Here is a 55,463-nt window from a genome sequence, read left to right as displayed (position 1 = left end):
TCACCACGCAGTCGGACTGGCTGTGGGTGCGCGTCCTGGACGTCGTACGGGCTCTGGAGGCCCGCACCTACGCGGGTTCGGGGACGCTGGTCCTGGAGGTCACGGACCGGGACGGGCTGTCGGCCGGCCGGTACGCGCTCGACGCGGGGCCGGACGGCGCGTCCTGCGCGCCGACCACGCGGGCCGCCGACCTCACCCTGGACGTGGGCGAGCTGGCGGCCCTGTGGCTGGGCGACGAGTCGGCGGTGCGGCTCGCCGCGCTGGGGCGGGTGCGGGAAGAACGAGAGGGCGCCGCCTCCGTTGCCGACGCCCTGCTCCGCACGTCCAGGCGACCGTGGTGCCCGGACCTGTTCTGAGCTGATTCCGTAGCTTCGTACCTCCTTCGCGGCCGGGGCCGTGGGGCCGGTGTCCGACGACAGTGATCCGTAGCGATTCAGTTGTGGTGGTGCCGGGCGGTGCCCTGTCGTGCCGGGCGGTGCCCGATGGTGCGGACTGACCGAGCTCCCGGCTCCCCTCCGGAAGGGAGCCCGGTCAGCCGGACTGCCGGACGGTGGGCGCCCGTCAGCCGGACTGGGCGAGCAGCATCACGAGGATCACGGCCCCGATGCCGCTGATCGCGGTGTTCTTGGCCTTGAGCCCGATGGACAGCGCGACGAACGCGATGATGCCCATCGGCCCGTACTTCCACTGGACGAGCTGCTCGAATCCGATGGCGAGGGCGGCGACGGCGAGGGCGATGAACGGCATGACGATCCCTCCTTCGGGACGGAGTGGGCGGAACCCCGCTGAGGACCGTCCGTCCGGCGCCCCTGGCTGACAGGTGCGACTCCGACGGCCAACCCCCCGGAAGTTTGACCATGTTGCTGAAGTTGGCGACCAACTCACTCTTACTTATCTCCGCGTTGGGTCGACTCATAACCACCTATCCAGTAACTGCCCAAAGATGGCGGGAAGTTGTAGTGTTTGGTCGTGGACCCGGAACATGCCCCCGTCAATGGGCGGAACAGGTCACCACGGCCACACGCGTCACACCGCGAGGTGGCCGACGAGCTGCGCAGGCGGATCAGGTCCGGTCAGCTGCGAGCAGGTCAGCGCATGCCCACGCAGGCCAAGCTGGCCGACGAGTTCGGCGTGGAGCGCGCGGCCGTGCGCCAGGCGCTGCGCATCCTGCAGTCCGAGCGGCTGCTCGTGAACATGTCCAAGGGGAGCCCGGCGACCGTGGCCGACCAGCCGGACAAGGCCCTGACCGGCCCCGAGGCCAGGCCGCAGCCCACCACGGTGGCGCTCGGCGCGCGGATCGCGGCGGCCTTCGCCGCCCCTCACGTGGAGATAGACGCGCTGTGCCTGACGTCGATCTCGCTGACCCTCGCCATGGGCGAGCCGTTGCGTCAGATCCACGCCGGGCGTATCAAACCGGCCAAGGTGGATGTCCGGGTGCTGCTCCCGAGCAGCGACATCGACCTGGCGTTCCCGGCCCCCGTCGACGCCTCGTCCGACGGCCGGCTCCAGCGCAACTGGCTGGCCAACCGCAACGCCCAGGGCCAGGTGCTGCGGCACAATCTGCTCGCCCTCCGCTCCACGCACGGCATCGACGTCCACGTCACCTTCCGCGCGCTCCCTTTCACGCCGCCCGTGAAGCTGTACCTGCTCAACGGCGCCGAGGCCCTCTTCGCGTACTACACCCTCGTCAAGCGTGAAGAGGAGATCGACCATGTACATCTGGAGATGTACGACGTCCAGGGCACCCAGTCCATGCTCTTCCCGTTCACCCAGGGCGCCGGGCTGCGGGACACCACGTTCGTCGAGCAGTCCCATCTGTGGTTCAACGCACTGTGGGAGACCATCAGCTCGGAGCTGGTGCTCACGAGCTGAGGTCTCCCGGGCGGAGGTGGTGCGGGCGGAGGCCGTCGGGCCGGGGGTCCTCGCAGCTCACAGGGCGGGGGCGGCGACCATCAGGGCGAGCACGACGGCCCCGATGGAGCTGCACGCGGGGCTCTTCGCCTTGAGGCCGATGGTGAGCAGCAGCAGTCCCACGATGCCCATGGGGCCGTACTGCCACTGGACGAGCTGTTCGAAGCCGACGACGAAGACGGCGGAGAGGAGGGCGATGGCGGGCATGGTGGTTCCTCCTGCTTCAGGTCCTTCTTTCACGGAAGACCGGTGCGGGGCCGGTGGGGGCGGCGGGAGCACGGCCGGGAGGGGAGGCAAAACTTCCGCCAACTTGGCCGAGTTGGCTACCAACTATGTATAGGTTGTCCCCAGTTGGTCGATGTCCATAAACAACTCCCGAACAACTCCCGGTAGATGGACGCAAGTTGTAACGTTTGGTCGTGACCCAGGAGAACGTGGCAGTGAACGGCAGCAGAAAGATCTCGCCCCAGGAGATCGCCGACGTGCTGCGCGAGCGCATCCGCGCCGGAGACCTCAAGGCGGGCGACCGCCTGCCCACTCAGGCCGAGTTGGCGGAGGAGTTCGGTGTCGAGCGCGGCACCGTCCGCCAGGCCCTCCGCGCGCTCCAGGAGGACGGTCTCCTCAGCAACGTCAGCAAGGGCAGCCCGCCGCGGATCGCCGAGGTCCCCCCGGTACGGGACGAACCCCAGCCGACGATGGTGGGCCTCGCGCCGCGTCTCACCGAGGCGTTCTCCGTGCCCCACGTGCGCATCGACGCCGCCTGCCTCACCGCGGAGACCCTGATGCTGGCCCTCGGTGATCCGGTCCGCCAGATCCACGAGGGCAGGATCCGCCCGGCGTCGATCGACGTACGGATCCTGCTGCCGTCCCGGGACATCAACCTGGCCTTCCCGGTCCCCGTCGAGGCCCAGGGCGAGGACGACCCCGTCCACAAGCGCTGGCTGGACCAGCGCAACGCCCAGGTCGTCGTCCTGCGCCACAACCTCCAGTCCCTGCGCTCCTCGCACGGCATCGATGTCAGGGTGACCTTCCGGGCCCTGCCCTTCACCCCGCCGGTGAAGCTCTACCTGCTCAACGAGGCCGAGGCGCTGTTCGCGTACTACATGGTCACCAAGCGGGAGGAGGCCATGGACAGCGGCATCCTGGAGATGTACGACGCCCTCGGCTCCGCGTCCCTCCTCTTCTCCTTCGAGAAGCGGGCCGGCCAGCGGGACGCCGCCTTCGTGGAGCAATCCCAGAAGTGGTTCGACGCCCTCTGGGAAACCATCACCACGGACCTGACACTCTCCTAGTGACTTCTGATACGGCGCAGACTGAATCGGTGGCAACAGAGACAGAGAACCTACGGGAAGTGATCACTCGCGCCCGCTATGTCCTCTTCGACTTCGACGGTCCCATCTGCCGGCTGTTCGCGGGGCACTCCGCGGAGGACGTGGCGAAGGACCTCGTGGAGTGGCTGGAGCAGCACGGGCTGCTCGGGCTGCTGACCGAGGACGAGCGTGTCCACCCCGATCCGATGGCTGTCCTGTACGCGGTCAACCGGCGGGACCCGCGCAGCGACCTGGTGGCGGAGCTGGAGGAGCGGCTCACCTACCAGGAGCTCCAGGCGGTGCCCTCCGCCTGGCCCACCGCCTTCGCGGACCCGTTGATCCGCACCTGGAGCGCGGTCGGTGTGCGGCTGGCGATCGCGACCAACAACTCCCCCCGCACGGCGGCCGGGTACCTCGCGAGCCGGGGGCTCACCGAGTGTTTCGCGCCCAACATCTACGGGCGTACGCGCGACCTGCACCGTCTCAAGCCCGATCCGCACTGTCTCAACCGTGCCCTGAACGCCCTGGGCGCCGCCCCGTCGGCGGCCCTCATGATCGGCGACGCCCCCTCGGACCTCCTCGCCGCCCGGCAGGCGGGTGTTCCGTTTCTCGGCTACGCGCGTAACGAGGACAAGGGGAAGCTGCTGCGGGACGCGGGAGCGGAGCATGTGGTGGATTCGCTGGAGCCGGTGCTGCGGCTCGTCCGCGACCAGGGCTGAGGGCTCGGCGCCGGATCGGACCTGACGGCCCATCGCCGGGAGCGGATCCGACGGCCCATCGCCGGGCTCAGGCCTGAAGGCTCATCGCCAGCAGGCAGACGAGGAGCCCGAGCGCCCACCAGCCCGGGTGCTCCCGGAGCGTCCGCCTGATCGCCTTGAGCGCGAGCTGTATGAGCACGGGCGCGAGGGCCAGCAGGAACAGTCCCAGACCGCCGAGCGGTCCGAGCCGTGTCTGCACCACGTGACCGACCGCGAATTGAATGACCGTCCCCACCAGTTGAAAGAAGACCACGTCCCCCACCCCGTCCGCTTCAGAGAACCAATCAACCAGCCGTCCAATTGGACTGATTTCCCTGTGAGTGGTCTGCCCTGCCTGACTGATCGCTTAACGGGCAGGCGCCTGCCGGATATGCCGACCGGCACATCCGGCCGCCAATGTGACTGAAAGCGGTTTGCCCGAGCGTGGGGAGCGGTACGGTCGCGATGTGGGAGAAGAGCGCGGCGGCGGAGGCGGCACGGAGTTCGACCGTGTCCTCGGAGAGCTGCGCACCCGGATAGCCGATGGCACCTACCCGCTCGACTCCCAGCTCCCGCCGCAGCGTGAACTCGCCGAGATGTTCGATGTGTCGAGGGACACCGTGCAACGGGTGATACGGGAGCTCAACAGCGAAGGATGGATCAGGTCCCGTCAGGGCAGTGGCACGCGCGTCGTGAAGAGGCCGACGCACGCGGGTACGTCGAGCCAGGAGCCGCCGCGGGTGCGTGCGGCGCTCGGCACCTTCATCGCCCGGGCTTTCGCGCAACCGGTAGTCCAATTGGACGTGTTCACCCTCACCTCGGAGTCGCTGGACGCACACATCCGCCTCCAGGCCGAGCGCATCCGCCTCGGGGAGATCCGGCCCGAGCGCATCGAGCTGCGCATGCTGCTGCCCGCGGAGTCGATCGACCTCCCGTATCCCCGGGCGCGGGTGACGGACCCGGAGGAGGAGCTCCAGGAGCCGGGCCGGCCGCACCGGTTGCAGGAGCGGCTGCGGGGCATCACGCGCCGGCACGCGACCTCGCTGCGCGTCGCGCTGCTCGACCTCCAGGCGGAGGGGCTGGTCCCGTCCGCCGACGCGGTGATCCGCTATGTGCCACTGGTCCCGACGTACAAGCTGTATCTGCGGCCGGGCGTCGAGGCGCTGTTCGGGCCCTACGAGGTGGTGGAGCGCCCCATCCTGCTGGACGACGGCACGGAGGTCGACGCGCTCGACGTCCTCGGTCTGGGCTCGACGCTGACCCGCCACGTCAATGACGAGGGCGATCCCGACTCACCGGGGTCCGTCTTCATGGAGAGCATGCAGGGCTGGTTCGACTCCTGCTGGAACCTCCTCGCCGAGACGTCCTGAGGCGACCTGACAGACCGTGGGGCGATCCGACCTGGGCGAGTGCGGGTGGGCACACCCTGAAACGCACCCGGAATCAGGCCGACTTCGAACGGCGTGAGGCTCATGGGTGGAATCTCTCTCAGGTCGGTATCGAATGCTGACGTCCGGCCATCCGTAATTGCAGCAGAGCACTAAGGTGTGCTCACCTCTCGCGGCGCATGAACTTCAATGGCGACGCACAGTTATTCAGGAGTGACCCGTGGGCGTTCCGCCGTTGCCTCCCAGGCCCGCTCCGGCAAGGGCGGCGGACGCCGAGTACGACGCCTTCGTGCGCTACGCCCGGGCCCTGGGGTCGTTCGGCCGTGGGCACCACAACACGAACTACATGGTGCGCCCGCTGTCCGAAGGGCACTCCGCGCTCCCGGAGTGCGAGGACGGGGCGGCGGTCACGGTCCGGGAGCCGATCCCCTCCGCGCTGCCCGTGGTCATCAGGACCTGGCAGGACGAGGCGGAGGTCCTCGACAGGATCCGCCGATTCCTGCCGCACGTGCCGCGCTGCCTGGTCAAGCGCGGGGACAAGACCATCCTCAGCTATGTGGAGGGCGTGCCGCTCTCCAGCATCTGCCCGAACGGCAAACCGGTCGACGCCGGCCTCATCGCGGCGCTGGCCGGGCTGTTCGCCGACATGACGCAGGTGCGCAGACAGCACCTGCCGGAGTTGCCGCCGTCCTGGCCCCGCTCCAGCCGGAACAGCAGGGCCTTCCTGCAAGCGCTGGCCCACGCGGCCGAGGAGCAGATCCGACAGCGCAACTGGCACGAGTTCGGCGGTCTGTTCGCGATGCTGGGCATCCCGGACGATGCGCTGGTGCGGTTCGCGGAACGTGTGCCCGCGCTCATCAGACGGCCCTTCAGCCTGCTCCACACCGACCTCCACCGGGACAACGTGATCGTCTCGTATCACGGAGACCCGCCCCTGATCTGCGTCGACTGGGAGCTGGCGTCCTTCGGGGACCCGCTGCACGACCTCGCCACCCACCTGGTGCGGATGCAGTACCCCGACTACCAGTGGTCCGAGGTGATCGAGGCATGGCGTGAGGCCATGGGCAGCCGGCGCAGCAATGCCGTCGACGGTCTTGACCGGGACCTGAAGCACTATCTGGCCTTCGAGCGGGCGCAGTCGGTCTATCCGGACGTGATGCGGGCCGCCACCCTGCTCGGTGACACCTTCGACCAGCGGGACCTGGACGCCGCGACGGGTGCGGTGCACCGGGCGCTCGTCGCCGCCGAGGAACCGTTGCGCCTCAAGAAGGTGCCGGACAAGGGGGAGATCGAACGCATTCTCTTCCGGTGGAACGAGTCCAACGGGGTCAAGGCCAGCCGTGAGAGGTCCGTCTTCCAGATCGTCTGGGATCGCGACCCGCGGGTACCGGAGCATCCCGAGTTCTCCGGGACGGCGGTGAGCAACGCGCTGTTCGAGGAAGGCGCGGCCTCCGCGGACCGCGTGTTCAAGGGGACGGCCCATCTGAACACGAAGGTCCGTGTCCCGGGAGTCTCGTTTCCGGTCATGGTCCGCCGGAAGGTGGGCTCGGCGAACCCCAGGGAACGCCGGTTTCTCGACGAGCACGCCGTCCTCAGGGCCATCGAGCGGTCAGGGACAGCGGTGCGTGCCCCGCGCGTGCTCGCTCTCGGCACCAGTGGTCTGAAAGAACCATTCACCATTCACTCGTACGAAGGATCGGCGGACGGTTTCGGGCCGCCGGTCCATCCCGAGAGCGGGCTGCTGCCGCACGAGGCGGACGATCTGGTGAAGCAACTTGCTGCACTGACCCAGGTCGACTGCGACGAGCTGGACCCCTTCATGCGGGGGCCGGAGTTCTACTGGGAGCTCCAGTACGAGCTGGTCCGCATGGTGAACGCGCTGCCCAAGGCCACCACGGAGGTAGCGCGCGAACTGGGACTTCCCGGCAGCTACCGGCTGATGGAGATCCTCGAACGGCACACCGTGGTTCCCCGCCGTCCGGTGCTGCTGCACGGCGACCTCAACCCGTGGAACCTGGTACGCCGGGACGACGGGGGGCTGACCCTCATCGACTGGGAGATGGCGATGATCGGCGACCCGCTGTACGACTTGGTGCGCCACATGCATCTGACTCCGACCCGGCCCGAGATCCGCGAGCGCCTGTTCTCCCGCTGGTACCGGTCGCTGCCCGAGGACTGCACGAAGGGCTGGAACCAGGACTGGCGCGTGTACCGGTGGATGGAGGTCGTCCGGTCGGCGTACGTGGACCTGGACCGTCTCGTGACCGGCGACAGCCTGGAGGCCCCCAACGTCCGCCGCGCGGTGGACGCCTACGCGATGACCCTGGCCGCGGCCACGGCCGCGCTGGGCCTCCCGAAGAGACGGAAGGTGCCGGCGAACCCCTATCTTGCCCGTGCCTTGATGTCCCGCAACGATGGAGACCTACGGACGGTTGAGGTCCCCGCGGACGTCTGACGGGCCGGACGGCGCCGCAGGGCCCTTCGGAACGGGAGGAGGCCCGGTATATGTCCGGAACGGGGGGCAGAGCGGCCGATGGCGGTGTGGGTGCGCACCTGAGGCGATTCCAGGAGCGCTACGAGCCGATCTTCACACGGCTGCTCCTGATGACGATCTTCGTCGTCGGTCTGACCGCGCAATTCGTGAAGCCCGTGGGAGACGCCCTGGAGGACAAGGCGTTCCTCGGTGGCGCCCTGCTCAGCCTGGTCGGCTACGTCCTGTACGACACGGTGAAGGACCTCTCGGCGACGCTCCGCAGGCCTCCGCGCGTTCAGGTCGAGTCGCGCGAACTGGGCACCTTCGTCAACGACGCCTTCAGGGCGCGCGAGGTGGAGATCACCTTCCTCGGCTACACGGGTGAGACGCTCTGCAACGAGATGTTCCACCGGCTGGAGAAGCTCCTGGAGGACCCCGGGCCCACCAGGCACGTCTCCGTCAGGGTGCTGATCCCGGACTTCGGGCAGGAGATGACCGTTCCGGCGCGGGTGGGCGAGGACGACGCGCCGGTGGACGACCCCGACTTCCGCAAACGCATCGAGGTGAAGTGCAAGGAGTACGACGAGACGCTGTCGGGCATCGAGGAGCGTCTGAATGGACTCGGCCGGGTCAGTGCCGAGTGCGAGTACCGCGTCTATCCCGGCATACCGCGGGACAAGATCTGCATCTTCAACCGGGAAATAGTGCTGCACGGCCTCTACAACGTGGCGGCCCGCACCATGCTGCGGAGCGCGGGCCCCGAGTTCTACGACCCCAAGGGCTACCGCACCGACCTCAGCGTCTGGTCCCGGGGAGCCGGTGACGACGCCAAAGCGGTGGTCGCCACGTGGAACAAGCATCTCGACGACCTGTGGAACCTGTCGTTCGCGCCGGGTTGGCGGCGGGGGCCGGGAAGCTGAACCCCGCCACCGCCCCGGTCCGCGCCCGTCGTCACACCTTCAGCAGCGCCTTCCCCACCAGCCGCCGGTCCTCGATGGCCGCGTGCGCCTCGGCCGCGCGGTCCAGCGGGAACACCTCGCCGACGACCGGGTGGAGGCGTCCCGCCGCGGCTTCCTCCAGGGCGGCGGTGGTGAAGCGGCGCAGGTCGGCGGGGGAGAACTGGACGTCCGCGATGCCGAAGAGGGTGATGCCGCGGCGGGCGGCCTCGGCCGGGTCGACGGGGGAGAAGGCGCCCGTCGGCGCTCCGTGGGCGGAGAAGCGGCCGCCGTCGGCGGTCAGCGGGAAGGCGGCGGCGCCGAGTGGTCCGCCGACGCCGTCGAGGACGACGTCCGCGGCCGGCTCCGGGCCGCCGAGGGCCTCACGTGCGGCGGCCACCCAGTCCGGACGGGTCGCGTCGACCACCGCGTCCGCCCCCAACTCCCGTACCAGGGACAGCTTCCCGGCGCCCCGGGCCACCGCGACGACGCGGGCCTCGCGGGCCTGGGCCAGCTGGATCAGGAGCGTGCCCATGCCTCCGGACGCGCCGAGGACGAGGACCCGGTCGACGGCGCCGACGGCGGTCCGTTCGAGGAGGCCGGAGGCGGTGACGCCGTCGTGGACCAGGGCCGCGGCCCGGAGCAGGTCCACGGAGTCCGGTACGACCGTCAGGGCGGACACCGGCGCGACGGCCCGCTCCGCGTAGCTGCCCTGCACGAAGGACACCACCCGGCGGCCCAGCCACTCGTCCGGCACGTCCGCGCCGAGGGCGGCGACGACTCCGGAGACACCGCCCCCGGGAACGTACGGGGGTGTCACCGGGAAGAACTCGCGGCCCCAGCCCGCCCTTGTCTGGGTCTCCACATAGATCGTGTCCGCGTAGGCGACGTCGATCAGGACCTCGCCGGGCGCGGGCGCCGGGTCGGGCAGATCCACGGGGGCGAGTACCTCGGGTCCGCCGAACGCCTTCACCTGAGCTGCTCGCATGGGTCACTCCTCAGCAGGATCTTCCGTCGGGTCGACTCGGGACGAGCCGTCGATCACTGCCCGCAGTCTTCGACCTCAAGTCCGGTTGAGGTCAAGCACCGTTCCTGGGCGGCCCCGGCGGTGCGTACGCTCGTGACCATGGGTGAGACCGGACTGCGCGAGCGCAAGAGGCAGCGGATGTACGAGGACGTCTCCGAGATCGCGATCGGACTGTTCCTGGAGAAGGGGTTCGACGCCGTCTCGGTGGCCGAGGTGGCGGCCGCCGCCGAGATCTCCAAGCCGACCCTCTTCCGGTACTTCCCGTCCAAGGAGGACCTCGTGCTGTACCGGTTCGCCGACCACGAGACGGAGGCGGCGCAGGTGGTCGCCGGCCGCCCGGAGGGGCAGTCCGTGATCGGCGCGCTGCGGGCGCACTTCCTGGACGGGCTCGGGCGGCTCGACCCCGTCACCGGACTCAACGACCATCCCGCCGTGCTCGCCTACCTCCGGCTGCTCTACGGCACGCCGTCGCTGGTGGCGCGACTGTACGAGTACCTGGAGCGGTCCGAGGGGGCGCTCGCCGAGGCCCTGGGCGGCGGCCTCGACGCGCGGCTGGCGGCCGGGCAGATCACCGCGGTGCGGCGCATCCTCGCGCTGGAGAACTGGCGGCGGATCGCGGACGGGGAGACGGTGGCGCAGGTGCGGGGGGATGCCGTGGCCGCCGCCGAGCGGGCGTTCGCGCGGCTGGCGGCAGGGCTGCCGGAGCTGGCCCAGCCCGCGCAACCAAGTAAATAATGTAACTCGGTAACGCATTCCGCTATCCTGGGTGGAATGACGCCACCCGACCCTGCCCCCGCACAGCCCGCACAGCCCGCACAGCCCGGCACCCCGTCCCTCCGCGGCTCCCTCGACCACGAGCGCGCCTACCACGACACCTGCCGCGCCGCCCTCGCCGCCATGGTCGAGGGCGCGCAGGAGCAGGTCTTCACCGGCGAGGACGTCTCCGCCTCCGGCGCCGACGCCGAAGTGCTCGGATACCAGCTGCGCAGCCGGGCGAAGGAGATGCGCGAACTGCCCCACGGGCCGCTGTTCTTCGGCAAGCTGGACTTCGAGCGCACCGGCGCGCAGGCCGGCGAACACGCCGGGCAGAGCTACCACATCGGGCGGCTGCGGATCACCGAGCACCCCGCCTCCCCGCCCCTGGTCGTCGACTGGCGCGCGCCCGTCTCCCGCGCCTTCTACCAGGCGGGCGCCCACGACCCGCAGGGCGTCGCGGTCCGGCGCCGCTTCGGCTGGGCCCCCGGCAGCAGGGGCGACTCCACCGACCTCACCGGGCTGGAGGACGAGCACATCGGAGCGGGGCAGACACACGACAGCCGGATCCTCACGGGCGAGATCGAGCGCCCCCGCATCGGCCCCATGCGCGACATCGCCGCGACCATCCAGCCCGACCAGGACGACCTCGTACGCGGTGACCTCACGGACTCGGTCTGTGTGCAGGGCGCCCCCGGCACCGGCAAGACGGCCGTCGGGCTGCACCGGGCCGCGTACCTGCTCTACACGCATCCGCAGCGCATCCGCCGCGGCGGACTGCTCATCCTCGGCCCCAACCGCACCTTCCTGTCGTACATCTCGGAGGTGCTGCCCGCGCTCGGCGAGACGGGGGTGCGGCAGTCGACCGTCGGGGACGAGATCGCCCGGCACCCGGTGACCGGGCGGGACGACGAGCGTGCCGCGGTCGTCAAGCACGACGCACGGATGGCCCGGGTGCTGCACCGGGCCCTGTACGGCGCCGTCGGCGGCCCCGTCGAGTCGCTGGCGGTGCCCGACGGCTCGTACCGCTGGCGCGTCCCGGCCGGCGCGCTCCGGCGCATCGTGGACGACGTACGGGCCGAGGAGCCGCCGTACGCCGTCGGCCGTGAGCGCGTGCGGACACGGGTCGTGCGTCATGTGCGGGAACAGGCCGAGCGGCGCTCCGGACCGCAGACCAACGCGTGGGCACAGAAGATCGCGCGGGCCCGGCCGGTCACCGCCTACGTCGACGCGGTGTGGCCCCGGCAGCGCCCCGAGGAGGTGCTCGCCCGGATCCTCACCGACGCGGACGCGCTGGCGGAGGCGGCCGACGGGATCCTCGACGCCGACGAGCAGAAGGCGGTCCTGTGGGCGAAGCCGCCGCGCTCCCACAAGTCCGCACGCTGGTCCGCCGCCGACCTCGTGCTGCTCGACGAGATCGCGGGACTCGTGGAACACCCCGAGGGGTACGGCCATGTCGTCATCGACGAGGCGCAGGACCTGTCGCCCATGGAGTGCCGGGCCATCGCGCGGCGGGCCGCGTTCGGATCGCTGACCGTGCTCGGGGACCTCGCCCAGGGCACCACGCCCTGGGCGGCCCGCGACTGGAGTGAACTCCTCGCCCATCTGGGGAAGTCGGACGCCGCCGTCGTCCCGCTGACGACCGGCTTCCGGGTGCCGGGCGCCGTCGTCGAGATCGCCAACCGGCTGCTGGACCGGCTCGACGTGGCCGTGCCGCCCGCCCGGGCCCTGCGCCGGGACGGCGCGGTGACGATCCGGCCCGTGTCCGACGTGCTGCCCGCGACCGTCGACGCGGTGCGCGCCGCGCTCACGCAGGAGGGCTCCGTCGGGGTCATCGCCGCGGACAAGGACGCCGGACGGGTGCGGGAGGCGCTGAGTGCCGCGGGCATCGGGGCGTCGGGCCCCGAGGAGCTGGGCGCACGCGTCGCGGTGGTGCCGGCCGGCCTCGCCAAGGGACTCGAGTACGACCATGTCGTGGCCGTCGAACCGGCCGCCGTCGCGGAGGCCGAGGCCCGCGGCCTGCACCGGCTGTACGTGGTGCTGACCCGGGCCGTGTCACGGCTGGACGTCGTCCACGCGCGGCCCCTGCCCTGGTGAGCCCGCCGCCGGCGGGCGGCGGCCGCCGGGGAGGGGCGGCAGGTCGGCTCACCAGGGCAGGGGGCGGCCGTCGCGGAAGAAGCCGCCGGTCGGGCCGTCGTCGGGGAGGGTCGCCGCCCAGACGACGCTCGCGGCGCCCTCCTCGACGGGACGCCCGCCCGAGCCGCCCATGTCGGTGGCCACCCAGCCCGGGCAGACGGCGTTCACCAGCACCCCGTCGCCGCGCAGTTCGGCGGCGAGCATGCGGGTGAGGGCGTTGAGGGCCGCCTTGGACGCGGAGTAGGCGGGCGTGCCCCCGCCCATGCCGGCGAGGGACGCGGCCTCGCTGGACACGTTCACGATCCGCGGGTGCGCGCTCGCACGGAGCAGGGGGAGCAGCGCCTGGGTCAGCCGCCAGGGACCGTAGAGGTTCGTCTCGGCGGCCTCCCGGACGACGTCGAGGTCGGCGGTGATCGCACGCTGCCAGGTGTCGTACGTGATCGCCGCGTTGTTGACGAGGACATCGAGGACACCGAGGGCGTCGACGTCCCGGGCGAGGGCGGTGATGTCGGCCTCGGAGGTGACGTCGAGGCGCAGGGGGCGGGCGTCCGGGCCGACGGCCCGTGCCGCCTCGGCGGCGGCCTCGGCCGAACGGGCGGTCACGAGGACGGTGTGCCCGGCGGCGGCGAGCTGTCGGGCGACCTCGCGCCCGATCCCCCGGTTGGCGCCGGTGACGAGTGCGATCACCGTGGCGCCCCCGGAGCGGCCGGTGCGGCCAGGAGGGGAATCAAGTGCTCCTCCTCGTAGGTCAGATGGGCTTCCAGCGCGGTCGTGAGGCGTTCCACGTCGGAGCGTACGCGGCCGGGCCCCGTGCCGGGCGCGGCGACGATCCGGCGCAGTTCTTCGAGGAGCTCCGCGATCTGCTCGTGTTCCCGGCGCAGCCGGTCCAGGACGGGGGCGAGCCGGGGGTGGCGGTCGGCGAGCATCGGGAAGATGCCGAGGCCCTCACCGGTGTGGTGGTTGTGCAGGCCCTGGCAGAGGGTGAGGCAGTTGACGCGCAGCTGGGCGCCCAGCTGCGCCCCCTGCCGTGTCACCTCCTCCCGGATCAGGGCGAGTTCGCGCCGGAAGGCGTCGTGGACCACTTTCAGCCCCTCGGCCATGGAACCCGCGTTCATCTGCGGCGGGCCGTCCTTCGGGATCGCGCGGAGCGCGACGACGGGAATCACCCGGTCGGTCTTCGCCTGGTACTCCGCCCACCCCGGGTCCGCCTCCACCGCCCGCGCGAAGACACGGTCGCGTTCCGGGCGTTCGAGCACGTGGGCCTCCGCCTCGTAGACGAAGACGCCGTCCTCGACGGTGACGCGGGGGTACGCGAGGAGATTGCGGTACCAGTCCGGGTGGCGGGGCGCGCCGCCGGCCGAGGCGATGACGAGGACCTGCTCGCCCCCGTCGGGGTAGTAGCCGAGGGGGGTCGTGTGCGGGGCGCCCGTCCGGGCGCCGGTGGTCGTCAGCAGGAGCAGCCGGGCCTTCTCGAAAGGGCCGCCGACCCGTCCGCCGTTGGCCCGGAATTCGTCGACGATCCGCTGGTTGAACTCGTTGGGCATTCTTTTCCCACTCCCTTTTTCGGGCAGGCCGAATTACCGCGTGGCGCATTCGGGCACGCGGTTGTGGAATTGCGTGTGAAGGCGCGCGCCGAAGGGGACGGAGTCCCGCGCAGAGGGCGCGCGTGGAAGGCGTACGGAAGGGCCGTACGGAGACACGACGGTTCTCAGACGCCCTGTGAAGGCGCGGTCCGACGGTGTCGTACGGGGAGGCCGTCACAGGCGGAGGGCGTACGCGGACGGCGTACGGAAAAGAAGGGAAGGGCGGGGCTCTGCCCCGACCCGGCCTCACTCGGAGGCCGGGCAACCAACTCGCTCACGGCACAAGGCCGACCCGGCAGTCATGGGAGCACATTAAAGGAACGTGCCGGGCCGGCGCAATGCCGTATTTCCGCACCGGGGCATTCCGGCCGGGCCGCCCCGCTTTTCCCGGGAGCGGTATTTCCCTGTGTCAGCTCCTCCCGGGCCACGAGGTGTTCTCCCGCGCCGCGGGGTCTTCCGGATGCGCCGGGTCCTGCGGCACCGCGACCTCGACCTCGCGCAGCCGGTCCGGGTCGGCGATGACGCGGATCGCGGTGACGCGGCCGTCGTCCGCGAAGTCGAAGGCGAGGACCAGGGCGAGACGGCCGAAGGGAGCCATCGCCAGGCCGACCGTGCCGTCGAGGAGGGCGACGCCGGTGAAGCGGGCGCGGCCGGTGGCGGCCATCGCGCCCTCGGCGACGGTGACGGCACCGCTGACGACGACCGGTCCGGGCGTCGGGATGACGGACGCGTCGGCGTGCAGGACCACGTCCGGGTGGAGCAGGGCGACCAGGGCGTCGAAGTTCCCGCCGCGGGTGGCGGCCAGGAAGGCCTCGACGACCCGCCGACGGCGCGTCAGATCGGCGTCCGGCAGGGGCGAGACCCCTTTCACCCGGCGCCGGGCGCGACTGGCGAGCTGCCGTACCGCGGCGGGGGTCTTCTCCAGCATCGGGCCGATCTCGTCGAAGGGCACGGCGAACATGTCGTGCAGCACGAAGGCGAGCCGCTCGGCCGGGGAGAGCGTGTCGAGGACCACGAGCATCGCGACGCCGACCGAGTCGGCGAGCGCGGCCTCCTCCTCGGGGTCGCCGCCGTCCTCGGGCGGGACGGGCGCGTCGGCCACCCGGAGGTCGAGGGGTTCCTCGCGCCGCGCCTTACGGGTGCGGAGCATGTTGAGGCACACCCGCGTCACGATCGTGGTCAGCCAGCCGGCCGGGTTCCCCACGCCGTCGGTGCCGGCGCGGTCGGCCCGCAACCAGGTCTCCTGGACGGCGTCCTCCGCCTCGCTCACCGACCCGAGCATCCGGTACGCGACGGCCCGCAGATGCGTCCGGTGCTCCTCGAACCACTCGGCCGGCCATGCGCTCTCGCCCACCGTGTCACATTCCCTTCGCGCGGCGTGTCAGCGAAGTAGAACACCGAAAACCCGCTGAGGGCACCGGAATTCGATCGTCCCGGCCCTCATGGAACAAGGAGTGACAATGGCTTTTGACACGTCGATCATCCTGGTCACGGGCGGTACGGGCACGCTCGGGCGGCTCGTCGTCCCGCTGCTGCGCGAGGCGGGGCGCGAGGTGCGGGTGCTCAGCCGGCACGGCCGGCCCACCGGCGGGGCGGGGGGCGAGGACCGCGACGGTGTCGACCACGTGGCCGTGGACCTGCTCGGCGGCGAGGGGATCGGGCCGGCGCTGGAAGGGGTCGGCACCGTGGTGCACCTCGCGGGCGGTCCCAAGGGCGACGACATCGCGACCCGCAACCTGGTCCGGGCCGCGCGGTCCGCGGACGTACGGCACTTCGTCCTCATCTCGGTCATCGGCGCGGACCGGGTGCCGCTGGCCTGGCTCAGGTCGAAACTGGCCGCCGAGCGGGCGGTGGCCGAGTCGGGGCTGCCGTGGACGACGCTGCGGGCGGCCCAGTTCCACGAGCTGACCCTGAAGACGGTGCGGGCGATGGCGAAGTCGCCCGTCTTCCCGGTGCCGGGCGGGCTGCGCCTCCAGCCGGTCGACGCGCGTGACGTGGCGGCCCGCATCGCGGAACTCGCCCTCGGCGGACCGTCCGGGCTGGTGCCCGACCTCGCGGGACCCGAGGTGTACGGCCTCGGCGACCTGGCCCGCGGATACCTGAAGGCGTCCGGGAAGCGCCGTTTGACGATGCCGGTCCGCATACCCGGCAAGGCGGGCCGCGCCTACCGGGCGGGCGACAACCTCACGCTCGACGGGGCGGACGCCGGGAAGCGGACGTGGGAGGACTTCCTGGCGGAGCACGTCGGCCGGGACGGCTCTCCGGCCTCGCCGACGACCCCGGGCTCCGGCCGCCGGTCCATATGATCACCCCATGATCGAAGGCAAGTCGGTACGGCTGCGGGCGCTGAGCGCCGAGGACCTGGACGCACACGTGCGCTGGCGGAACGACCCGGAGGTCGTGCACTGGGCCACCGGCGGCAATCCGCAGTTCGGCCCCGTCACACGGGAGGCCCTGGCGTCCTTCCACGAGGTCCGGCTCCGCGACGACCCGCGTTCCGAGTGCACGTTCACCGTGGAGGACCTGGCCGACGGCCGGGCGATCGGCATGGCCGACTACCGCGACCTCAACCCGTTCACCGGCCGGGCGACGGTCGGCATCACCATCGGCGAACGGGACCGCTGGGGCGGCGGCTACGGCTCCGAGGCGTTGCGCCTGCTGCTGGGCCACCTCTTCGGCGCCTGCCGCCTGCGCCGCGTCGACCTGGAGACCTGGAGCGGCAACGAGCGCGCCCTGCGTGCCTTCCGCGCGGCCGGTTTCGTCGAGGAGGGCCGCCGCAGGGCCGCCGTACGCGTGGGCGACACCTGGCACGACGAGGTGCTGTTCGGACTCCTGAAGGAGGAGTGGACGGCGTAGCCGCCCGGCGGCGGACGCCCGCCGCGCACGGCCCGGAAGACGGGAGCGGGCCGGAAGACGGGAGCGGGCCCGGAGGCGGGAACGAGTTCCTGGGACGAGCACGTGCCTGGCACGCGCACGTGCCCCGGAGACGACTACGTGCCTGGGGCGCGCACGTGCGCCGGAGACGAGTGCATGCCTGGGGCGTGAAGGAGCCCGGAGACGACAAAGGGCAAGGAGTATGTGCTCCTTGCCACTCTCAACGTATAGCGCACAGGGGGCCTTGCGGCAAGGCCCGGTCCGTGCCGCACAATCGTCCGCCGAGGCCAGGACCTGCACTTACGCAATCTCCTTGAATGGGCGTGCTGATGATGGACGTGATCGTGGTCGGCGGCGGACCGACCGGCCTGATGCTGGCCTGCGAGTTGCGGCTGCACGACGTGAACGTGGTGGTGCTGGAGAAGCTGACCGAGCCGACCAAGGAGACCCGCGGGCGCGGTCTGCACGCGCGCAGCGTCGAGGTGATGGATCAGCGCGGCCTGCTGGACCGGTTCCTCGCGGTCAGCGACACCTTCCAGGTCGGCGGACTCTTCGGCGGCATCGTCAAGCCGTGGCCGGACCGGCTGGACACGGCGCACCCGTACGGACTCTCCACCCTCCAGCCGGCCACCGAGCGCCTGCTCCGCGAGCGTGCCCTCGAACTCGGTACCGACCTCCGGCGCGGCTGCGAAGTGGTCGGGCTGAGCCAGGACGAGGACGGGGTGACCGTCGAGCTGGCGGACGGCGCGCGGCTGCGTTCGCGCTACCTCGTCGGGTGCGACGGCGGCCGCAGCGTGGTCCGCAGGCTGATCGGCGTCGGTTTCCCCGGCGTGCCCGCCACGGTCGAGACGCTGCTGGGCGACATGGAGTTGGCCGAGGACCCGGCGACGGTCGAGGCCGTCGTCGCGGAGGTCCGCAAGACCCAGCTGCGGTTCGGCACGATCGCCAACGACGACGGCACGTACCGCGTCGTCGTCCCCGCCGCCGGCGTGTCCGAGGAGCGGGCGACCGCGCCCACCTTCGACGAGTTCAAGCAGCGGATGCGGGCCGTCGCGGGGACCGACTTCGGCGTGCACTCGCCGCGCTGGCTGTCCCGGTTCGGGGACGCCACCCGGCAGGCCGAGCGCTACCGGGTCGGCCGGGTGCTGCTGGCCGGCGACGCGGCGCACATCCACCCGCCGACCGGTGGGCAGGGGCTCAACCTCGGTGTGCAGGACGCGTTCAACCTCGGCTGGAAGCTGGCCGCCGAGGTGGACGGCTGGGCGCCGGAGGGGCTGCTGGACAGCTATCACGCCGAACGCCATCCGGTGGGCGCCGCCGTGCTGGACAACACTCGCGCGCAGATCACGCTGCTCGGGACCGATCCGGGTGCGACCGCCCTGCGGGAGCTGTTCTCGAAGCTGATGGACTTCGAGGAGGTGAACGCGTACGTGACCGGCATGATCACCGCGGTCGGGGTCCGCTACGACTTCGGCGAGGGGCACGAACTGCTCGGCCGGCGGCTGCGGGACGTGAAGCTGGAGCAGGGGCGTCTCTACGAGCTGATGCACGGCGGCCGGGGACTGCTGCTCGATCGGACCGGACGGCTCTCGGTCGCGGGCTGGGCGGACCGGGTCGACCATGTCGTCGACTTCGGCGAGGAGTTGGACGTGCCCGCCGTGCTGCTCCGGCCGGACGGCCATGTGGCGTGGGTCGGTGAGGACCAGCGGGATCTGCTCGGCCGCCTGCCCCAGTGGTTCGGCGCCGCCGCCGGCTGAGCAGGCCGAGGAGGGCGCCGACGCGGAGCCGGAGCACGCGGACGGGGCGGCGCACGCCGACGCGGAGTCGGAGTGCGCCGCCCTCGGGCGGTACGGGCGGCGACGGGCGGACCGCGCGGTCGCCGCGGCTACTTCGGATCGCGGTCGAAGACCGCCTTCGACCAGAAGTAGCCGAGCGCGCACAGAGCCAGGCACCAGCCGACCGCGAGCCATCCGTTGTGCCCGATCCCGGTGCCGAGCAGCAGCCCGCGCAGGGTCTCGATGGCGGGGGTGAAGGGCTGGTACTCGGCGATCGGCTGGAACCAGCCCGGCATCGCGTCGACCGGGACGAAGGCGCTGGAGATGAGCGGGAGGAAGATCAGCGGCAGCGCGTTGTTGCTGGCCGCCTCGGCGTTCGGGCTGACCATGCCCATCCCGACCGCGATCCAGGTGAGCGCCAGGGAGAACAGGACGAGCAGCCCGAACGCCGCGATCCACTCCAGAGCGCCGGCGTCCGTGGCCCGGAACCCCATGGCCACCCCGACGGCCCCGACGAGGAGCACGCTCATCACACACTGCAGCACACTGCCGACGACGTGCCCGACGAGCACGGAGCCGCGGTGGATCGCCATCGTGCGGAAGCGGGCGATGATGCCCTCGGACATGTCCATGGAGACGGACACCGCGCTGCCGACGGTGGTGCCGCCGACGGTCATCAGCAGGACGCCGGGTACGAGGTAGGCGATGTACTCGGAGCGGTCGGCACCGCCGCCGCCGATGCCCGCGCTCATCACGTCGCCGAAGACATAGACGAAGAGCAGCAGCAGCATGACCGGCGTGAGCAGCAGGTTCAGGGTGAGGGACGGGTAGCGCCTCACGTGCAGCAGATTGCGGCGCAGCATCGTGGTCGAGTCGCGCACGGCGAGGGACAGGGAGCTCATCGGAGAGCCATGCCTTTCTTGTCGGTGCGGCCGGTGCCGTCGGTCAGGGCGAAGAAGACGTCGTCGAGGTCGGGGGTGTGCACGGTCAGCTCGTCGGCCTCGACATCCGCAGCGTCCAGCCGGTCGAGCAGGGCGCGCAGCGCCCGCTGGGTGCCGTCGCTGGGGATCTGGAGCGTCAGTGCCTCGTCGTCCCCGGTGATCTCGCTCAGCGCGGCGGCGGCGCTCCGGTACGCGGCCGGATCGGTGAAGCGGAGGCGCACATGGCCACCGGGGATCAGGCGCTTCAGTTCCTCGGCGGTGCCCTGGGCGACGATCCTTCCGTCGTTGAGCACGGCGATGCCGTCGGCGAGTTCGTCGGCCTCGTCCAGGTACTGGGTGGTGAGGAAGACGGTGACGCCGTCGGTGACCAGCTCGCGGATGATCTGCCACATGTTGTGCCGTGAGCGGGGGTCGAGGCCGGTCGTCGGTTCGTCGAGGAAGATGATCCGCGGGCTGCCGACCAGGGTCATGGCGATGTCGAGGCGGCGCTTCATGCCGCCGGAGTAGGTGGAGGCGGGTTTCTTCGCCGCGTCGGTGAGGTCGAAGAGCTCCAGCAGTTCGGCGGTGACCCGTCGTCCCTCCTGCTTGGACAGGTGGTGCAGGTCGGCCATGAGGAGCATGTTCTCCTCGCCGGTGATCAGTCCGTCGACGGCGGAGAACTGGCCGGTGACACCGATCGCGGCGCGCACTCCGTCCGGTGACGTGGCGACGTCGTGTCCCGCGACCTGGGCCTGGCCGCCGTCGGCGGTGATGAGCGTGGACAGGATCTGGACGGTGGTGGTCTTGCCGGCACCGTTCGGCCCGAGCAGCGCGAACACGGACCCGGCGGGGACGCGCAGATCGATGCCGTCGAGGACGGTCTTGTCGCCGTACGACTTGCGCAGACCGATGGCGGAGAGGGCGGCGGGCGACTGCGGACCGTCGCCTTGCCTGGGCGTGGGCATGACAGAAGAAGGCATGGAGCCCTCCGTTCGGAGGCTGAAGTGGGCGGAGGACGGCGTCCGTCGGTGACGTGGCGCTCAGGGGTGAACGGTTCTGGTGGACGGCGTGGCGCTCAGGGGTGAACGGTTCTGGTGGACGGCGTGGCGCTCAGGGCCGGCCGGCGAGGCGGTGCTCAGGCCTTGGCGCGGCGGACGTCGATGTTGCCGTGCCGGGTGCGGGCGCGGACCTCGACGGTGTCCTCGGTCTGCTCCGGGGACTCGGACGCGGTGAGCGTGTTGCGGACCTGGCCGGAGCCCGAGCTGACGTCGAGCCAGGCGGCCGTGCCCTCTCGGACACCGACCTCGATGGCGCCGTAGTTGGTCTCCAACTGGACCGTGCCGCGCGCCACTTCGCCCACCCGCAAGGTGCCGTGCGCGGTGGTGGCGGTGACCGAGTTCTCGGCGCGCCGGATCTCGATGTCGCCGTTGGCGCCGCTCACCCGCAGCTCGCCGGTCGCGGCGCCGACGGTCGTGGTGCCGTGCGAGTTCTTCAGGACGGCGGGCCCGTCGACGAGGCCGACGCGCAGGCTGCCCGAGCTGGTGGTGATCTCGGCCATGCCCTCGACGCGGTCCACGGTGATCGATCCGTGCGACGCCTTCAGGTGCAGTGGGCCGGTGGTGTCGAGGCGGACGTCGCCGGACGAGGTCTTCACGCGGACCTCGCCGAGCCGGCCCTCGCCGAACACCTGGGCCCAGGCGCCGGTCATGTCGATACGCGAGCCCGTGGGCAGTTCGACCGTGACGTCGACGGTGCCGGTGCGGCCGAACAGGTTGGACTTGGGCGTCCTGACGGTCAGTGCGCCGCTCACGTACGTGACCTCGGTCTGGTCGGCCGCCCGCACGTCCAGGTCCTTCTTCGGGTCGCGGGGCCGGACCTCGACGACCGTGTCGAGGCGGTCGCCCGCGGTGAACTGGATGGAACCGGCCTCCACGTGCGCCGTGGCCGAGATCGCTTCGGGAGTGTCGAAAGAAGGCATGGCTGTCCCGTCCTCTTGGGTCTTCAGGTCGTCCCCGCTGGTGGGACGCGGTGTGGGTGAGGTGGTGCGGGCGGCGGCGCGGCTAGCGCACCCAGCCCGTGAAGCTCTGGCCGACGGTCTGGGTCTTCTCCGTCGTACGCGGCCGGGCGCCGCTGTCGACCGCGGCCGACACGGCCCGCACCAGCCAGGCGTTGACCGACAGGCCCTCGCGGTTCGCGGCCTCCTCGGCGCGTGCCTTGAGGTGGGCCGGCAGACGCAGATTGACGCGGGCGGTGGCGCCCTCGTCGCCCTCGGCGGGTGCCGGGGCCCTGAGCGGTTCGAAGGGTGCGGCGGACTCCGCGGGGGCGGGACCGTCGGTGGGCGGCGGTGTCACCACGAAGTCGGGGTCCAGCCCACGCAGCCGTACGTCGACCGAGCCGGGGGCGAGCTCGCGGGTGATCTCGTCCATCGCGGCGGAGAGCACATTGAGCAGGGTCAGCCGGGTCGCCGACTCCAGGGGAGCGGTGAGCCGCTCGGCCAGCTCGCGGGCTTCGTCCCCGCCGGCTTCGGCGGCCACCGCGAGTTCGCGGCGGAGGGTGTCGACATACGGGGTGAGGTCCATGACGCCATCATGGCGCCATAGTGGTGCCATGCGCAAGCCCATGGCGTCATCTCTTCGGGGCGGGTGGCGGGTATGTGCTTTTGACCTGCGGAAACGTAAAGCGGGCGACCTGATTGATCGTGGTGTCAGGTGCGCTCATGCGTCTCATGGGGGCATCGAGTGGTGCCGCGTGGCACCGGATGGCACCGGATGGCACCGGATGGTGTCGAGCGGCGCCACGTGGTGTCGCCCGATGCCATGCGGTGCCGCCTGATGTCGCGTGGCGCCACTCGGTGCCACTGGGCGCCATGTGGTGCCCTGCGGTGCCCTGCGGTGCCCTGCGGTGCCCTGCGGTGCCCTGCGGTGCCCTGCGGTGCCCTGCGGTGCCCTGCGGTGCCCTGCGGCGCAGGCACGCTCACCCGCACTGACCGCGCGCGCCACGGCCCGTGGTCGCCCCGATCCGCCGGAAGGCACCGGCTAGTCCGTGGCGGCCGGCTCCGACGCGACGCCCGGACGCGTACCGGGGACCGCCGGCTGTCGTTCCTCGTGCCGGCCCAGTGCCGCGAGGGTCAGGGTCACGGTGACCGAACCGGCCGCCATCAGCGTCATCGCCGTGGCCGGAGAGGTCAGTTGGGCCAGCGTGCCCGCGATGGCGGCGCCGACGCCCTGCAGGGCGGCCATGCCGGTGGCGTGCAGGCCGAGGGCCTGGCCCGCGAGGTCGTCGGGGGTGAGGGACATCAGGCGTTCCTGCAGGACCAGGCTCGCGGCGAAGCCGACGGAGGCGACGGCGCAGGCCACGGCCGACAGTGCCACTCCCGGCCGCAGGACGAAGAAGAGGTAGGGGGCCGCGAGCAGCAGGCGCAGCGGGGTCGCGAGCCGGGGGCGCACCGCGGGCGGGACCAGGCGGCCCACCGCCATGTCGCCCACGAACATGCCCAGCGCCCCGCACGCGTACAGCGTGCCGGCGGCCGAGGGGGCGTAGGAGACGTAGAGCGAATCGCTGCCGACCACCAGGCCGTTGGGGACCCACAGGCCCAGATAGGCGAGGCGCCGGGGGCGTGAGGACCACAGGAGGGCGTTGGTGCGCCAGGTCGCCGACAGGGACGGGCGGCCGGAGGCGCGCGGCGGGCGGGCGGTGAGGCCCAGGCGGGTGACGACGGCCGACGCCAGATACAGCGCCGCCGCGAGGAGCAGACAGGTCCGTGGGGACAGGAGTGCCAGCAGTGCGCCGCCCGTCGCGAAACCGGCCACCTGCGTCAGGCCCCAGAGCATGTTGAAGACCGAACGGCCAAGGACGTAGCCGTCCTTGGGCAGGATCTCGTTCAGCAGCCCGCCGCGGACTCCGCCGCCCAGCGACGCGACCAGGCCCTGCAGGAGTACGACGGCGAAGACCGCCCCGACCGACAGGCCGGGCAGCGCCAGCACCGCCGTGCCGGCCGCGAAGGCGAGGGCGAGGCCGGACAGGATCGCGCGCGGGGGCAGGCGGTCGGCACCCGAGAGCAGGAGCGTGCCCCCCACGAGCTGCGCCAGCTGGGGTCCGAACATGCTCACCGCCGACAGGAGCGGGGAGCCGGTGGCCCGGAAGACCAGCGTGCCGAGGGCCAGCGCGCCGACCGTCTGAGCCGCGGCGAAAGCGGCGAAGGAGAGCAGGAACGGGCTGAACTCCGGTACGCGGAACAGGGTTCGGTAGCTGCGCATGCGAGAGAGTCTCGAAGCGGCCCGGGGCCTTGTTTACTGTTTCGCCGAGATGCGAAAGGTCGTGGGCATGGGCCTGTGGCAGATCGACACCGACACCCTCGCCGGCAGCCGGTTCGTGCTCTCGCCGTTCGCCGAGACCTTCGCGAGCCTGAAGCTGCTGCACGCCGAGACCGGTGCCCATCCGGGCGAGGAGGCCTGGCTGCGCGCACATCTGCCCGGCTACCGCGCGCGCCTCGCGGCCGACCCGGTGGCCGCGCCGCTCGTGCGGGCGGCACTCGGCACCTCCTGGATCGCCGACTTCTTCTGCCCCACCTCGTGCGAGGGGGAGAGCTTCGAGGAGACCGTGACCCGGGTGCGGGCGGCCGCGGCCGGGGATGCGCGGGCCGACCTCCGTGTGTCCCTCCGGGGCCCGCTCCCCGCCGCCCTGGAGCGGGACGACCTGCCCGAACGCGCGGCCGCGCTCCTGACGTACGTCTGGACGGAGACCGTGCGGCCCTACTGGGAGCGCCGGCGGCGCGTCCTGGAGGCCGACGTGGTCGCGCGGACCGCGCGCGTGAGCCGGGGTGGCTGGGCCGCCGTGCTGAACTCGCTCCGGCCGGGGACCCGCTGGCTCGGGGAGAGCCGGTTCCAGGTCAACCTGAACGCGTATCCGCCGCGGGAGATCGCCGCGGGGGCCGAGCTGCTGTTCATGCCGGTGACCCCGAGGACCGGGTGGGTGTCGTGGGAGGGGCGCGAGCGGTACGCCGTCGTCTACCCGTGCCTCGGCGTGCTCGCCGAGGACCACGGCCGGCGGCCCGTGCCGGCCGGGCTCGGGGCACTCATCGGATCCGCGCGCGCCGGACTGCTGGTGCTGCTCGGCACCCCCATGAGCACGACCCAGCTGGTCGCCGTGACAGGGCAGGGGCTGGGATCGGTGGGACGGCATCTGCGGGTGCTGCTGAACGCGGGGCTGGTGGAGCGCCGACGGGCCGGGCGGTCGGTGCTGTACGCGCGGACGGCGGCCGGGGAGGTGCTCGTGGAGGCGTCGGGGGCCGGCGCCGGCGAGCGGGAGCCGGAACCGGGGTTCCAGTAGCCGGTTCTTCGGTGAAGATCCGACCGGACCTCGCTCAGTCGATGCCTTCGACGATGCGGAAGTCGCGCTCGACGCCGTCGGAGAGGGCGACCAGCGCCTTCTGGTAGGCCGCACTCTCGTGCGCCGCGACGGCCTGCTCGAAGCTGTCGAACTCGATCAGGACGGTGCGCTCGGCGATTCCGGCGTCATGCGCCACGACCCGACCGCCGCGGACGAGGACCCGGCCGCCCCCGGCCGCGACGGCCGGACGGGCCAGCTTGTTGTAGGCAGCGAGCTTCTCAGGGTCTGAAATGGTGCGGTAGACGCTGACCCAGTAGCCCTTGGGCATGGAACCTCCAGTGTTGGGATGAGCGCATCTGGCTTACGGGTTGGTCCCGGACGAGCGTCGGCGGGCGAGAGCGAGGCTTGTCAGCGTCGTGATCGCCATGGCGCCGACGCCGACCAGCGCCGCGGTGGTGTAGGCGCTGTCGTCGGGGAAGAGGTGGCCGGGGCCGGTGCCCGCGGCGAGGATCAGGCCGCCGATGGCGCTGCCCAGGGAGTACCCGACGCTGCGGACGACGTAGTGGAAGCTCATGGCGCTCGACGTCTCGCTCCTGGGGGTGACGGCCAGGATGACGCCGGGCATCGCGGCCGAGAAGCCGCCGACGCCGAAGCCGAGCACGCCCATCGCCGCGAACACCTCGGCCAGGTCCGACCGGGCCGCCGCGAACAGGGCGAACCCGCCGCCGACCACGACGGCGCTGCCGGCCAGGAGCAGGGGGTCGGCGATCCGCGTCCGGACCCGCGGCGTGAGCTTGCCGGCGACGAACCCCAGCACCGAGAACGGGATGAGGACCAGCCCGGCGACGAAGGTCGTCAGCCCGAAGCCGTAGCCGGCGCCGTGCGGCGTCTGCGCGTACCGGGTGATGAGCGTGAGCAGGAGGTACATGCCGATCCCGCCGACGAACATGGCGAGGTTCGCCCCGGCGACCGCCGGGTGCCGCACCGCCCGCACATCGACCAGGGGCGTCGTGCTGCGCAGCTCGACGACGGCCCAGACGCAGAGCAGCACCACCGCGACGACGGCGAGGCCCGCCGCCACGGCGAGGTGCCGGCTCCACAGATTCCGTTCGCCGGCGAGGAACAGCACCAGGAGCAGCGCAGCGGCCAGGACGACCGCGCCTGTCACGTCCACGTGGGCGGAGCGGCCTTCGGGGGCTTCGGGCATGGAGCGCCACGCGGTCAGGAGGGCGGCGGCGGTGACGGCCAGGCCGAGGCCGTAGGCGGCCCGTACCCCGCCGAGCTCGGCGAGCAGTGCGGCCAGCGGGTAGCCGACGCCGGCCCCGATGATCGAGACCACCGAGATCAGGGCGATCACGGCCGCGCCGCGCTCCTCGGGGAGGTGGTCCCGGGCCACGCCCATCATCAGCGCCGTCAGCCCGAGCCCGACGCCCTGGGCCGCCCTGCCGGCCAGCAGCCACGCGAACGGCAGCGGCAGCACGGTGAGCGCGCTGCCGGCGACGACGACCGCCAGCGTGGCGAGGATCGTGGCCCGCCGGTGCGGGCCGGCTCCGAGCCGGCCGAGGACCGGCGTGGCGACGGCGCCGCTGAGCAGCGCGACGGTCAGCGTCCACTGCGCGCTGCCGAGCGAGACGTGGTACGAGGTCGCCACGCTGGTGATGAGCGGCGTCCCGAGGCTGGCGACCGCCGCCACGACCAGAGCGATGAACATCAGGGCGGGGACCAGCAGCCGCGCCTCGGAACGCGCCACCGGGAACGCCTTCGACGCGACCCCGCCGACCGGCTGCCCGGTCACTGCTTCGGCCGTTCGCGGTCCTGGCTTTCGAGCTCTGCCAGATGCTTCAGCGCCGGAAGGGCCGCCACCAGCGCCTCGACCTCGTCGCCGGTGAGCTCGCCGATCAACCGCTCGAACGCGTGGACGCCCGCCTGGCGCCGCGTCCGGACATAGGAGGCGCCGGCCTCGGTCAGGCACACCAGCGTGACCCGCTTGTCGGACGCGTCGCCCCGCCGCTCGACCAGGCCGGACTCCTCCATCACCCGGACCAGGGCGGTCATCGCGGGCTGGGTGACGCCCTCGACCGCGGCCAGATCGGTGATGCGCCGCGGGCCGGTCCGGTCCAGGGTGGCCAGGGTGGCGGCGGACGTCAGGCTCATGTCCCGGGGCAGGCGCCTCGCGGCCCTGGTGGCCAGGCCGTAGAGCGCTGCCCCGATGGCGGCGGACGCGTCAGGAGCGGTGTCTTGACGACTCATGCTCGAAGCATAGCATTTTTATATTCATAGTTTATGTAAATGAGGGACCGGCGCGGGCAGCCTCGACCCCGGCTCGGCGATCAGGTCGGCGGTGGTGGCCGCATGGCATGGAACACTTTTGCAAGCGGGTGCTTGCAATTGTTAGCGGGAGTACGGCAAGGTGGAGACATGGCATCGCTCAACGTCGGCAATCTTGGTGAGTATCTGCGGGAACAGCGGCGCAACGCGCAGCTGTCGCTGCGGCAGCTCGCCGACGCCGCCGGAGTGTCCAATCCGTACCTGAGCCAGATCGAGCGCGGGCTGCGCAAGCCCAGCGCGGAGGTGCTGCAGCAGGTCGCCAAGGCCCTGCGGATCTCCGCCGAGACGCTCTACGTGCGGGCCGGCATCCTCGACGCCGAGCGGGACCGGGACGAGGTGGAGACGCGCGCCGTCATCCTCGCCGATCCCACGCTGAACGAGCGGCAGAAGCTGGTGCTGCTCCAGATCTACGAGTCCTTCCGCAAGGAGAACGGATTCGAGATCGCCCGGCCGGACGAGGACGCGCCAAGCCCCGAGGTGCCCGGTGCCGATCTGCACGACGGCACCGGCATACCCGCAGCTCAGGACAGACCGGACAGCGCAGCCCGCGGCCCCCGCACGGCCGACGGCAGCGGTGCCGATCCGCAGCAGACCGCCAGTTGATCCGCAGATGAGCAGCACGAGCACCGCCGGAACGACCGTACGCAGGCCGGTCTTGCCGCGGACCACCAAAACCCTCAGCCGAACGCCACACGGGAGGACCACCGTCATGGCCATCACCGACGACATCCGCAAGGCCGCCACCGACCCGACCCCGCTCTACTTCCTCGCCGGCACCGCCGACCTGGCCGTGGAGCAGGCCCGCAAGGTCCCCGGCATCGTGGAGCAGATCCGTGCCGAGGCCCCGGCGCGCATCGAGACCGTCCGCAACATCGACCCGAACGCCGTCCAGGAGAAGGCCGCCGCCCGCGCCAAGGAGGCGCAGGAGACGATCCAGACCAGGGTCACGGAGTTCATCAGCACCCTCGACACCGACCTGAAGAAGCTCGGTGAGTCCGCCCAGGACCTCGCCCTGCGCGGTGTCGGCGTCGCCGCCGAGTACGCGGTCAAGGCCCGGGAGACCTACGAGAAGGTCGCCGAGCGCGGCGAGCAGACCGTGAAGACCTGGCGCGGCGAGGTCGCCGACGAGATCGAGGACCTCGCGGTGGCCGTCGAGCCGAAGGCCGAGCCGGTCGAGGTCAAGGACGAGGGCAGGCCCGTCACGGCCGTGGCCGAGCCCGCTCCGGCCAGGAAGCCCGTGGCGAAGAAGGCCCCGGCGGCCCGCAAGGCCACGGCGAAGAAGACCACCCCGCCCGCGAAGTAGGCGGCAGCCCGCCGCTCGGCGGGCACCAGCGCGCGACGTGCCGGCCCCCTCGGGTCGGCACGTCGCGATGTGGGCACGGGCCGGGCACTCTCGGAGTTCCCGGCCCGTTCTCCGGGTACGGTGGCCGTAGAGACGACTCGACCCGGGCGGTGGGCATAGTGCTGATGACGGCATTCGGCGGCTTCATGTGGCTGATCTTCACTGCCATGCTGGTGCTCGCCGTGGTGGCGCTGGTGATGGCCGCGGTCGCCCGCGAGGACGCGTACCGCGCCGCCGACAAGCAGAACAAGATGTTCTGGCTGATCATCCTCGGCGTCACGGTCGCCGTGAACCTTCTGGTGCCGATGCTGTTCCTGCAGATCGCGGGCCTGATCGCCACCATCGTCTTCTTCGTGGACGTCCGCCCCGCCCTCCGCCAGGTCTCCGGCGGCGGCCGCCGCGGCGGCAGCAGCAGCGACGGCCCCTACGGCCCGTACAACGGCGGTCGGTGACCCTGCCGACACGACGGCGGCCGGTGACCACGCCGGCCGGATGAGTTGCGGCCGGTGACCACACCGACCCGACAGCAGCGGCTGATGACCCCGCCGACCCGATGAGCTGCGGCCGGTGACCCGGCCGCAGTCGTATCTCACCCGCCCCCCGCACGGCACAGGTGTGCGTGCCGCGGACCCCGTGGCCCGGGCACACGGCAGGCGGGCCTCAGGGCGTCCTGTCCAGCAGCAGCACCGCCACGTCGTCCGTCAGCTCACCGCCGTTGAGTTCGCGGACCTCGCTGACCGCGGCGCGCAGCAGTTCCTCCCCCTGGAGCCCCTGGGCCAGCTGACGGCGGACCATGTCCACCATGCCGTCCTGGCCGAGCCGGTCCTTGCCCTCACCTATGTGGCCCTCGATCAGGCCGTCGGTGTACAGCATCAGGCTCCACGCGGCGCCCAGCTCCACCTGCATGCGCGGCCAGCGCGCGTGCGGCAGCAGCCCGAGCGCGGGGCCGTTGTTCTCGTACGGCAGCAGCTCGGCCTGGCGGCCGGGGCGGGCGATCAGCGGCGACGGGTGGCCGGCCAGGCAGAGCCCGGCGCGGCGGCCGTCCGGAGCGATGTCCACGGTGCAGAGCGTCGCGAAGATCTCTTCGCTCTCGCGCTCGTGCTCCAGGACCTGCTGGAGCGTCGAGAGGAGCTCGTCGCCGCACAGGCCCGCGAAGGTCAGCGCGCGCCAGGCGATGCGCAGCTCCACACCGAGCGCCGCCTCGTCCGGCCCGTGCCCGCAGACGTCGCCGATCATCGCGTGCACGGTGCCGTCGGCGGTGCGCACGGTGTCGTAGAAGTCGCCGCCGAGCAGGGCCCGGGAGCGGCCCGGACGGTAGCGCGCGGCGAAGCGCAGCGGGGAGCCCTCCAGCAGCGGGGTCGGCAGCAGGCCGCGCTCCAGGCGCGCGTTCTCCTGGGCGCGGAGCTTCGACTCGGTGAGCCGGCGCTCGGCCCGGTCCGAACGCTTGCGCTCCACCGCGTACCGGATGGCGCGGCTCAGCAGCCGCCCGTCGAGTTCCTCGCGCAGGAGGTAGTCCTGGGCGCCCACCCGCACTGCCTCGGCGCCGCGCTCGGCGTCGCCGGACGCGGTGAGCGCGAGGACGGCATGCCGGGGGGCGAGCTGAAGGACGTGCTTGAGCACGGTCAGCTCGTCGTCGCTCTCGGCCGCCCGGCCCGGCGCGGGCAGCGCGAGGTCGAGCAGGATGCAGTGCACGTCGTCGGTGAGCAGCCGCTCGGCCTCGGTGAGGTTGCGGGCGGTACGGACGCGGATCGGCTTGCCGGCCGCGTCGAGCATTTCGGGCACGCTGAGGGAACCGGCCGGGTCGTCCTCGATGACCAGCAGGGTCAGGTTGGTGGTGCTGTCGACCGGAGCGGTGGCGCGAGGCGCCGGAACTGACCCGGAGGGGCCGCCGGTCGCATGTCCGGATGGGCCGCCGGGTGAGAACACGGCATGAGCCTGACCACCCTCCACGGCCGGGATCGCTCTCTGCCGCGGTACGGGTACGGGCATCGTGTTGGTTCCTTCCCTCCCCCCGAGGGCGTGGTGGGGCAAGGGACCTCGACCCACCGACGGGGACCATAGCGTCAGCCGGTGCCGCAGCGGAATGGCGTACGGCACGGCGTCCGGCAAAGCGCCAGTGTCATATGCCGCATCCCGTAACGCATTTGGACAGGACGCGCCCTCACCGGGGATGACGAAGGTCACGTCCTCGGGGTTGACTCCCGAGGGCAACCGTGCGGTGGGTCACGTGGGGCAGGTCACGCGGTTCCCCGGGGAGAGGTGTCCGGGTCACGCGGCTCCCCGGGGTGCGGTCCGCGTCGCGCGGCTCCCCGGGGAGAGGTGTCCGGGTCACGCGTCGGGGCGGACGACCCCGAGGATCGGCATCGAACCCGCTCCGGTGATCGTCACCGTCCGGCCGGGCCGGGGGGCGTGCACGATCGCGCCGTCTCCTATGTACATCCCGACGTGGCTCGCGTCGTCGAAGTAGATGATCAGGTCGCCCGGGCGCATGTCCTTGATGTCGACACGGTGGAGCTGCTTCCACTGCTCCTGCGAGGTGCGCGGGATGGGGTGGCCGGCGGACGCCCAGGCCTGGGAGGTGAGCCCCGAGCAGTCGTATGACTTCGGGCCCTCGGCGCCCCATTCGTAGGGCTTGCCGATCTGGCCGGTCGCGTACTTCACGGCCTTCTTGCCCTGCGCGGACGCCTCGCTGTTGATCTCGGCGAGGACGCCGGAGCTGAGCCAGGCCGTCTGCGCCTGGTAGGCGGCCTCCTCCTCCAGCTTCGCCAGCCGCTCCTTCTCCTCCTTCTCCAGCTGGGACTCCAGCTTTTCGGCGTCGGAGATGCGCTGCTTGATCTTCTTCTTGGCCGCGGCCTTGGCCTTGCGGTTGGCCTCCAGCTTCTGCCACTGCGCGGAGGCGTCCTTCGCGTACTGCTCCAAGTCCTGCTGGGTGCGCGTCAGCTCGCCCAGCAGCCCCTTGGTCGCGTGCTGGCCCTGCCGCACGCGTCCCGCGCCGTCCAGGAACTCCTGCGGGTCGTCGCTCAGCCACAGCCGCGCCTCGGGGGGAAGCCCTCCGCCGCGGTACTGCGCCCGCGCCGCGGCGCCCGCCCGGTCCTTCAGTTCGTCCAGTTTCGCCTGGCCCTTGACGATCTCGCGTGCCAGGTCGACGAGTTCGGCGGACTGCTTCTTCGCCTTCTCCTCGGCCGCGTTGTAGGCATCCGTGGCGAGTGCCGCGTCGTGGTAGAGCTTGTCCAGCTTCGCGCGGACCGCTTCGAGGTCCTTGTCGGCCGCGGGTGTGGGGGTCGCGGTGGGTGTCCGGGTCGGTGTCGGTGTCGGACTCGCGTACGCCACGCCCGGTGTTGCCAGCACCGCGCAGGCACATGCGCAGGCCAGGGCGATGGCCGCCGTGGTCAGGCTCCGCTTGCCGGATCCCATGTACCCGCCCCCAAACTGATTTACCGTCAGTAACTTACGGATGCATCGGGGATCGTGCCATGTCGGAGCGCAATGCGACAGAGGCGGGCAAGAACTCCCTTCCCCCGCACCCGCTTCCGCAAGACGATCTCCCCGCCGGTGTGACGAATCAGTCACCGATTTCGTTCCGCGCGCGCCGTGATGCCGGAGCGCGGCAGGTCGCAGCCCCTTGGCGGCCGTCGGGCAGCGCTCCGGGGCCCGGATGTTCCGGTGTCAGAACCGGGCGGAGGGGGACTCCTGGACCGTGCCCGGCGCCAACGCCTCCCAGCGCACGGTGACTTCGCCCTGCCGCCAGCGCGTCACGCCGTCGGACACCGGCCAGTCGGCCTTCAGGTCGCGGACCGTGCGTATCCAGCGCTGTCGCGCGCCGTACGAGGCGTAGGGTGCGGCGGCCGCCCAGGCGCGGTCGAAGTCGCGCAGGAAGGCGTGGACGGGCTCGCCCGGCACATTGCGGTGGATGAGGGCCTTCGGCAGGCGCTCGGCCAGGTCGGACGGTCGGTCCAGGGAGCCGAGCCGGGTGGCGAAGGTGACGGTGCGGGGGCCCTCCGGGCCGAGGGCGACCCAGACGTGCCGGCGGCCGACCTCGTCGCAGGTGCCCTCGACGAGCAGCCCGCCCCGGCCGGCGGGTCCGGCCGGTGCGAGGCGGGCGCACAGGCGTCGCCAGACCTCGGCGACCTGCTCCTCGTCGTACTGGCGCAGCACGTTGGCCGCGCGGATGAGGGTCGGGCTGCCGGGCACGGGCACCTCGAAGCCGCCGTGCCGGAAGGCGAGGCCCTCGCGCTCGTACGGACGGGCGGCCGCGACGCGGGCCGGTTCGATCTCCACGCCCACCACGCGGGTGCGCGGTGCCGTGGTGCGCAGACGGGTCAGGAGCTCGACCGCCGTCCAGGGCGCGGCCCCGTACCCGAGGTCGACGGCCACCGGGTCGGCGGACCTGCGCAGTTCGGCGCCGTGGACGGCCGCGATCCAGCGGTCCATGCGGCGCAGGCGGTTGGGGTTGGTCGTCCCGCGCGTCACCGTACCCACGGGGCGGGACGCGGCGCGGGTTGTCATGCGTACGAGAGTAGGCGCGTCCGGCGGGGGCCGGTCACGCCTGTGGACAACCTCCCGGCCCCTTGCCCACACCTGTGGAAAACATCCCGGCCCGCCGCCCCGGGCGGCCGGGAGGATGCCCGCTCCGGGGACCGCCTCGGAGCCCGTACGCCGCCGGGGCATGGCGGTGTACGCATCCCGCTATCGAACGGTTGAGCGAGCTGGGGTAATGATTCGGCAAAGAGGAAATGGAGCAGGCCCCTCCGGCGTTTGCCCTCTTCGGAGGGCGTGCCGCGTCCTTCGACGGCATGCCCGCAGCAAGGAGGAACGCCACGTGAGCCAGTACGTCGGCAGGCTCGGGCGTCGCTCCCCGACGGCGTCCGCACGGCTCAGGCTGCACCGCAGGCCCCGTCGCGTCGCGATGCTCTCCGTGCACACCTCGCCGCTGCACCAGCCCGGCACGGGCGACGCGGGCGGCATGAACGTGTACATCGTGGAGCTCGCGCAGCGCCTCGCCGCGATCAACATCGAGGTCGAGATCTTCACGCGCGCCACCACCGGCGCCCTGCCGCCGACCGTCGAGCTGGCCCCCGGCGTCCTCGTCCGGCACGTCGACGCGGGCCCCTACGAGGGCCTCGCCAAGGAAGACCTGCCCGCGCAGCTGTGCGCCTTCACGCACGGCGTGATGCAGGCCTGGGCCGGCCACCGTCCCGGCTACTACGACCTGGTCCACTCGCACTACTGGCTCTCCGGCCACGTCGGCTGGCTCGCCGCCGAGCGCTGGGGCGCGCCCCTGGTGCACGCGATGCACACCATGGCGAAGGTCAAGAACGCCGCGCTGGCCGAGGGCGACACCCCGGAGCCGGCCGCCCGTGTCATCGGCGAGACCCAGATCGTGCGCGCCGCCGACCGCCTCATCGCGAACACCGCGGAGGAGGCGGACGAGCTCGTCCGCCACTACGACGCCGAACCCGGAAAGGTCGCCGTCGTCCACCCCGGCGTCAACCTCGACCGCTTCCGCCCCGCCGACGGCCGCGCCGCCGCCCGGGCCCGCCTCGGGCTCCCGCAGGACGCGCTGATCCCCCTGTTCGCGGGCCGCATACAGCCCCTGAAGGCCCCCGACGTGCTGCTGCGCGCGGTCGCCGTCCTGCTCGACGAGCGTCCGGAACTGCGCGGCAGGATCGTCGTCCCCGTGGTCGGCGGCCCCAGCGGCAGCGGTCTCGCCAAGCCCGAGGGACTGCAGAAGCTCGCCGCGCGACTGGGCATCGCCGACGTCGTGCGCTTCAGGCCGCCCGTCGGCCAGGAGCAGCTGGCGGACTGGTTCCGGGCGGCGTCGGTGCTGGTCATGCCCTCGTACAGCGAGTCCTTCGGTCTGGTCGCCATCGAGGCTCAGGCGGCCGGTACGCCGGTGCTCGCGGCGTCGGTCGGCGGACTCCCCGTCGCCGTGTGCGACCAGAAGACCGGCTTCCTCGTGCAGGGCCATGACCCCGCCGCCTACGCGCGCGTGCTGCGCCGTTTCGCGGACGACCGGACGCTCACGGACCGGATGGGCGCCGCCGCCGCGCGTCACGCGGAGTGCTTCGGCTGGGACGCCGCCGCCGGTGCCACGGCGGACGTGTACACGGCCGCGGCGCAGGCCCACCGGCGCCGGGTGCGCGCGCACACCGGCTGACACCTGGTCGCGACGGTGGCGGGTGCGCGCCGGTCACGGCCGACTCCGGTCCGCGGCGGTGCCCGTCACGGCCGGCGCTGGGGCGTGTGCCCGCCCCTCTCGACACCCGCCCGCCGCGGTCGCACCGGCCTCCGGACCGTGTCCGCTCTGACGTACGCTCCCTGCATGGCGGACGTACAGCAGGCGGCACAGGTCATCGAGGGGGTCTTCAAGGACGCCGAGCTCGAGTGGGAGAGCCCCGAGCCCGGCACCTACGTGGTCAAGCTCCCCGGCACCCGGAAGCTGTCCACGACCGTCTCGCTGATCGTCGGCAAGCACTCGCTGTCGCTGAACGCGTTCGTGATCCGCCACCCCGACGAGAACGCGGAAGCGGTCCACCGCTGGCTGCTGGAGCGCAACCTGAAGCTCTACGGGGTCGGTTACGCGGTCGACCCGCTAGGGGACGTCTACCTGGTCGGCAAGCTGCCGCTGGCCGCGGTCATCCCGCAGGAGGTCGACCGGCTGCTCGGCTCCGTCCTGGAGGCCGCCGACGGCGCCTTCAACACCCTTCTGGAGCTCGGTTTCGCGTCCGCGATCCGCAGGGAGTACGCCTGGCGGGTGTCCCGCGGTGAGTCGACCCGCAATCTGGACGCGTTCAGTCATCTGACCCAGCGTCCCGCCAACTGACCGACATTGCTCGGCAATTAGGGGTCGCGCACCCTCTTCCCCGCCCGGAGTCCTCGTGGCATGCTCACCGCCGACGCAGATCTGAACGTCGTTCACATCCATGGAAGCAATGGAGGGCGGACGGGCATGAGCAACGGGAGCTTCGGGAGCAACGGGAACGGCGGGAACGGCGGGAACGCAGCGCCCGACCGCGGCGAGGGGAACGGCGGGCGCGGCACCGTCAGCAGACGGCGCCTGCTCGCCGGCGCCACCGCCGTGGCGGCCGTCGCCGTGACCGGCGCGGCGGGGACGGCCGCCGCGTCCCCCGCACGGCAGGGCCACACCGCCGCGGGACAGGGCCAAGTCCCCGCCCTCTGGCACGAGTTCACCCGCACGCCGTTCACCCACCCGCAGATCCCGTACGTCGGCCGGTCCGGCCGCGGCGGCGGGGCGGCGCGCTTCCCCCGCCGCCCCGTCGTCGCCGACATCCGCGACCACGGCGACGTGACGGACGACGGCAGCACCGACTGCGCCCCCGCGATCAACCGTGCCATCGCCGCTGCCGGGAGGGCCGGCGGTGGCACGGTTCTCATCCCGCCCGGCACCTTCCGCATCGACGACCTGATCCGCCTCGGGCACTCGAACGTCGTCCTGCGCGGTGCCGGCAGCGACCGTACGAAGCTGTACGCGACCCGGAACCTCACCGAGCTGATCGGCGCCTACGGCTCCCGCTACGGCGGCGACAAGTCGTCCTGGTCCTGGGCGGGCGGACTCATCTGGCTGGCCCCGACCGCCCGTTGGGAGTCGCTCGTCGCCGCGATCAGGGCGAAGGCCTGGCCCTTCGAGGGCTGGACCGGCAACCGGCGCGACGAGTGGGAGACCCTCACGACGGTCGAACCCGCCCGCCAGGGCTCCTGGACCGTGACGGTCGCCGACGCGTCCCGGCTGCGGCCCGGCGGGCTCGTCCTGCTCCGCCTCGCCGACGACGCGGGCCACACGCTCCTGGAGCACATGTCGGGCGGCGGGCCCGGCCCCGAGGCGTACTACTGGGACGACAAGACGAAACTCACGTCGTACGTCCCCTACGAGTGGCCCGTGCGCATCACGCACGTCCGCGGCCGCAAGGTCACCCTGGAGCGCCCCCTCCCGCTCGACGTCCGGCCCGAATGGGACCCGCGTCTGACCACGCACGTGCCGGAGCTGACCGGCTCGGGGGTCGAGGGACTCACCCTGGAGGCCGTCGAGACGCCGCAGTCCCCGCACCTGCTCGACAAGGGGTACAACGGCGTCGTCTTCCAGTGTGCGTACGACTGCTGGGCCGACGACGTCGTCGTACGCCACGTGGACAACGGCTTCGGCCTCGTCGCCGCCTCCGCCTGCACCCTGCGCCGCACCAGGGTCGCCGGCCGCGGCTCGCACCACCCGTACTTCTGCCGCGAAGGCTCGCACGACAACCTCGTCGAGGACTTCACCGTCGAGCAGCGCACGGTGCCCGCCCCCACCGGGACCCAGCTCCACGGCATCAACGTCGAAGGCCTGTCCTCGTACAACGTCTGGTCGCGCGGGGACATGCAGATGGGCACCTTCGACAGCCACCGCGGGCTGCCGTTCGCGAACGTCCGCACCGACATCACGGTGAACAACAACGGCCGCCACGGCGGCGACGCCTCCGCCGGACCGCTGTTCGGCGCGCGCTTCACCCACTGGAACATCCGCGTGACCAACGGCCGCGCCGGCCTCATGAAGATCGACGGCCTCGCGCCCCGCAGCGCCACCGTCGGGGTCAACGAGGTCGGCGAGTTCGACCAGATCGACGTACCGGACTTCACCGGGGACCTGCACTCCCGTCTGGAGCTGTACGGGACCACGGACGTGGTGCGCCCGCGCAATCTCCACGAGGCCCAGCGCGACCTCTAGAACGGCCCTCCGGCCGGCCTGCCGAGGCCGGTGCGCGCGTACCGGCCCGGCGTCACCCCCACCAACCGCTTGAAATGCCGGCCGAGATGGGACTGGTCGTAGAAGCCGGTCGCGGCGGCGACGTCGCCCGGCGCCCCGCCGTCGAGCAGCAGACGGCGGGCGCGGTCGACACGACGGGACATCAGGTACTGGTGCGGGGCGATGCCGTACGCCTCGCTGAACGCCCGCACCAGATGGGCGGGATGGGCGTGCACCAGCCCGGCCGCCTCGTCGAGGGTGAGGCCCGCGACCAGCCGCTCGTCGAGGAGTTCGCGCAGCCGGCGGGCGAGCGGACGGTCGGGGCGCGCCGGTGCGGCGGCCACCCGGGGGCGCAGCCGGCCGCGCAGCCGCTCCGCGACCAGCGTCAGCCTGCTCTCCGCCTCCAGCTCGTCCCCGGGGTGCGCGAGCGCGGTGTGCATCTGCCCGACACGGCGTCGCAGCACCGGATCGACGAGATCCGGCCCGTCCATCGCGGGCCCGATCCAGCTCTCGTCGAGCATGCTCAGGTTGAGGTAGAGGACGCGCTTGCGGAAGCCGTGCTCGGTGACCGGCGAACCGTTGTGGGGGACGTACGGCGGGAGCAGCGAGACCGTGTCGTGCGGGGTGCCGTGCTCGTGCCGGTCGAGGTCGTACCGCACGGCCCCGTCGTCGACGATCAGCAGCGTCCACGCCTCGTGCACGTGCATCGGGTACGCGTACTCGGTGTAGTGGGCGTGGAAGACCTCCACGACACCCGGGACTCCGGGACGCCACGCCGTGATCTCCCGATGCGGGGCCATGCAAAGAACGTACAAGACGACGCGGTACCGAGGTCGGCAGTCTCGACGTATGAGCAGCAGCACCGGCAGCCCGGACATCGAACCCATCCGCTTCGACACCAAGATCGCCGTCCTGTTGCGGGACGACCTGGAGCCCTGGCAGCGGCTCAATGTGACCGCGTTCCTCGTCAGCGGCCTCGGCAGCGCCGTCCCCGAGGTGATCGGCGAGCCGTACGAGGACGCCGACGGGACCGCCTATCTGCCCATGTTCCGGCAGCCTGTCCTCGTCTTCGAGGGATCCAAGGAGACGCTGACCGCCGCCCACGGCCGTGCGCTGTCCCGGCAGCTGCCGCGGGCCGTCTTCACCTCCGACCTGTTCACCACCGGCAACGACCGGGACAACCGGGCGGCCGTGCGGGCCGTGCCGGCGGCGGACCTGGACCTCGTGGGGATCGCCGTGTACGGGCCGCGGAACGGGGTGGACAAGGTGATGAAGGGCGCGCGGATGCACCACTGAACAGGGGCGGGCCGGACGTGCAAGCCGGTGCGGACGTGCACGCCGGAAACCCCGGCGCCGACGGGGTGTCCTGGCGCGGGCCGCACGGGGTTGCCCCGCCCGGCCCGCATCGCTGTCGCGGCGTGCTGGCGTCCGTGCCTCGGCGTCCGCGCCCGGCGTCCTGGCGTCCGCGCCCGGCGTCAGGCGGCTCCGACCTCCGTCGCCGGGGAAACCGGCGGCGCGGCGGAGGACGCGACCGGCGCCTCCGCGAAGGAGGGCTCCTCCGCGGGCAGGCTCCGCATCAGCATCGCGTACCCCAGACCCGCCGCCGTGCCGACCACGGCGCACAGCCCCCACAGCCACTCCGCGCCGAACCGGTCGATGACCAGGCCGGACATCAGCGGAGCGACGAGCGCGGCGAGGGACCAGGACAGGGTGTACATGCCCTGGTAGCGGCCACGGCCCTGCACCGGGGAGAGGCGGACGACCAGCCCCGTCTGGGTGGGCGCGTTGACGATCTCCGCGAGCGTCCACACGCACACCGTCAGGGCGAAGACCCCGACCGAGCCGGCGAAGGCGGTGAGGCCGAAGCCGTACCCGGCGAGCAGCGACGAGACCACCAGCAGCCGCTTCGGGTCCCGATGCTCGATGAAACGGGTGACCGGGATCTGGAGGGCGACGATGAGGACGCCGTTGACGGCGACCGCCATGCCGTAGTCGGCCGGGGTGAAGCCCGCCTCGCCCATCGCGACCGGAAGCCCCACGGACCCCTGCTGGAAGACGAGGGCGACGAGGAACGACAGCCCGACGACGCTCATGAACCGTCCGTCGCGCAGCACGGTCCCGAGACCGACCGCCGGTTCCGCGGCGGCCTTGTCGGTGAGGGCAGGCCGGGATTCCGGCAGCTTCACGAAGACGACGACGGCGCAGACGAGCGTCATCCCGGCCTCGATCAGGAAGCCCGCGAGGTAGCTGAACTCGGCGATGAATCCGGCCGCCATGGAGGAGACGGCGAACCCCAGGTTGATCGCCCAGTAGTTGAGGGAGAACGCGCGCACGCGGTCCGCCGGGCGGACGATGTCGGCCATCATCGCCTGCACGGCGGGCCGGGAGGCGTTCGAGGCCATGCCCACCAGGAAGGCGACCGCGGCGATCGCCACGGGGTCGTGCACGAAGCCGAGCAGCGCGACCGCGAAGGCCGTCGACAGCTGGGAGATCAGCAGGGTGGGCCGGCGGCCCAGGCGGTCGGCCATCACACCGCCGCCGAGCGAGGAGACGACACCGCCCAGGCCGTGCAGCGACGCCACCAGACCCGCGTACGAGGCGGAGTACCCGCGGTCCAGGGTGAGGTACAGCGCCATGAAGGTGGCGACGAAGGCGCCGAGCCGGTTCACGAGGGTGCTGGTCCACAGCCACCAGAACTCGCGGGGGAGCCCCGAGACGGTCTCTCGGGCGGCGCGTCTCAGCGAGACGAGTGACATGCGGGACCCCCCGGTCAGGCAGGTGAGTAAGCGGCTCAAGCGGTGAGCACAACTTACGAAAAGGGGGAGCCGGAAGGCCACTCGATTAACAGATGCCGTCAACCGACCGGCGACGACGGGCCGCGCTGTCCGCCTGCCGGGCGAGGGCGCGAGCGATCAGAGGGTTCGATTACGCTCGGGGCCATGGCCGACGCACCGTACAAGCTGATCCTCCTCCGCCACGGCGAGAGCGAATGGAACGCGAAGAACCTGTTCACCGGTTGGGTGGACGTCAACCTCAACGAGAAGGGCGAGAAGGAGGCAGTCCGCGGCGGTGAGCTGCTCGAGGACGCCGGCCTGCTGCCCGACGTGGTCCACACCTCGCTCCAGAAGCGCGCGATCCGCACCGCGCAGCTCGCGCTGGAGGCCGCCGACCGCCACTGGATCCCGGTCCACCGCTCCTGGCGCCTGAACGAGCGGCACTACGGCGCCCTCCAGGGCAAGGACAAGGCGCAGACGCTCGCCGAGTTCGGCGAGGAGCAGTTCATGCTGTGGCGCCGCTCGTACGACACCCCGCCCCCGCCGCTCGCGCGTGACGCCGAGTACTCCCAGTTCTCCGACCCGCGCTACGCCACGCTCCCGCCGGAGCTGCGCCCGCAGACGGAGTGCCTGAAGGACGTCGTCGTCCGCATGCTCCCGTACTGGTTCGACGGCATCGTCCCGGACCTCCTCACCGGCCGCACGGTCCTGGTCGCCGCCCACGGCAACAGCCTGCGCGCCCTCGTCAAGCACCTCGACGGCATCTCCGACGCCGACATCGCGGGCCTGAACATCCCGACCGGGATCCCCCTCGCGTACGAGCTGGACGCCGACTTCAAGCCGGTCAAGCCCGGCGGCACCTACCTCGACCCGGAGGCCGCCGCGGCCGCCATCGAGGCGGTCAAGAACCAGGGCAAGAAGAAGTAGGACGGATTGATGAAGCCCCCTACCGGCGGATTCTCCGCCGGTAGGGGGCTTCATTCTGGGCCGCTTCGGAACGTGGGGCTGTCACAGATCAGGAGGCCGTCCTGTCTTCACCATGGACACTTCCTGATCGGAGAAATGCATGAGCGCTGAACAGGCACACCTGCCCCCAGGCGTCGAGGTGATCGCCACCCTGCCGAAGGCGACGGCCGGGATCCCGGACGGCTCCGAGGCCAGGACCGTCCGGGTCACCCTGTCGCCCGGCGACCCCGGCGCGCCGCCGCACCGGCACCCCGGACCGCTCTTCGGCTACGTGACCCAGGGCGAGATCCTCTTCGAGCTGGAGGGGCAGCCGCCCCGGGTGCTCAAGGCCGGTGACGCCGTGTACGAGCCCGGGGGCGACGTGATCCACTACCTGGGCGCCAACAACCTTCCGGACGCGCAGTCGGAGCTGGTGGTGACCATGTTCGCGCCGCCGGGTGCCCCGCTTCTGACCGTGGTGAGCGCAGAGGAATTGGCCGAACGACGGCACCTGCGGTTCACCCAGGGCGAGAAGAAGTAAGCACGCCTGAAGAAGCCCCCTACCGGCGGTTCTCCCGCGGGTAGGGGGCTTCGTCATGCGCTGGGGTCGTCAGATGGTGCAGCCGGGGCCGCTGAGGGGACGGACGCAGACGTTGAGCGAGGCGCCGCCGTTGTTGGTGTTGGTGCCGGGGCCGCCGTCGAGGGCGTCGGTGCCGTTGCCGCCGAAGAGGGCGTCGTCGCCGTTGCCGCCCTTGAGGGTGTCGGTGCCGTCCTGGCCCTCGACGCGGTCGTTGCCGTCGCCTCCGCTGACGGCGTCGTTGCCGTCGCCGCCGCACAGGATGTCGTTGCCGCCGCGACCGTCGATGACGTCGTTGCCGCCGAGGCCGAGGACGACGTCGTTGCCGGGCGTGCCGACGAGGAGGTCGGCCCGGCCGGTGCCGACGATGGTGGGCGTCGCGTCGGCGCAGGTGAGAACGGCGGGCGGACGGACGGTGAGCGTGAACTGCCTCGAGGCCGTGGGCACGTCGGCATCGGGGTCGGTGGCCGTCACGGTGAACGTGTACGTGCCGGCCGTCGTCGGAGTGCCGGAGACCACTCCGTTCGCCGGGTCGAGGCTCAGCCCGGGAGGCAGGGAGCCGCTGGTGACCGCGAAGGCGGGGGCGTCGGTGCCGCCGGTGGTCTGCAGGGTGGCGGAGTAGGAGACGTTCTGGGTGGCGTCGGGCAGCGGGCCGGTGGTGACGAAGGTCAGATCCTGGATCGTGTAGCTGATCGTCACCTGGCCGTTGGCGCTGGGGGTTCCGATCGGCGAGGTGGCGTACGTGGTGCCGGATCCCGTGGAGGTGGCGAAACTGCTGCCTCCGCCACCGCTGCCTCCGCCGGCCGCACCGAGGGTGGTGGCCGAAGCGCCGCCACCGCCGCCGCCGAAGTAGCCGCCTCCGCCGCCTCCGCCGCCACTGACGACGATGTCGGTGCCACAGCCGGAGTAGTTGCCGCCGGCACCTCCTGTGCCGACCGTCGCACCGGAGGATCCGCCCCCGGTGTCGCCGGCCCGGCCCGTACAGGACCCGACGACGGCTCCCGTGCCTCCCGTGCCTCCCGCGCCGGTGGTGGCTCCGCCACCGCCGCCCCCGGGCGAACCGCCGAGGGTCCCGCCCGTGCCTCCGGCAGTACCGTCGGGGGTTCCGCCGTTGCCTCCCTGAGTGGGGAGATTGCGTCCCCCGCTGCCGCCTCCTCCACCCGCCACCACGAGCAGGCTGCCGCCCGTCGCCACGCTCGACGCGCCGCCCCCGCCCGAGCCGGTGGACACGGGAGTGGTGGTTCCGTTTCCGCCCGCGCCTCCGCCGTTGTAGCCACCGGTGCCCCCGGCGCCGGTACAGGCCGCGCCGCCGGAACCACCCACGTTGACGGTGACGACCGTCGGGGTCGCGGAGGCCGGGAGAGTGGTGACCACCCGCGCCCCGGCACCACCCGTCCCTCCGTTGGGGCAGGTTCCCCTGACGGCACTGCCGCCGCCGGCGCCGTCAGCGGTGATCGTCGCCACCGCGTTCGCCGGGACGGTGAAGCTCTCCGGGGCACCCGTGAAGGTGAAGGTCCGAGTGATGTCGACTGCGCGGGGTGCTGCCGTGGCGGTCGCCGCCGGAGCCATTCCGGCACCGGACAGGACCACGCACAGGGCTGTCGCGGTGCCTGCCCCGTACCGTCGCCGACCGTTGCCCGGCCTCCCGCGCCGTCGCTCCGACGGCGCGGTCGCGGACCGCCACATGTGCCTTCCGTTCACCGATCTCTCCCAGCCTCTTGGTGCCAGACGTGTCGGCACTCGTGCGCAGTCGGCAGCCGGCCGGCGCCCCATACCTCACGGTGCACGCAGGCGCACTATATGTGACGGAAGGAGTGGTAACGGCGAATAAGTCCTTTTTATGGGCACCCTGAGCGCGTCGGCGGCGCGGCCGGCAGCGACCCATGACGACCGGCTGGGCGACCGTGATCAGGAGGGGCGGACCGGAGGCTGAGGCCGGTCGTGGGGGAGGAGGGCGGCTGCTGCCAGGCCGGCGAGGCCGATCGCGGCGAGGACGAGCATCGCCGCGGCGTAGGCGCCCCTGGTGAGGCCGGAGACCAGGATGGTGCCGGCGATCGCCGTGCCGAAGGAGGAGCCCAGGTTCGAGACGCTGCGGGACAGGCCGGAGATCTCGCCCTGCTGCTCCTCGGGGAAGCTCGACTGGACGACGTTCACCGACGGGGTCAGCATCACGCCCAGGCCGAGGCCGAGGAGCAGGAGACCGGGGGCGAAGGCCCAGGCCGAGGACAGGCTGCCGGCCAGGACGATCAGGACGGCCACCCCCACCACGGAGACGGCGAAGCCGGTCATGATCAGCGTCCGCTGCGGGTGCCGCCGGGCGAGACGTTCGGCCGCCAGCGACGTGGCCAGCAATCCGAGCGTCGCCGACGTGAAGATGACACCGGTCCCGATGGCGTCGTAGCCGCGCACCACCTGGAGGTAGGCGGCCACCGTGAACGACGAGCCCATGAGCAGCAGCCACTGGACGTTCTGGGTCACGAGCCCCAGGTTGGAGGTGCGGTTGCGGAACAGGGCGAGCGAGAGCAGCGGTTCCTTGCCGGACGCCTCCCTGGCGCGCACCCAGTGGAAGAACCACCAGAGCATGAAGATGCCGAGGAGCAGCAGGCCGAGCATCAGCCACACATCGTTGTCCGCGGCCAGGATGCCCATGACGATCAGGACCAGACCGACCGCGGACAGGACCGCGCCGACGGTGTCGAAGGGGCGGTCCGGCTCGGGCGGCAGCGGATCCTCGATGCCCCGGCTCAGCGCGACGATCACCACGATCACCAGGGCCTGGAACACGAAGGCAGCCCGCCAGCTGATACCCGTCGTGATGAGTCCGCCGATCAGCGGACCCGCGGCGGCCCCGACGCCGCCCAGCGCCATGATCACCCCGAACGCTCGGGCGCGGGAGGTCATGTCGGGGAAGAGGAGCGTCGTCAGGATGTAGACGGGCGGGATGAGCAGCGCCGTGCCGACGCCCTCCAGGATCGAGTTGCCGAGGATGAGCACGCCGAGCCCCGGAGCGACGGCGCTGAGCAGCGCGCCGACGCCGTACACGACGAGGCCCGTCAGAAGGCACCGCTTGCGGCCGTAACGGTCGGTCAGCTTGCCGCCGGGGATCATCAGGGCGGCCATGACCAGCAGGAAGACCGTGATCGCCACCTGCACGCCCTGCACGGTGGTGTCCAGGTCGCGGCTGATGTCGTTGATCATCACGTTCATGTTGGAGCCGGCGAAGCTGCAGATGAACTGGGCGAGGGCGAGGGCCGCCAACTCCCGCCGGTGCCCGCTCCGCCGCCCCGCCGCGACGGTCTCAGCCACCGGTGCCGCCTCCTCCGGTCCTGCCTTCGGGGGGTACCGCGTAGCGGTAGCGGAGCGACGTCGGGCGGCCGGCGCCGTGATCCGGCCCCGCCTCCGCCTTGGCGAGCTGCTCGTCCAGAGCCATGGCGGCGGTGATCAGGGCGAGATGGGTGAACGCCTGCGGGAAGTTGCCGAGTTGTTCGCCCGAGGGGCCGATCTCCTCGGCGAACAGGCCGACGGGGTTCGCGTACGTGAGCATCTTGTCGAAGGCGTACCGGGCCTGGGTGAGCCGCCCAGCGCGGGCCAGGGCCTCCACGTACAGGAAGCTGCACAGGTTGAACGTCCCCTCGGAGCCGCGCAGTCCGTCCGGCGAGGCCGCGGGGTCGTACCGGTAGACCAGGCTGTCGCTCACCAGGTCCTCGTCCATCGCGTCGAGGGTGCTGAGCCAGTCCGGGTCCCGCGGAGACAGGAAGCCGACCCGGGGCATCAGGAGCAGTGAGGCGTCCAGGACGTCGGTGTCGAAGTGCTGGACGAAGGCCTGCCGTTTGTCGTGCCAGCCCTTCTCGATGATCTGGCGGAAGACCGCGTCGCGGGCCTCGGTCCAGCGGGCGACGTCGGCGGGGCGGGAGAAGTGGTTGGCCGCGTGGACACCGCGCTGGAACGCCACCCAGGTCATCAGGCGGCTGTACGTGAAGTTCTGCCGGCCCCCGCGGGTCTCCCAGATGCCCTCGTCGGGCTGGTCCCAGTGGTCGGTGAGCCAGTCCAGCACGTCGCGCAGTGCCTTCCAGCCGCGGATCGCCCCCATGTCGCCGGCCACGATGAGCGCGTCGGAGGCCTCGCCGTAGATGTCGAGCTGGAGTTGACCGGCCGCGCCGTTGCCCGCGCGCACCGGCCCCGAACCCATGTAGCCCTCCAGGTGGTCGAGGGTCTCCTCGGCCAGGTGGGGGTCGCCGTCGACGCGGTACATGATCTGCAGCGGGTCGCCGGAGGCGTTGCCGCCGGCCTCGATGCGATGGCGCAGCCAGCGGCGGAAGGCGTGCGCCTCCGTGTCGAAGCCGAGATCGATCAGGGCCCTCACCGACAGCGAGGCGTCACGGACCCAGGTGTAGCGGTAGTCCCAGTTGCGTTCTCCGCCGACCTGTTCGGGCAGCCCCATGGTGGCCGCGGCGACGGGCGCCCCCGTGGGCGCGTACGTGAGCAGCTTGAGGGTGATCGCGGAGCGGTTCACCATGTCCTGCCAGCGTCCGCGGTACGTGCACGAGCGCAGCCACGACTGCCAGAACGCCCGGCACGACTCCAGCGCTTCGGCGATGCCGTCCAGCGTGGGCGGGGCCGGCGCGGGACCGCCGCTCGCGGCGCTGGTCAGCACGATGGCCGCCGCCTGGCCCGCGTCGAGGGTGAAGTGGGCGGTGAGGTCGTCGCCGTCGGCCCGGAGGGGGGCACCGGTGGTGGACTGCACATGGAGATCCGTCCCGGGTCCGTGGAGGACGGCGGAGTGGTCGTCGCCGAGGGCGAGCCTGTGCCGGGCCCGTCCGTAGTCGAAGCGCGGACGGCAGGCGAGGGTGAAGGGCAGACTGCCCCGCACGACGCGGGCGATCCGGACCAGCCGGTGCCGGTCCGTCGGCGTGGGGGAGTCGATCGGCTCCATGAAGTCGGCGACCTCGCCGACGCCACCGGGCCCCATGAACCGGGTGACGAGGATGGCCGTGTCGGACAGGTACAACTGACGGACCGTCATTCCGTTCCGTTCCGCCTGATCGGCGGCGAGACGACAGTGGCCGCCGCGCTCGCTGTCCAGGAGTGAGGCGAAGACGCTGGGCGAGTCGAAGCGGGGGGTGCACCACCAGTCGACCGTCCCGCCGGACGACACCAGGGCCGCCGTCTGGAGATCGCCGACCATTCCGTGCTCCGCGATGGGCGGGTACTGGTTCACGGGCCCTCCTCCGACACACGGACGCGGCCACGGCGAGCGCGCGTGCCCGTCCGGCACTCGCCCAGAGTTCCCCCAGGGGCGTCGTCCGGACATCACCCTCCGCGGGTGAGAGCGGGCGGAGCGGTGGCCTCGTCCGGCCGGCGTACGTCCTTGACCCGGCCGGGAATTCCGGTCGCGTGACGATGGCGACGTGGTGATTACGGCGTCTGATTACGGCGCCCTGATTACGGCGCCTTGATTGCGGCGCGGTGATTACGCCGTGGTGATGACGGGGTGGCGTCGGTCGCGTCCGCGAATTCGCCGAGCCCATTCCGGATCTCTTCGATATCGGGGCGGATTGATTTTTTTCCCGGTCGGTCTCCGCGTGGTGCGTCCGCGATCCGGATCACCCCGGTGTCCTCCGCGGCGCGGTTCGGTACCGAGCAGGTGCGGAGTGCGGGAGAGGGCGTGTCACCGAAGCCGTCATTGCAGCTCAGATACCACTTCCGTGGAGTGGAGGTGATCCGAGAGGTGTCCCTTATGCGGCGTTTACCCGCTGTCCTGGCGCTCGTCAAGTCCCGAACTCTCGGAACGTGATCCTGCTGCGCGATCCGGGCCTACTGGTGGTGCGGACCTCACCGGAAAACCCGGAAAGAAAACGAGGCCCCGCTTCGCACAAAGCGAATTTCATCGCCAGGAGGAAACACATCATGGCCCGTATCATCCGAAAGCACGGCGCCGTCCGTCCCAAGCGCCGGCTGAGCATCGCCACGATCGTGGCGTCGTCCGTCGTGGTCGCCGGGGGCGTCGTCCTGCCGGCCGCGGCCGCATCGGCGGCCCCGATGTCCGACGCCTCGATGGTGACCAATGCCGCCGCACACCACGGCAAGGGCAAGGGCAAGCACTACTGCTGGAACAAGGGCAAGGGTCACTGGGACAAGAAGCACAAGAAGCACTACTGCTGGGGCGACCACTACAAGTACTACTGGGACGACCACCACAAGTGCTACTACGTGTGGCAGGGCAGCAACAAGTACTACTTCTGGGACACCCACAACAACCACCACTACTGGAAGCACCACAAGGACCACTGGAAGACCAAGGACAAGGACCACTGGAAGGACGAGGGCCAGGTCGGCAAGCCGGGCAAGCCTGGGGAGCCCGGTAAGCCGGGAGAGCCGGGCAAGCCTGGGGAGCCCGGTAAGCCGGGAGAGCCGGGCAAGCCGGGAGAGCCGGGTAAGCCTGGGGAGCCCGGTAAGCCGGGAGAGCCGGGTAAGCCGGGAGAGCCGGGTAAGCCTGGGGAACCGGGTAAGCCGGGAGAGCCGGGTAAGCCTGGGGAACCGGGTAAGCCGGGAGAGCCGGGCACGGACCCGAAGACGGACCCGAAGACGGACCCGAAGACGGACCCGAAGACGGACCCGAAGACGGACCCGAAGACCGATCCCGGTCAGACGGACCCGAAGACCGATCCCGGTCAGACGGACCCGAAGACCGATCCCGGTCAGACGGACCCGAAGACCGATCCCGGTCAGACGGACCCGAAGACCGATCCCGGTCAGACGGACCCGAAGACCGATCCCGGTCAGACCGACCCGAAGACCGATCCCGGTCAGACCGACCCGGGCCAGACTGACCCCGGTCAGACCGACCCGGGCCAGACTGACCCCGGTCAGACCGACCCGGGCCAGACTGACCCCGGTCAGACCGACCCGGGCCAGACTGACCCCGGTCAGACCGACCCGAAGACCGACCCCGGTCAGACCGACCCTGGTCAGACGGATCCCGGTCAGACGGATCCCGGTCAGACGGATCCCGGTCAGACGGACCCGGGCCAGACGGATCCCGGTCAGACGGATCCCGGTCAGACCGACCCCGGAACCGACGGTAGCCAGACCGACCCCGGAACCGACGGTAGCCAGACCGACCCGGGGACCGAGGCCGGCCCGTCCGACGAGGGCTCGATGGACCAGGGTTCATCGGACCAGGGCTCGTCGGACAGCGGATCGTCGGACGGTGGGTCGATGGACGGCGGATCGTCGGACGGCGGGTCGATGGACGGCGGCTCGATGGACTCCGGTGGTGAGTGACGGTCGCACCCGCTGACCGCCCCTCACCGACGGGCCGGACGGGCTCCTGACGCCCGGCCCGCGGAACCCACCTCGACGGGGTGGAGGTCTCGAAGGCCTCCACCCCGTCGTCGTGCCGTCGGCCGGGGCCGAAGGACCCGAGCCGTCGGGGCGCGACGACGACGAAGGGCCCCGCTCGCACGAGCGGGGCCCTTCGTCGTCCTACTCGGTCAGCCGCACTGGCACGGATTGCCCGACTGGCAGCCGCACCCGCAGCCGGAGCCGCATCCGCAGGCTCCGAACAGTGGGAGGCTCTTGATCTCGGCGGGCTGCTGGGTGTCGCGGTCCTGCGTGGGGTCGGGCGTGCTGGGCGATTCGGCCATAGGTCCCTCCTTCAGGCGCGAAGGCGTGCGAGGCACACTGCACCGCACAGCTCCTGTCGCCCATTTCATGCCCAGTACGGCAGGCGCATCAACGGCGCATTGAGGTGCGCGCGCGCCCCGCAGCGGGACGACGACCGCCGGACGAACCCCCATCGAGCCCCGGAGAACCCTGATCGAGACCTCGCCGAACCCCGATCGAGCCCTCGCAGAACCCCGGTCGAGCCCCCCGGAGAACCCTGATCCAGCCCCCCCCACACGCACCTCGATCGCCCCCCCAGGAGCCATGACCGATCCCTGCAGGGACCCGACCGACCCGCCCGCAAGACCGAGGCCAGGCCGTCGAGGTCCCTGATCGGGCCCCCGCGAGCTCCTCGATCAGGTCCCCTCGACGCCCGTCACCGGCTGGATGTCCGGCTGGAGGTCGTCCGCGTGCTCGCCCGTGACCAGGTACACCACTCGCTTGGCGACCGAGACCGCGTGGTCGGCGAAGCGCTCGTAGTAGCGGCCCAGCAGCGTGACGTCGACGGCCGTCTCGATGCCGTGCTTCCAGCGGTCGTCCAGCAGATGCTGGAAGAGCGTCCGGTGCAGCAGGTCCATCTCGTCGTCGTCCTGCTCCAGCTGGAGCGCCAGGTCGACGTCCTTGGTGATCACGACCTCGGCGGCCTTGGCCATCAGGCGCTGGGCGAGCTGGCCCATCTCCAGGACGGTGGCGTGCAGGTCGCTGGGGACCGCGCGCTCCGGGAAGCGCAGCCGGGCCAGCTTCGCGACGTGCTGGGCCAGGTCGCCGGAGCGCTCCAGGTCGGCCGACATGCGCAGGGACGTCACGACGATGCGCAGGTCCGTCGCCACCGGCTGCTGCCGGGCCAGCAGGGCTATCGCACGGGCCTCCAGGTCGTGCTGCAGATCGTCGACCTTCTGGTCGGCCGCGATCACGCTCTCGGCGAGCTTCAGGTCGGTGTCGAGGATGGCCGTCGTGGCGCGCCCGATCGCCGACCCGACGAGCCGGGCCATCTCGACCAGGCCCTCGCCGATCGAGTCCAGTTCCTCGTGGTACGCGTCCCGCATCTGGTTGTCCCTCTCTCACGTCGGCTTGGGGGTCCGGGGGCAGGGCCCTGACCTCGGACAGGCCCCATGAACCCCACGCTCCCACGTTCCGGCCCGTACGCGTCCGTTTCCGTCACCTCAAGTGAACCGACCCTAGCTCCTAGGTGAACTCTGGGCGACGAGTGTTCGAGGTCGCACTCTGATGGCTGTGGCCAGGCATGACGGCATGCCTAACCTGGACGCATGGACGTGAACGCGGCGGTCGCCGCAGCGGCAGCGATCGCCGGAGTGCTCACCGGTGTCATCGCCATGCTGGCGTTCCGCTGGAGCGAGCGCGACCAGAAACGCCCTACCCGCACTTCCCTGCACACGGACCCGGTGCTTCCGCCCGGTGTCGACACCGTGCTCTCCGTGCTCCGGTCCTCCGCCGTCGTGCTCGACGAGGCGGACGCCGTGGTCAAGGCCAGCTCGGCGGCGTACGCCCTCGGGCTGGTGCGCGGCGGCAAGCTGTCCGTCGAGCCGATGCTCCTGATGGCACGTGACACCCGCCGCGACGGGGAGATACGCCAGGTCGAGCTGGACCTCCCGCGACGTGGGACGGGCCGGGGCGAGGCCCTCGCGGTCTCCGCCCGCGTGGCGCCGCTCGGCTCGCGGCTCGTGCTCCTGCTCGTGGAGGACCTGACAGAGGCCCGGCGCATCGAGGCCGTACGGCGCGACTTCGTCGCGAACGTCAGCCATGAGCTGAAGACCCCGGTGGGCGCCCTCTCCCTGCTGTCCGAGGCGGTCATGGACGCCTCGGACGATCCGGAGGCGGTGGAGCGCTTCGCCGGGCGCATGCAGATAGAGGCCACCCGGCTGACCAACCTGGTCCAGGAGCTCATCGATCTGTCACGGGTGCAGAACGACGACCCCCTGGAGGACGCCGAGCCGGTGCGTGTCGACGAGCTCGTCGCCGAGGCGATCGACCGGTGCCGCCACCAGGCCGGCACCAAGCAGATCACCATGGCCGCGGGCGGCACCGCCGACCTGAGCATCTGGGGGAACCGCGGCCAGCTGGCCGCGGCCCTCGGCAACCTCGTCGAGAACGCCGTCAACTACTCCCCGGCCCGTACCCGTGTGGGCATAGCCGCACGCAGGGTGACCGCGCCGGGCGGGGACCTCATCGAGATCGCCGTGACCGACCAGGGCATCGGCATCTCCGACAAGGACAAGGAGCGCATCTTCGAGCGCTTCTACCGCGTGGACCCGGCCCGTTCCCGCCAGACCGGCGGTACGGGCCTCGGCCTCGCGATCGTCAAGCACGTGGCCGCCTCGCACGCGGGAGAGGTCACGGTCTGGAGCTCCGAGGGTCAGGGCTCCACGTTCACCCTGCGGCTGCCGGAGGCGGGCGCGGCCCGCGACCGTGCGCACGAACACCACATGCCCGGACTCGACGAAGAGGACGAGACCGGGCAGCCCGACGGGACGACCACCGTCTCATCCCCGTACGAACCGCTTCCTGCCCCGGAGGTCCTTCCGTGACCCGTGTGCTCGTCGTCGAGGACGAGGAGTCCTTCTCCGACGCCCTGTCGTACATGCTTCGCAAGGAGGGCTTCGAGGTCGCCATCGCGACCACCGGGCCCGACGGACTCGACGAGTTCGAGCGCAACGGCGCCGACCTCGTCCTCCTCGACCTGATGCTGCCGGGGCTGCCCGGCACGGAGGTGTGCCGCCAGCTGCGCGGCCGCTCCAACGTCCCGGTGATCATGGTCACCGCCAAGGACAGTGAGATCGACAAGGTCGTGGGGCTCGAAATAGGAGCCGACGACTACGTCACCAAGCCGTTCTCCTCCCGCGAGCTGGTCGCCCGCATCCGCGCCGTCCTGCGGCGCCGCGGGGAGCCCGAGGAGGTCACCCCGGCCGCGCTGGAGGCCGGACCGGTCCGCATGGACGTCGACCGTCACGTGGTCACCGTCTCCGGCTCCAAGGTCGACCTCCCGCTGAAGGAGTTCGACCTGCTGGAGATGCTGCTGCGCAACGCGGGCCGGGTGCTGACCCGTATGCAGCTCATCGACCGGGTCTGGGGCGCCGACTACGTGGGCGACACGAAGACGCTCGACGTCCACGTGAAGCGCCTGCGCGCGAAGATCGAGCCCGACCCCGGTGCGCCGCGGTACCTGGTGACGGTGCGCGGCCTCGGCTACAAGTTCGAGCCGTAGACCGGCCTCACGTCCGGGCGCGCGTGAGGCGCGGTGCCGTCGAAGCGGCCCGGTCGCGCGAGTACGACGAAGGGCGGGACCCCTTTCCCGGGGTCCCGCCCTTCGTCGTAGGGACAGGTCAGTGACCGGCCGAGGTGGTCGCGGTGCCCGTGGCGGTCGCCGTGGCCGTCGCGCTCGACGAGGCGGCGTCCGTGGGCTTGCCCGAGGCGGACCCGGACGGCGAGCCGCTCGCGCTGCCGGACGGCTTGGTGGTCGCCTTGGCGGTCTCGGAGGCGCCGGGGGCCGCCGGGATGTCGCTCGGGCCCCACTTGGAGAAGTAGCTCTCGGCCGGGACGACGAAGGCGCGCAGGCTCACGTCCCCGGTGCTGCTGAAGCTGAAGGTGACCTTCTGGGCGTTGCCGTCCTGGACGGCCTCGCTGCTGTTGTCCAGGACCGCGGAGGCGTTGCCCTTGCCGCCGATGACGACCGAGCCGCCGGCGGGGATGGTCAGCTTGCCGGTGCCCTTGGCGGGCGAGATCGTGGCCGCCTTGTTCGTGTCGGCGACGGTGATCGAGTCCAGCGTCTGCGGGGTGCGGCCGTTGTTGAAGATGGTCGCGGAGATCACGGCGGGGCCCGTCGACTGGAGGTCGGGCTGCGTGATCACGGTGGCGTTCTGGATCTTGATGGTGCCGACGGAGGTGGCCGCGTTGTCCGGCTTGACCTCCAGCGTCTGTGCGTTGTTGCCGGCGCCGCACGCGGCGAGCGAGGCGATCGAGAACGCGATGGCGGCGGCGGCGAGAGCGCCGCGTCGAAGGCTGCTGCTCACGGCGGCGGCAACTCCTTGAACGTGGGCGAAGCAGGGCGACTTCGTTGTAAAGCCGCCCTAAGGGTCTGTCAGCGGCCTTAGGTTACCGAGCCGTTCCCATGCCACCGCACCCGACCCGCCTCTAAGCGTCGACGGGCTCCGCCGCGCGGGGTGCGTGGCGCGTCCGTCGCACACTTCACGGACGCGGCGGGACCGTTTTGGTGACACGCTGGTCCGCCATTCACATAAGTTCTCCCGTCATCGGCTTGCGGATTTTCCCGTAAGGCGTCGTAAGAGGGTGAAGGAATGCTCGGCACTCTCTAAAATCGATCACCCGGTGAACGCGGGTTGATCGCGACCGGATGGCCGGCGGATCGGCGGTCGATCATCGGCCTTCTTGATCAATTCCGGATTCGACTCGTACTCGGCTCCGCTCCTCGAACGGAGTAGCGGAAGTCGCACCCTTGGAGCGGGACAAAACGGGATGTTCGGACGCTGGTCAGGGGCTCTCGTCGTGTGTAACGTGCGCGTTTCGCTCCCCCTGGACAGCGGCTCCGACCTGCGAATACCCTCTTCCGCTCGCCCCTCGCAGCACGTTCCTGTTGTGGTTGTCAAGCCCCGAGATATGCCCTGACCTGCGAAAACGCCATTCAGAAGACGCCGTATCCGTGTTACCCTGGATAGCCACGGAAGGGGTACCTGTCACATGACGTTCAAGGTTGGCGACACCGTGGTCTATCCCCATCACGGGGCCGCGCTGATCGAGGCCATCGAAACTCGCCAGATCAAAGGCGTGGACAAGACCTACTTGGTGCTGAAGGTCGCCCAGGGCGACCTGACGGTGCGTGTGCCAGCGGACAATGCGGAGTTCGTCGGCGTGCGTGATGTGGTCGGTCAGGACGGGCTGGACCGGGTCTTCGAGGTGCTGCGCGCGCCGTACGCCGAGGAGCCCACGAACTGGTCGCGTCGCTACAAGGCAAATCTGGAGAAGCTCGCCTCCGGCGATGTCATCAAGGTCGCGGAAGTCGTGCGTGACCTGTGGCGTCGTGAGCGCGAGCGCGGACTCTCCGCCGGTGAGAAGCGCATGCTCGCCAAGGCCCGCCAGATCCTGGTGAGCGAGCTCGCTCTCGCGGAGAACACGAACGAGGACAAGGCCGAGGCCCTGCTCGACGAGGTTCTCGCGTCCTGACGCAGGCCGCGGTCGCCGAGACGGTCGTCTTTCCCACGGCGGTCCTCCCGACTACGCACACGCCCGCGCAGCTGCGCAACGAAATGCCGCGGTGCCCGATGACGCATTTGCTGTCGCCGGGCGCTGCGGCATGTTCGTACCCGCGGAAGTCTTTCACCCGCGCCCACTCGGTGTTCACCCGGGGAATCCGGTCCCTGGTGACCGAAGTGCCCGATACTGGCGTGCCGGGCCCGTGCAGTCGCTCGACCGGATGTCACGGAAGGGTTCCGGTCGAGGCGTCGCGCCCGGCACTCCCCCGAACTCGGTGAGCCGGGGGTTACCCCCAGGGCCATACCCATCAAGGCCGAGCACACAAACCTGACAGGAACCGATGTCTGACGATTCGCGCCCTTCGCCGTCGGGCGCACGTACCGCGGTCGTGATTCCGGCCGCCGGCCGGGGCGTGCGCCTCGGTCCGGGCGCCCCCAAGGCGCTCCGCGCGCTGAACGGCACCCCCATGCTCATCCACGCGGTACGCGCGATGGCCGCGTCCCGCGCCGTGTCCCTGGTCGTCGTCGTGGCCCCGCCCGAGGGCGCGGCCGAGGTGAAGGCGCTGCTCGACACGCACGCCCTGCCCGGGGACAACCCCAGCGGCAGCTGGGGGAAGACCGACTTCCTCGTCGTCCCCGGCGGTGACAGCCGCCAGGAGTCCGTGAAGTACGGGCTCGACGCGCTGCCGCCCGGCATCGACATCGTCCTGGTGCACGACG

The 55,463-nt window shown here is 71.4% G+C and carries 53 protein-coding genes (2 of these 53 only partly in view); 27 read left to right on the top strand and 26 right to left on the bottom strand.

Annotation, left to right across the window (positions count from 1 at the left end; genetic code table 11):
- Positions 1-356 carry the end of a GNAT family N-acetyltransferase gene (locus ACSYGO_RS22830; RefSeq protein WP_460387447.1) on the top strand. It extends 901 nt beyond the left edge of the window, so 356 of the gene's 1,257 nt are visible here — the last part of the coding sequence; its start codon lies off the left edge, out of view; the stop codon is at positions 354-356.
- Between the two features lie 205 nt (positions 357-561).
- On the opposite strand, the gene ACSYGO_RS22825 is transcribed toward ACSYGO_RS22830, so the two are convergent.
- The gene (locus tag ACSYGO_RS22825; protein WP_028804356.1) at positions 562-747 is read right to left on the bottom strand and encodes a hypothetical protein; all 186 of its coding nucleotides are present in this window, start codon (positions 745-747) and stop codon (positions 562-564) included.
- 216 nt (positions 748-963) lie between these two features.
- On the opposite strand from ACSYGO_RS22825, the gene ACSYGO_RS22820 reads away from it, so the two are divergent.
- On the top strand, positions 964-1,872 hold the full coding sequence (locus tag ACSYGO_RS22820; protein ID WP_426679085.1) for a winged helix-turn-helix domain-containing protein: 909 nt from the start codon (positions 964-966) through the stop codon (positions 1,870-1,872).
- 57 nt (positions 1,873-1,929) lie between these two features.
- Here the strand turns inward: ACSYGO_RS22820 and ACSYGO_RS22815 are convergent, their stop codons facing one another.
- A complete protein-coding gene (locus ACSYGO_RS22815; protein ID WP_095935199.1) occupies positions 1,930-2,118 on the bottom strand; it encodes a hypothetical protein in 189 nt (62 codons plus the stop codon).
- Positions 2,119-2,324: 206 nt separating this feature from the next.
- On the opposite strand from ACSYGO_RS22815, the gene ACSYGO_RS22810 reads away from it, so the two are divergent.
- Positions 2,325-3,203, top strand: coding sequence for a GntR family transcriptional regulator (locus ACSYGO_RS22810; RefSeq protein WP_426679084.1), 879 nt, complete (start codon positions 2,325-2,327; stop codon positions 3,201-3,203).
- The gene (locus tag ACSYGO_RS22805; protein WP_426679083.1) at positions 3,203-3,940 is read left to right on the top strand and encodes an HAD family hydrolase; all 738 of its coding nucleotides are present in this window, start codon (positions 3,203-3,205) and stop codon (positions 3,938-3,940) included. The genes ACSYGO_RS22810 and ACSYGO_RS22805 overlap by 1 nt, the downstream gene beginning before the upstream one ends.
- Positions 3,941-4,007: 67 nt before the next feature.
- Here the strand turns inward: ACSYGO_RS22805 and ACSYGO_RS22800 are convergent, their stop codons facing one another.
- The gene (locus ACSYGO_RS22800) at positions 4,008-4,232 is read right to left on the bottom strand and encodes a hypothetical protein (RefSeq protein ID WP_460387444.1); all 225 of its coding nucleotides are present in this window, start codon (positions 4,230-4,232) and stop codon (positions 4,008-4,010) included.
- Between the two features lie 193 nt (positions 4,233-4,425).
- On the opposite strand from ACSYGO_RS22800, the gene ACSYGO_RS22795 reads away from it, so the two are divergent.
- The 3 genes from ACSYGO_RS22795 (at position 4,426) to ACSYGO_RS22785 (ending at position 8,739) form a co-directional block, all read left to right on the top strand.
- Complete coding sequence (locus ACSYGO_RS22795) at positions 4,426-5,328, top strand: GntR family transcriptional regulator (protein WP_460387443.1); 903 nt, start codon at positions 4,426-4,428, stop codon at positions 5,326-5,328.
- A 238-nt stretch (positions 5,329-5,566) separates the two neighbouring features.
- The gene (locus ACSYGO_RS22790) at positions 5,567-7,801 is read left to right on the top strand and encodes a phosphotransferase family protein (protein ID WP_460387442.1); all 2,235 of its coding nucleotides are present in this window, start codon (positions 5,567-5,569) and stop codon (positions 7,799-7,801) included.
- A gap of 50 nt (positions 7,802-7,851) precedes the next feature.
- Positions 7,852-8,739 carry a hypothetical protein gene (locus ACSYGO_RS22785; RefSeq protein WP_426679079.1) on the top strand — a complete coding sequence of 296 codons (888 nt, stop codon included), beginning with the start codon at positions 7,852-7,854 and terminating at the stop codon, positions 8,737-8,739.
- A gap of 31 nt (positions 8,740-8,770) precedes the next feature.
- Here ACSYGO_RS22785 and ACSYGO_RS22780 read toward each other — a convergent pair whose 3' ends face one another.
- Positions 8,771-9,742 carry a zinc-binding dehydrogenase gene (locus ACSYGO_RS22780; RefSeq protein ID WP_460387440.1) on the bottom strand — a complete coding sequence of 324 codons (972 nt, stop codon included), beginning with the start codon at positions 9,740-9,742 and terminating at the stop codon, positions 8,771-8,773.
- Between the two features lie 138 nt (positions 9,743-9,880).
- Between ACSYGO_RS22780 and ACSYGO_RS22775 the strand changes: the two genes are divergently transcribed.
- Positions 9,881-10,516 carry a TetR/AcrR family transcriptional regulator gene (locus tag ACSYGO_RS22775; RefSeq protein ID WP_460387438.1) on the top strand — a complete coding sequence of 212 codons (636 nt, stop codon included), beginning with the start codon at positions 9,881-9,883 and terminating at the stop codon, positions 10,514-10,516.
- 36 nt (positions 10,517-10,552) lie between these two features.
- Positions 10,553-12,631: a HelD family protein gene (locus tag ACSYGO_RS22770; RefSeq protein ID WP_460387436.1), complete on the top strand. Its 2,079-nt coding sequence runs from the start codon at positions 10,553-10,555 to the stop codon at positions 12,629-12,631.
- A 48-nt stretch (positions 12,632-12,679) separates the two neighbouring features.
- Here ACSYGO_RS22770 and ACSYGO_RS22765 read toward each other — a convergent pair whose 3' ends face one another.
- From ACSYGO_RS22765 to ACSYGO_RS22755, 3 genes are all read right to left on the bottom strand, one after another.
- Entirely contained in the window at positions 12,680-13,357 is a 678-nt protein-coding gene (locus tag ACSYGO_RS22765) for an SDR family NAD(P)-dependent oxidoreductase (protein ID WP_460387434.1), read from the bottom strand.
- On the bottom strand, positions 13,354-14,214 hold the full coding sequence (locus ACSYGO_RS22760) for a nitroreductase/quinone reductase family protein (protein ID WP_460387432.1): 861 nt from the start codon (positions 14,212-14,214) through the stop codon (positions 13,354-13,356). The genes ACSYGO_RS22765 and ACSYGO_RS22760 overlap by 4 nt, the downstream gene beginning before the upstream one ends.
- Before the next feature lie 448 nt (positions 14,215-14,662).
- Positions 14,663-15,607 (bottom strand): sigma-70 family RNA polymerase sigma factor, encoded by a 945-nt coding sequence (locus tag ACSYGO_RS22755; protein ID WP_460387430.1) that lies wholly within the window; start codon positions 15,605-15,607, stop codon positions 14,663-14,665.
- Positions 15,608-15,713: 106 nt separating this feature from the next.
- Here ACSYGO_RS22755 and ACSYGO_RS22750 point away from each other — a divergent pair, with 106 nt between their 5' ends.
- The 3 genes from ACSYGO_RS22750 (at position 15,714) to rox (ending at position 18,884) form a co-directional block, all read left to right on the top strand.
- The gene (locus ACSYGO_RS22750) at positions 15,714-16,559 is read left to right on the top strand and encodes an SDR family oxidoreductase (RefSeq protein ID WP_460387428.1); all 846 of its coding nucleotides are present in this window, start codon (positions 15,714-15,716) and stop codon (positions 16,557-16,559) included.
- Between the two features lie 7 nt (positions 16,560-16,566).
- The gene (locus tag ACSYGO_RS22745) at positions 16,567-17,109 is read left to right on the top strand and encodes a GNAT family N-acetyltransferase (RefSeq protein ID WP_426679071.1); all 543 of its coding nucleotides are present in this window, start codon (positions 16,567-16,569) and stop codon (positions 17,107-17,109) included.
- A 347-nt stretch (positions 17,110-17,456) separates the two neighbouring features.
- Positions 17,457-18,884: a rifampin monooxygenase gene (gene rox, locus ACSYGO_RS22740; RefSeq protein ID WP_460389750.1), complete on the top strand. Its 1,428-nt coding sequence runs from the start codon at positions 17,457-17,459 to the stop codon at positions 18,882-18,884.
- 128 nt (positions 18,885-19,012) lie between these two features.
- On the opposite strand, the gene ACSYGO_RS22735 is transcribed toward rox, so the two are convergent.
- The 5 genes from ACSYGO_RS22735 to ACSYGO_RS22715 all read right to left on the bottom strand — a co-directional run bounded on the left by ACSYGO_RS22735 (position 19,013) and on the right by ACSYGO_RS22715 (position 24,078).
- A complete protein-coding gene (locus ACSYGO_RS22735; RefSeq protein WP_426679070.1) occupies positions 19,013-19,804 on the bottom strand; it encodes an ABC transporter permease in 792 nt (263 codons plus the stop codon).
- Positions 19,801-20,802, bottom strand: coding sequence for an ATP-binding cassette domain-containing protein (locus ACSYGO_RS22730; RefSeq protein WP_426679069.1), 1,002 nt, complete (start codon positions 20,800-20,802; stop codon positions 19,801-19,803). Before ACSYGO_RS22730 ends, ACSYGO_RS22735 begins: the two co-directional genes overlap by 4 nt.
- 155 nt (positions 20,803-20,957) lie before the next feature.
- The gene (locus ACSYGO_RS22725) at positions 20,958-21,800 is read right to left on the bottom strand and encodes a DUF4097 family beta strand repeat-containing protein (protein ID WP_426679068.1); all 843 of its coding nucleotides are present in this window, start codon (positions 21,798-21,800) and stop codon (positions 20,958-20,960) included.
- Positions 21,801-21,882: 82 nt separating this feature from the next.
- Positions 21,883-22,401 (bottom strand): hypothetical protein, encoded by a 519-nt coding sequence (locus ACSYGO_RS22720; RefSeq protein ID WP_426679067.1) that lies wholly within the window; start codon positions 22,399-22,401, stop codon positions 21,883-21,885.
- Positions 22,402-22,857: 456 nt separating this feature from the next.
- Positions 22,858-24,078, bottom strand: coding sequence for an MFS transporter (locus ACSYGO_RS22715; protein ID WP_435224152.1), 1,221 nt, complete (start codon positions 24,076-24,078; stop codon positions 22,858-22,860).
- A 67-nt stretch (positions 24,079-24,145) separates the two neighbouring features.
- Between ACSYGO_RS22715 and ACSYGO_RS22710 the strand changes: the two genes are divergently transcribed.
- Positions 24,146-25,150, top strand: a complete 1,005-nt coding sequence (locus ACSYGO_RS22710; protein ID WP_460389749.1) for a helix-turn-helix domain-containing protein — start codon at positions 24,146-24,148, stop codon at positions 25,148-25,150.
- Between the two features lie 34 nt (positions 25,151-25,184).
- Here ACSYGO_RS22710 and ACSYGO_RS22705 read toward each other — a convergent pair whose 3' ends face one another.
- From ACSYGO_RS22705 to ACSYGO_RS22695, 3 genes are read right to left on the bottom strand one after another with little or no spacing between them, the layout of a single operon-like run.
- On the bottom strand, positions 25,185-25,478 hold the full coding sequence (locus ACSYGO_RS22705) for a DUF1330 domain-containing protein (RefSeq protein ID WP_460387425.1): 294 nt from the start codon (positions 25,476-25,478) through the stop codon (positions 25,185-25,187).
- Between the two features lie 33 nt (positions 25,479-25,511).
- Positions 25,512-26,945 (bottom strand): MFS transporter, encoded by a 1,434-nt coding sequence (locus tag ACSYGO_RS22700; RefSeq protein WP_460387423.1) that lies wholly within the window; start codon positions 26,943-26,945, stop codon positions 25,512-25,514.
- Positions 26,942-27,304, bottom strand: a complete 363-nt coding sequence (locus ACSYGO_RS22695) for a MarR family winged helix-turn-helix transcriptional regulator (RefSeq protein ID WP_384120353.1) — start codon at positions 27,302-27,304, stop codon at positions 26,942-26,944. Before ACSYGO_RS22695 ends, ACSYGO_RS22700 begins: the two co-directional genes overlap by 4 nt.
- A gap of 264 nt (positions 27,305-27,568) precedes the next feature.
- Here ACSYGO_RS22695 and ACSYGO_RS22690 point away from each other — a divergent pair, with 264 nt between their 5' ends.
- The 3 genes from ACSYGO_RS22690 (at position 27,569) to ACSYGO_RS22680 (ending at position 29,272) form a co-directional block, all read left to right on the top strand.
- Complete coding sequence (locus ACSYGO_RS22690; protein WP_426679063.1) at positions 27,569-28,081, top strand: helix-turn-helix domain-containing protein; 513 nt, start codon at positions 27,569-27,571, stop codon at positions 28,079-28,081.
- Between the two features lie 106 nt (positions 28,082-28,187).
- Positions 28,188-28,781, top strand: coding sequence for a hypothetical protein (locus ACSYGO_RS22685; RefSeq protein WP_426679062.1), 594 nt, complete (start codon positions 28,188-28,190; stop codon positions 28,779-28,781).
- 164 nt (positions 28,782-28,945) lie between these two features.
- Positions 28,946-29,272 (top strand): DUF2516 family protein, encoded by a 327-nt coding sequence (locus ACSYGO_RS22680; protein WP_373557557.1) that lies wholly within the window; start codon positions 28,946-28,948, stop codon positions 29,270-29,272.
- 208 nt (positions 29,273-29,480) lie between these two features.
- Here the strand turns inward: ACSYGO_RS22680 and ACSYGO_RS22675 are convergent, their stop codons facing one another.
- From ACSYGO_RS22675 to ACSYGO_RS22665, 3 genes are all read right to left on the bottom strand, one after another.
- Positions 29,481-30,809 carry a PP2C family protein-serine/threonine phosphatase gene (locus ACSYGO_RS22675; protein WP_426679061.1) on the bottom strand — a complete coding sequence of 443 codons (1,329 nt, stop codon included), beginning with the start codon at positions 30,807-30,809 and terminating at the stop codon, positions 29,481-29,483.
- 339 nt (positions 30,810-31,148) lie between these two features.
- A complete protein-coding gene (locus tag ACSYGO_RS22670) occupies positions 31,149-32,234 on the bottom strand; it encodes a C40 family peptidase (protein WP_426679060.1) in 1,086 nt (361 codons plus the stop codon).
- Between the two features lie 252 nt (positions 32,235-32,486).
- Positions 32,487-33,326, bottom strand: a complete 840-nt coding sequence (locus ACSYGO_RS22665) for a class I SAM-dependent methyltransferase (protein WP_460387420.1) — start codon at positions 33,324-33,326, stop codon at positions 32,487-32,489.
- 313 nt (positions 33,327-33,639) lie between these two features.
- Here ACSYGO_RS22665 and mshA point away from each other — a divergent pair, with 313 nt between their 5' ends.
- From mshA to ACSYGO_RS22650, 3 genes are all read left to right on the top strand, one after another.
- Positions 33,640-34,977: a D-inositol-3-phosphate glycosyltransferase gene (mshA, locus tag ACSYGO_RS22660; protein ID WP_426679058.1), complete on the top strand. Its 1,338-nt coding sequence runs from the start codon at positions 33,640-33,642 to the stop codon at positions 34,975-34,977.
- A 165-nt stretch (positions 34,978-35,142) separates the two neighbouring features.
- The gene (locus ACSYGO_RS22655) at positions 35,143-35,643 is read left to right on the top strand and encodes a type III secretion system chaperone family protein (protein WP_426679057.1); all 501 of its coding nucleotides are present in this window, start codon (positions 35,143-35,145) and stop codon (positions 35,641-35,643) included.
- A 126-nt stretch (positions 35,644-35,769) separates the two neighbouring features.
- Positions 35,770-37,539, top strand: coding sequence for a glycosyl hydrolase family 28-related protein (locus ACSYGO_RS22650; RefSeq protein WP_460387418.1), 1,770 nt, complete (start codon positions 35,770-35,772; stop codon positions 37,537-37,539).
- On the opposite strand, the gene ACSYGO_RS22645 is transcribed toward ACSYGO_RS22650, so the two are convergent.
- Positions 37,536-38,357: a helix-turn-helix transcriptional regulator gene (locus tag ACSYGO_RS22645; protein ID WP_460387417.1), complete on the bottom strand. Its 822-nt coding sequence runs from the start codon at positions 38,355-38,357 to the stop codon at positions 37,536-37,538. The genes ACSYGO_RS22650 and ACSYGO_RS22645 overlap by 4 nt on opposite strands.
- A 49-nt stretch (positions 38,358-38,406) precedes the next feature.
- Here ACSYGO_RS22645 and ACSYGO_RS22640 point away from each other — a divergent pair, with 49 nt between their 5' ends.
- The gene (locus ACSYGO_RS22640) at positions 38,407-38,853 is read left to right on the top strand and encodes a DUF2000 family protein (protein WP_426679054.1); all 447 of its coding nucleotides are present in this window, start codon (positions 38,407-38,409) and stop codon (positions 38,851-38,853) included.
- 179 nt (positions 38,854-39,032) lie between these two features.
- Here ACSYGO_RS22640 and ACSYGO_RS22635 read toward each other — a convergent pair whose 3' ends face one another.
- Entirely contained in the window at positions 39,033-40,313 is a 1,281-nt protein-coding gene (locus ACSYGO_RS22635) for an MDR family MFS transporter (protein ID WP_426679053.1), read from the bottom strand.
- A 183-nt stretch (positions 40,314-40,496) separates the two neighbouring features.
- Here ACSYGO_RS22635 and ACSYGO_RS22630 point away from each other — a divergent pair, with 183 nt between their 5' ends.
- The gene (locus ACSYGO_RS22630) at positions 40,497-41,258 is read left to right on the top strand and encodes a phosphoglyceromutase (RefSeq protein ID WP_426679052.1); all 762 of its coding nucleotides are present in this window, start codon (positions 40,497-40,499) and stop codon (positions 41,256-41,258) included.
- A gap of 139 nt (positions 41,259-41,397) precedes the next feature.
- Positions 41,398-41,817, top strand: coding sequence for a cupin domain-containing protein (locus tag ACSYGO_RS22625; RefSeq protein ID WP_426679051.1), 420 nt, complete (start codon positions 41,398-41,400; stop codon positions 41,815-41,817).
- Between the two features lie 69 nt (positions 41,818-41,886).
- Here ACSYGO_RS22625 and ACSYGO_RS22620 read toward each other — a convergent pair whose 3' ends face one another.
- From ACSYGO_RS22620 to ACSYGO_RS22610, 3 genes are all read right to left on the bottom strand, one after another.
- A complete protein-coding gene (locus ACSYGO_RS22620) occupies positions 41,887-43,422 on the bottom strand; it encodes a calcium-binding protein (protein WP_460387414.1) in 1,536 nt (511 codons plus the stop codon).
- A gap of 339 nt (positions 43,423-43,761) precedes the next feature.
- Complete coding sequence (locus ACSYGO_RS22615) at positions 43,762-45,159, bottom strand: MFS transporter (protein ID WP_426679049.1); 1,398 nt, start codon at positions 45,157-45,159, stop codon at positions 43,762-43,764.
- On the bottom strand, positions 45,152-47,071 hold the full coding sequence (locus ACSYGO_RS22610) for a glycoside hydrolase family 15 protein (RefSeq protein ID WP_460387412.1): 1,920 nt from the start codon (positions 47,069-47,071) through the stop codon (positions 45,152-45,154). Before ACSYGO_RS22610 ends, ACSYGO_RS22615 begins: the two co-directional genes overlap by 8 nt.
- 689 nt (positions 47,072-47,760) lie before the next feature.
- On the opposite strand from ACSYGO_RS22610, the gene ACSYGO_RS22605 reads away from it, so the two are divergent.
- Positions 47,761-49,137, top strand: coding sequence for a hypothetical protein (locus ACSYGO_RS22605; protein WP_460387410.1), 1,377 nt, complete (start codon positions 47,761-47,763; stop codon positions 49,135-49,137).
- Positions 49,138-49,346: 209 nt separating this feature from the next.
- On the opposite strand, the gene ACSYGO_RS22600 is transcribed toward ACSYGO_RS22605, so the two are convergent.
- Positions 49,347-49,499 (bottom strand): hypothetical protein, encoded by a 153-nt coding sequence (locus tag ACSYGO_RS22600; RefSeq protein WP_167455652.1) that lies wholly within the window; start codon positions 49,497-49,499, stop codon positions 49,347-49,349.
- Between the two features lie 375 nt (positions 49,500-49,874).
- Positions 49,875-50,564, bottom strand: a complete 690-nt coding sequence (gene phoU / locus ACSYGO_RS22595) for a phosphate signaling complex protein PhoU (RefSeq protein ID WP_095935153.1) — start codon at positions 50,562-50,564, stop codon at positions 49,875-49,877.
- 222 nt (positions 50,565-50,786) lie between these two features.
- Here phoU and ACSYGO_RS22590 point away from each other — a divergent pair, with 222 nt between their 5' ends.
- Positions 50,787-52,064: a sensor histidine kinase gene (locus tag ACSYGO_RS22590; RefSeq protein WP_435225959.1), complete on the top strand. Its 1,278-nt coding sequence runs from the start codon at positions 50,787-50,789 to the stop codon at positions 52,062-52,064.
- On the top strand, positions 52,061-52,741 hold the full coding sequence (locus ACSYGO_RS22585; RefSeq protein ID WP_009340348.1) for a response regulator transcription factor: 681 nt from the start codon (positions 52,061-52,063) through the stop codon (positions 52,739-52,741). The genes ACSYGO_RS22590 and ACSYGO_RS22585 overlap by 4 nt, the downstream gene beginning before the upstream one ends.
- A gap of 118 nt (positions 52,742-52,859) precedes the next feature.
- Here ACSYGO_RS22585 and ACSYGO_RS22580 read toward each other — a convergent pair whose 3' ends face one another.
- Positions 52,860-53,546, bottom strand: coding sequence for a DUF461 domain-containing protein (locus ACSYGO_RS22580; RefSeq protein ID WP_426681514.1), 687 nt, complete (start codon positions 53,544-53,546; stop codon positions 52,860-52,862).
- A gap of 685 nt (positions 53,547-54,231) precedes the next feature.
- Between ACSYGO_RS22580 and ACSYGO_RS22575 the strand changes: the two genes are divergently transcribed.
- Both ACSYGO_RS22575 and ispD read left to right on the top strand, forming a co-directional pair.
- The gene (locus ACSYGO_RS22575; protein ID WP_003953493.1) at positions 54,232-54,714 is read left to right on the top strand and encodes a CarD family transcriptional regulator; all 483 of its coding nucleotides are present in this window, start codon (positions 54,232-54,234) and stop codon (positions 54,712-54,714) included.
- Positions 54,715-55,084: 370 nt separating this feature from the next.
- Positions 55,085-55,463, top strand: the beginning of a protein-coding gene (gene ispD / locus ACSYGO_RS22570) for a 2-C-methyl-D-erythritol 4-phosphate cytidylyltransferase (RefSeq protein ID WP_426681515.1). 398 nt of this gene lie beyond the right edge of the window; only the first 379 of its 777 coding nucleotides appear in the window; it begins with the start codon at positions 55,085-55,087; its stop codon lies beyond the right edge, outside the window.

It is taken from the genome of Streptomyces krungchingensis (assembly GCF_054729265.1).
Note: the sequence above shows the minus strand (reverse complement) of the source record. Positions and strands in the feature narration are given on the sequence as shown.

What these genes read in the sequence shown, in the direction of transcription:
- ACSYGO_RS22620 (WP_460387414.1), bottom strand. Translation starts at nt 43,422, where the DNA reads ATGGCTCCGGCGGCGACCGCCACGGCAGCACCCCGCGCAGTCGACATC.
- ACSYGO_RS22785 (WP_426679079.1), top strand. Translation starts at nt 7,852, where the DNA reads ATGTCCGGAACGGGGGGCAGAGCGGCCGATGGCGGTGTGGGTGCGCAC.
- ACSYGO_RS22635 (WP_426679053.1), bottom strand. Translation starts at nt 40,313, where the DNA reads ATGTCACTCGTCTCGCTGAGACGCGCCGCCCGAGAGACCGTCTCGGGG.
- ACSYGO_RS22630 (WP_426679052.1), top strand. Translation starts at nt 40,497, where the DNA reads ATGGCCGACGCACCGTACAAGCTGATCCTCCTCCGCCACGGCGAGAGC.
- ACSYGO_RS22710 (WP_460389749.1), top strand. Translation starts at nt 24,146, where the DNA reads ATGGGCCTGTGGCAGATCGACACCGACACCCTCGCCGGCAGCCGGTTC.
- ACSYGO_RS22725 (WP_426679068.1), bottom strand. Translation starts at nt 21,800, where the DNA reads ATGCCTTCTTTCGACACTCCCGAAGCGATCTCGGCCACGGCGCACGTG.
- ACSYGO_RS22650 (WP_460387418.1), top strand. Translation starts at nt 35,770, where the DNA reads ATGAGCAACGGGAGCTTCGGGAGCAACGGGAACGGCGGGAACGGCGGG.
- ACSYGO_RS22705 (WP_460387425.1), bottom strand. Translation starts at nt 25,478, where the DNA reads ATGCCCAAGGGCTACTGGGTCAGCGTCTACCGCACCATTTCAGACCCT.
- ACSYGO_RS22735 (WP_426679070.1), bottom strand. Translation starts at nt 19,804, where the DNA reads ATGAGCTCCCTGTCCCTCGCCGTGCGCGACTCGACCACGATGCTGCGC.
- ACSYGO_RS22590 (WP_435225959.1), top strand. Translation starts at nt 50,787, where the DNA reads ATGGACGTGAACGCGGCGGTCGCCGCAGCGGCAGCGATCGCCGGAGTG.
- ACSYGO_RS22730 (WP_426679069.1), bottom strand. Translation starts at nt 20,802, where the DNA reads ATGCCTTCTTCTGTCATGCCCACGCCCAGGCAAGGCGACGGTCCGCAG.
- ACSYGO_RS22675 (WP_426679061.1), bottom strand. Translation starts at nt 30,809, where the DNA reads ATGCCCGTACCCGTACCGCGGCAGAGAGCGATCCCGGCCGTGGAGGGT.
- ACSYGO_RS22680 (WP_373557557.1), top strand. Translation starts at nt 28,946, where the DNA reads ATGACGGCATTCGGCGGCTTCATGTGGCTGATCTTCACTGCCATGCTG.
- ACSYGO_RS22780 (WP_460387440.1), bottom strand. Translation starts at nt 9,742, where the DNA reads ATGCGAGCAGCTCAGGTGAAGGCGTTCGGCGGACCCGAGGTACTCGCC.
- ACSYGO_RS22695 (WP_384120353.1), bottom strand. Translation starts at nt 27,304, where the DNA reads ATGAGCCTGACGTCCGCCGCCACCCTGGCCACCCTGGACCGGACCGGC.
- ACSYGO_RS22670 (WP_426679060.1), bottom strand. Translation starts at nt 32,234, where the DNA reads ATGGGATCCGGCAAGCGGAGCCTGACCACGGCGGCCATCGCCCTGGCC.
- ACSYGO_RS22815 (WP_095935199.1), bottom strand. Translation starts at nt 2,118, where the DNA reads ATGCCCGCCATCGCCCTCCTCTCCGCCGTCTTCGTCGTCGGCTTCGAA.
- ACSYGO_RS22750 (WP_460387428.1), top strand. Translation starts at nt 15,714, where the DNA reads ATGGCTTTTGACACGTCGATCATCCTGGTCACGGGCGGTACGGGCACG.
- ACSYGO_RS22640 (WP_426679054.1), top strand. Translation starts at nt 38,407, where the DNA reads ATGAGCAGCAGCACCGGCAGCCCGGACATCGAACCCATCCGCTTCGAC.
- ACSYGO_RS22605 (WP_460387410.1), top strand. Translation starts at nt 47,761, where the DNA reads ATGGCCCGTATCATCCGAAAGCACGGCGCCGTCCGTCCCAAGCGCCGG.
- ACSYGO_RS22720 (WP_426679067.1), bottom strand. Translation starts at nt 22,401, where the DNA reads ATGGACCTCACCCCGTATGTCGACACCCTCCGCCGCGAACTCGCGGTG.
- ACSYGO_RS22685 (WP_426679062.1), top strand. Translation starts at nt 28,188, where the DNA reads ATGGCCATCACCGACGACATCCGCAAGGCCGCCACCGACCCGACCCCG.
- ACSYGO_RS22775 (WP_460387438.1), top strand. Translation starts at nt 9,881, where the DNA reads ATGGGTGAGACCGGACTGCGCGAGCGCAAGAGGCAGCGGATGTACGAG.
- ACSYGO_RS22655 (WP_426679057.1), top strand. Translation starts at nt 35,143, where the DNA reads ATGGCGGACGTACAGCAGGCGGCACAGGTCATCGAGGGGGTCTTCAAG.
- ACSYGO_RS22825 (WP_028804356.1), bottom strand. Translation starts at nt 747, where the DNA reads ATGCCGTTCATCGCCCTCGCCGTCGCCGCCCTCGCCATCGGATTCGAG.
- ACSYGO_RS22575 (WP_003953493.1), top strand. Translation starts at nt 54,232, where the DNA reads ATGACGTTCAAGGTTGGCGACACCGTGGTCTATCCCCATCACGGGGCC.
- ACSYGO_RS22625 (WP_426679051.1), top strand. Translation starts at nt 41,398, where the DNA reads ATGAGCGCTGAACAGGCACACCTGCCCCCAGGCGTCGAGGTGATCGCC.
- ACSYGO_RS22760 (WP_460387432.1), bottom strand. Translation starts at nt 14,214, where the DNA reads ATGCCCAACGAGTTCAACCAGCGGATCGTCGACGAATTCCGGGCCAAC.
- phoU (WP_095935153.1), bottom strand. Translation starts at nt 50,564, where the DNA reads ATGCGGGACGCGTACCACGAGGAACTGGACTCGATCGGCGAGGGCCTG.
- ACSYGO_RS22690 (WP_426679063.1), top strand. Translation starts at nt 27,569, where the DNA reads ATGGCATCGCTCAACGTCGGCAATCTTGGTGAGTATCTGCGGGAACAG.
- ACSYGO_RS22645 (WP_460387417.1), bottom strand. Translation starts at nt 38,357, where the DNA reads ATGGCCCCGCATCGGGAGATCACGGCGTGGCGTCCCGGAGTCCCGGGT.
- ACSYGO_RS22745 (WP_426679071.1), top strand. Translation starts at nt 16,567, where the DNA reads ATGATCGAAGGCAAGTCGGTACGGCTGCGGGCGCTGAGCGCCGAGGAC.
- ACSYGO_RS22665 (WP_460387420.1), bottom strand. Translation starts at nt 33,326, where the DNA reads ATGACAACCCGCGCCGCGTCCCGCCCCGTGGGTACGGTGACGCGCGGG.
- ACSYGO_RS22770 (WP_460387436.1), top strand. Translation starts at nt 10,553, where the DNA reads ATGACGCCACCCGACCCTGCCCCCGCACAGCCCGCACAGCCCGCACAG.
- ACSYGO_RS22715 (WP_435224152.1), bottom strand. Translation starts at nt 24,078, where the DNA reads ATGCGCAGCTACCGAACCCTGTTCCGCGTACCGGAGTTCAGCCCGTTC.
- rox (WP_460389750.1), top strand. Translation starts at nt 17,457, where the DNA reads ATGATGGACGTGATCGTGGTCGGCGGCGGACCGACCGGCCTGATGCTG.
- ACSYGO_RS22600 (WP_167455652.1), bottom strand. Translation starts at nt 49,499, where the DNA reads ATGGCCGAATCGCCCAGCACGCCCGACCCCACGCAGGACCGCGACACC.